48 protein-coding genes, 1 tRNA gene and 1 pseudogene (1 of these 50 running past the window's edge) are annotated in these 57,671 nt (G+C 56.5%); 36 read left to right on the top strand and 14 right to left on the bottom strand.

Annotation, left to right across the window (positions count from 1 at the left end; translation table 11 throughout):
* The 24 genes from RCH06_RS14080 to RCH06_RS13965 form a co-directional block, all read left to right on the top strand.
* Window positions 1–403, top strand: the 3' end of a protein-coding gene (locus RCH06_RS14080; protein ID WP_327082095.1) for an NAD-dependent epimerase/dehydratase family protein. It extends 620 nt beyond the left edge of the window; the window shows 403 of its 1,023 coding nt (coding positions 621–1,023); its start codon lies beyond the left edge, outside the window; the stop codon is at window positions 401–403.
* Between the two features lie 108 nt (window positions 404–511).
* The gene (gene rfbB / locus RCH06_RS14075; protein ID WP_327082094.1) at window positions 512–1,588 is read left to right on the top strand and encodes a dTDP-glucose 4,6-dehydratase; all 1,077 of its coding nucleotides are present in this window, start codon (window positions 512–514) and stop codon (window positions 1,586–1,588) included.
* The gene (gene rfbA, locus RCH06_RS14070) at window positions 1,585–2,481 is read left to right on the top strand and encodes a glucose-1-phosphate thymidylyltransferase RfbA (RefSeq protein WP_327082093.1); all 897 of its coding nucleotides are present in this window, start codon (window positions 1,585–1,587) and stop codon (window positions 2,479–2,481) included. The genes rfbB and rfbA overlap by 4 nt, the downstream gene beginning before the upstream one ends.
* Window positions 2,478–3,020 (top strand): dTDP-4-dehydrorhamnose 3,5-epimerase, encoded by a 543-nt coding sequence (rfbC, locus tag RCH06_RS14065; protein ID WP_327082092.1) that lies wholly within the window; start codon window positions 2,478–2,480, stop codon window positions 3,018–3,020. The genes rfbA and rfbC overlap by 4 nt, the downstream gene beginning before the upstream one ends.
* A gap of 346 nt (window positions 3,021–3,366) precedes the next feature.
* Window positions 3,367–4,647 carry a lipopolysaccharide biosynthesis protein gene (locus RCH06_RS14060; RefSeq protein WP_327082091.1) on the top strand — a complete coding sequence of 427 codons (1,281 nt, stop codon included), beginning with the start codon at window positions 3,367–3,369 and terminating at the stop codon, window positions 4,645–4,647.
* Window positions 4,648–4,675: 28 nt separating this feature from the next.
* Window positions 4,676–5,659, top strand: coding sequence for an NAD-dependent 4,6-dehydratase LegB (locus tag RCH06_RS14055; protein ID WP_327082090.1), 984 nt, complete (start codon window positions 4,676–4,678; stop codon window positions 5,657–5,659).
* Window positions 5,660–5,666: 7 nt separating this feature from the next.
* The gene (locus RCH06_RS14050) at window positions 5,667–6,818 is read left to right on the top strand and encodes a LegC family aminotransferase (RefSeq protein WP_327082089.1); all 1,152 of its coding nucleotides are present in this window, start codon (window positions 5,667–5,669) and stop codon (window positions 6,816–6,818) included.
* Window positions 6,815–7,975, top strand: a complete 1,161-nt coding sequence (gene neuC / locus RCH06_RS14045; RefSeq protein ID WP_327082088.1) for a UDP-N-acetylglucosamine 2-epimerase — start codon at window positions 6,815–6,817, stop codon at window positions 7,973–7,975. Before RCH06_RS14050 ends, neuC begins: the two co-directional genes overlap by 4 nt.
* Window positions 7,972–9,063, top strand: coding sequence for an N-acetylneuraminate synthase (neuB, locus tag RCH06_RS14040; RefSeq protein WP_327082087.1), 1,092 nt, complete (start codon window positions 7,972–7,974; stop codon window positions 9,061–9,063). Before neuC ends, neuB begins: the two co-directional genes overlap by 4 nt.
* Window positions 9,060–9,743 carry an acetyltransferase gene (locus RCH06_RS14035; RefSeq protein WP_327082086.1) on the top strand — a complete coding sequence of 228 codons (684 nt, stop codon included), beginning with the start codon at window positions 9,060–9,062 and terminating at the stop codon, window positions 9,741–9,743. The genes neuB and RCH06_RS14035 overlap by 4 nt, the downstream gene beginning before the upstream one ends.
* Window positions 9,744–10,790, top strand: a complete 1,047-nt coding sequence (locus RCH06_RS14030; RefSeq protein ID WP_327082085.1) for a nucleotidyltransferase family protein — start codon at window positions 9,744–9,746, stop codon at window positions 10,788–10,790. It abuts the gene before it with no gap.
* Window positions 10,787–11,797, top strand: coding sequence for a Gfo/Idh/MocA family protein (locus RCH06_RS14025; protein ID WP_327082084.1), 1,011 nt, complete (start codon window positions 10,787–10,789; stop codon window positions 11,795–11,797). Before RCH06_RS14030 ends, RCH06_RS14025 begins: the two co-directional genes overlap by 4 nt.
* Complete coding sequence (locus RCH06_RS14020) at window positions 11,794–12,471, top strand: acylneuraminate cytidylyltransferase family protein (RefSeq protein ID WP_327082083.1); 678 nt, start codon at window positions 11,794–11,796, stop codon at window positions 12,469–12,471. The genes RCH06_RS14025 and RCH06_RS14020 overlap by 4 nt, the downstream gene beginning before the upstream one ends.
* Entirely contained in the window at window positions 12,468–13,247 is a 780-nt protein-coding gene (locus RCH06_RS14015) for an oxidoreductase (RefSeq protein WP_327082082.1), read from the top strand. Before RCH06_RS14020 ends, RCH06_RS14015 begins: the two co-directional genes overlap by 4 nt.
* A 751-nt stretch (window positions 13,248–13,998) precedes the next feature.
* Window positions 13,999–14,988, top strand: coding sequence for a glycosyltransferase family 52 (locus RCH06_RS14010; RefSeq protein ID WP_327082081.1), 990 nt, complete (start codon window positions 13,999–14,001; stop codon window positions 14,986–14,988).
* Window positions 14,989–15,182: 194 nt separating this feature from the next.
* Complete coding sequence (locus tag RCH06_RS14005) at window positions 15,183–16,307, top strand: glycosyltransferase (RefSeq protein ID WP_327082080.1); 1,125 nt, start codon at window positions 15,183–15,185, stop codon at window positions 16,305–16,307.
* Window positions 16,308–16,386: 79 nt separating this feature from the next.
* Complete coding sequence (gene hisH / locus RCH06_RS14000) at window positions 16,387–17,022, top strand: imidazole glycerol phosphate synthase subunit HisH (RefSeq protein WP_327082079.1); 636 nt, start codon at window positions 16,387–16,389, stop codon at window positions 17,020–17,022.
* A gap of 5 nt (window positions 17,023–17,027) precedes the next feature.
* A complete protein-coding gene (locus RCH06_RS13995) occupies window positions 17,028–17,798 on the top strand; it encodes a HisA/HisF-related TIM barrel protein (RefSeq protein ID WP_327082078.1) in 771 nt (256 codons plus the stop codon).
* A gap of 19 nt (window positions 17,799–17,817) precedes the next feature.
* The gene (locus RCH06_RS13990) at window positions 17,818–18,993 is read left to right on the top strand and encodes an N-acetyl sugar amidotransferase (protein ID WP_327082077.1); all 1,176 of its coding nucleotides are present in this window, start codon (window positions 17,818–17,820) and stop codon (window positions 18,991–18,993) included.
* A gap of 55 nt (window positions 18,994–19,048) precedes the next feature.
* The gene (locus RCH06_RS13985) at window positions 19,049–20,245 is read left to right on the top strand and encodes a glycosyltransferase (RefSeq protein WP_327082076.1); all 1,197 of its coding nucleotides are present in this window, start codon (window positions 19,049–19,051) and stop codon (window positions 20,243–20,245) included.
* The gene (locus RCH06_RS13980; RefSeq protein ID WP_327082075.1) at window positions 20,242–21,315 is read left to right on the top strand and encodes a glycosyltransferase family 4 protein; all 1,074 of its coding nucleotides are present in this window, start codon (window positions 20,242–20,244) and stop codon (window positions 21,313–21,315) included. The genes RCH06_RS13985 and RCH06_RS13980 overlap by 4 nt, the downstream gene beginning before the upstream one ends.
* Before the next feature lie 11 nt (window positions 21,316–21,326).
* A complete protein-coding gene (gene asnB / locus RCH06_RS13975; RefSeq protein ID WP_327082074.1) occupies window positions 21,327–23,408 on the top strand; it encodes an asparagine synthase (glutamine-hydrolyzing) in 2,082 nt (693 codons plus the stop codon).
* Window positions 23,409–23,454: 46 nt separating this feature from the next.
* A complete protein-coding gene (locus tag RCH06_RS13970) occupies window positions 23,455–24,489 on the top strand; it encodes an EpsG family protein (RefSeq protein WP_327082073.1) in 1,035 nt (344 codons plus the stop codon).
* A gap of 11 nt (window positions 24,490–24,500) precedes the next feature.
* Window positions 24,501–25,631, top strand: coding sequence for a glycosyltransferase family 4 protein (locus RCH06_RS13965; protein WP_327082072.1), 1,131 nt, complete (start codon window positions 24,501–24,503; stop codon window positions 25,629–25,631).
* Window positions 25,632–25,750: 119 nt separating this feature from the next.
* On the opposite strand, the gene RCH06_RS13960 is transcribed toward RCH06_RS13965, so the two are convergent.
* Together RCH06_RS13960 and RCH06_RS13955 are read right to left on the bottom strand one after the other, a co-directional pair.
* On the bottom strand, window positions 25,751–26,419 hold the full coding sequence (locus RCH06_RS13960; protein WP_327082071.1) for a YdcF family protein: 669 nt from the start codon (window positions 26,417–26,419) through the stop codon (window positions 25,751–25,753).
* 31 nt (window positions 26,420–26,450) lie between these two features.
* Window positions 26,451–26,535 (bottom strand) — tRNA-Leu (locus RCH06_RS13955).
* Window positions 26,536–26,575: 40 nt separating this feature from the next.
* Between RCH06_RS13955 and cysM the strand changes: the two genes are divergently transcribed.
* Complete coding sequence (gene cysM / locus RCH06_RS13950; protein WP_327082070.1) at window positions 26,576–27,478, top strand: cysteine synthase CysM; 903 nt, start codon at window positions 26,576–26,578, stop codon at window positions 27,476–27,478.
* A 23-nt stretch (window positions 27,479–27,501) separates the two neighbouring features.
* A complete protein-coding gene (locus RCH06_RS13945; protein ID WP_327082069.1) occupies window positions 27,502–27,729 on the top strand; it encodes a sulfurtransferase TusA family protein in 228 nt (75 codons plus the stop codon).
* A gap of 14 nt (window positions 27,730–27,743) precedes the next feature.
* Here RCH06_RS13945 and galU read toward each other — a convergent pair whose 3' ends face one another.
* Both galU and RCH06_RS13935 read right to left on the bottom strand, forming a co-directional pair.
* The gene (gene galU / locus RCH06_RS13940; RefSeq protein WP_327082068.1) at window positions 27,744–28,640 is read right to left on the bottom strand and encodes a UTP--glucose-1-phosphate uridylyltransferase GalU; all 897 of its coding nucleotides are present in this window, start codon (window positions 28,638–28,640) and stop codon (window positions 27,744–27,746) included.
* A gap of 122 nt (window positions 28,641–28,762) precedes the next feature.
* Window positions 28,763–31,681 carry a valine--tRNA ligase gene (locus tag RCH06_RS13935; protein WP_327082067.1) on the bottom strand — a complete coding sequence of 973 codons (2,919 nt, stop codon included), beginning with the start codon at window positions 31,679–31,681 and terminating at the stop codon, window positions 28,763–28,765.
* Window positions 31,682–31,899: 218 nt separating this feature from the next.
* Between RCH06_RS13935 and yaaA the strand changes: the two genes are divergently transcribed.
* From yaaA to RCH06_RS13900, 7 genes are all read left to right on the top strand, one after another.
* On the top strand, window positions 31,900–32,676 hold the full coding sequence (gene yaaA, locus RCH06_RS13930; RefSeq protein WP_327082066.1) for a peroxide stress protein YaaA: 777 nt from the start codon (window positions 31,900–31,902) through the stop codon (window positions 32,674–32,676).
* Between the two features lie 83 nt (window positions 32,677–32,759).
* Window positions 32,760–33,665, top strand: a complete 906-nt coding sequence (locus RCH06_RS13925; protein WP_327082065.1) for an alpha/beta fold hydrolase — start codon at window positions 32,760–32,762, stop codon at window positions 33,663–33,665.
* 15 nt (window positions 33,666–33,680) lie between these two features.
* Complete coding sequence (gene queF / locus RCH06_RS13920; protein WP_327082064.1) at window positions 33,681–34,526, top strand: NADPH-dependent 7-cyano-7-deazaguanine reductase QueF; 846 nt, start codon at window positions 33,681–33,683, stop codon at window positions 34,524–34,526.
* Between the two features lie 225 nt (window positions 34,527–34,751).
* On the top strand, window positions 34,752–36,299 hold the full coding sequence (locus tag RCH06_RS13915) for a DUF4331 domain-containing protein (RefSeq protein WP_327082063.1): 1,548 nt from the start codon (window positions 34,752–34,754) through the stop codon (window positions 36,297–36,299).
* A 24-nt stretch (window positions 36,300–36,323) separates the two neighbouring features.
* A complete protein-coding gene (locus RCH06_RS13910) occupies window positions 36,324–36,575 on the top strand; it encodes a hypothetical protein (protein ID WP_327082062.1) in 252 nt (83 codons plus the stop codon).
* Window positions 36,576–36,679: 104 nt separating this feature from the next.
* Complete coding sequence (locus tag RCH06_RS13905) at window positions 36,680–37,885, top strand: hypothetical protein (protein WP_327082061.1); 1,206 nt, start codon at window positions 36,680–36,682, stop codon at window positions 37,883–37,885.
* Window positions 37,882–39,126 (top strand): HupE/UreJ family protein, encoded by a 1,245-nt coding sequence (locus RCH06_RS13900; protein WP_327082060.1) that lies wholly within the window; start codon window positions 37,882–37,884, stop codon window positions 39,124–39,126. The genes RCH06_RS13905 and RCH06_RS13900 overlap by 4 nt, the downstream gene beginning before the upstream one ends.
* Before the next feature lie 52 nt (window positions 39,127–39,178).
* Here RCH06_RS13900 and RCH06_RS13895 read toward each other — a convergent pair whose 3' ends face one another.
* The 5 genes from RCH06_RS13895 to RCH06_RS13875 all read right to left on the bottom strand — a co-directional run bounded on the left by RCH06_RS13895 (window position 39,179) and on the right by RCH06_RS13875 (window position 43,867).
* Complete coding sequence (locus RCH06_RS13895; protein WP_327082059.1) at window positions 39,179–40,021, bottom strand: enoyl-CoA hydratase-related protein; 843 nt, start codon at window positions 40,019–40,021, stop codon at window positions 39,179–39,181.
* Window positions 40,022–40,098: 77 nt separating this feature from the next.
* Window positions 40,099–40,758: a cupredoxin domain-containing protein gene (locus tag RCH06_RS13890; protein ID WP_327082058.1), complete on the bottom strand. Its 660-nt coding sequence runs from the start codon at window positions 40,756–40,758 to the stop codon at window positions 40,099–40,101.
* An 18-nt stretch (window positions 40,759–40,776) separates the two neighbouring features.
* Window positions 40,777–41,265, bottom strand: coding sequence for a group I truncated hemoglobin (locus RCH06_RS13885; RefSeq protein WP_327082057.1), 489 nt, complete (start codon window positions 41,263–41,265; stop codon window positions 40,777–40,779).
* Window positions 41,266–41,305: 40 nt separating this feature from the next.
* Entirely contained in the window at window positions 41,306–42,475 is a 1,170-nt protein-coding gene (locus RCH06_RS13880; RefSeq protein WP_327082056.1) for a sensor histidine kinase, read from the bottom strand.
* A 180-nt stretch (window positions 42,476–42,655) separates the two neighbouring features.
* Entirely contained in the window at window positions 42,656–43,867 is a 1,212-nt protein-coding gene (locus RCH06_RS13875) for a Y-family DNA polymerase (protein WP_327082106.1), read from the bottom strand.
* A 448-nt stretch (window positions 43,868–44,315) separates the two neighbouring features.
* Here RCH06_RS13875 and RCH06_RS13870 point away from each other — a divergent pair, with 448 nt between their 5' ends.
* The gene (locus RCH06_RS13870) at window positions 44,316–45,314 is read left to right on the top strand and encodes a Bug family tripartite tricarboxylate transporter substrate binding protein (protein WP_327082055.1); all 999 of its coding nucleotides are present in this window, start codon (window positions 44,316–44,318) and stop codon (window positions 45,312–45,314) included.
* A gap of 285 nt (window positions 45,315–45,599) precedes the next feature.
* Window positions 45,600–46,421, top strand: coding sequence for an alpha/beta fold hydrolase (locus RCH06_RS13865; RefSeq protein WP_327082054.1), 822 nt, complete (start codon window positions 45,600–45,602; stop codon window positions 46,419–46,421).
* A gap of 33 nt (window positions 46,422–46,454) precedes the next feature.
* On the opposite strand, the gene RCH06_RS13860 is transcribed toward RCH06_RS13865, so the two are convergent.
* Window positions 46,455–47,615 carry an alpha-hydroxy acid oxidase gene (locus RCH06_RS13860; protein WP_327082053.1) on the bottom strand — a complete coding sequence of 387 codons (1,161 nt, stop codon included), beginning with the start codon at window positions 47,613–47,615 and terminating at the stop codon, window positions 46,455–46,457.
* Window positions 47,616–47,862: 247 nt separating this feature from the next.
* Here RCH06_RS13860 and RCH06_RS13855 point away from each other — a divergent pair, with 247 nt between their 5' ends.
* Window positions 47,863–48,366: a nuclear transport factor 2 family protein gene (locus RCH06_RS13855; RefSeq protein ID WP_327082052.1), complete on the top strand. Its 504-nt coding sequence runs from the start codon at window positions 47,863–47,865 to the stop codon at window positions 48,364–48,366.
* 51 nt (window positions 48,367–48,417) lie between these two features.
* On the opposite strand, the gene pbpC is transcribed toward RCH06_RS13855, so the two are convergent.
* The 4 genes and pseudogenes from pbpC to RCH06_RS13835 form a co-directional block, all read right to left on the bottom strand.
* Window positions 48,418–50,604 carry a penicillin-binding protein 1C gene (gene pbpC / locus RCH06_RS13850; RefSeq protein ID WP_327082105.1) on the bottom strand — a complete coding sequence of 729 codons (2,187 nt, stop codon included), beginning with the start codon at window positions 50,602–50,604 and terminating at the stop codon, window positions 48,418–48,420.
* Window positions 50,605–50,777: 173 nt separating this feature from the next.
* A complete protein-coding gene (locus tag RCH06_RS13845) occupies window positions 50,778–51,293 on the bottom strand; it encodes a DUF4019 domain-containing protein (RefSeq protein ID WP_327082051.1) in 516 nt (171 codons plus the stop codon).
* Window positions 51,294–51,300: 7 nt separating this feature from the next.
* Complete coding sequence (locus RCH06_RS13840) at window positions 51,301–53,421, bottom strand: BCCT family transporter (RefSeq protein ID WP_327082050.1); 2,121 nt, start codon at window positions 53,419–53,421, stop codon at window positions 51,301–51,303.
* A 145-nt stretch (window positions 53,422–53,566) separates the two neighbouring features.
* Window positions 53,567–57,577 (bottom strand): annotated as a pseudogene (locus tag RCH06_RS13835) (alpha-2-macroglobulin family protein); the annotation flags it as partial.
* Window positions 57,578–57,671 lie beyond the last annotated feature (94 nt).

Raw genomic sequence — 57,671 nt, 5'->3', positions numbered from 1 at the left:
CGCCGTTATTCCCAAATGGACAGCCGCACTGTTGCAAGGCGAGCCGGTGTACATCAATGGTGACGGTGAAACCAGCCGCGATTTCTGCTTTGTGGCCAATGCCGTGCAGGCCAACCTGCTGGCGGCCACTGCAACAAACCCCGAAGCCAGAAACCAGGTCTATAACGTAGCCGTAGGCGATCGCACCACCTTGAACATCCTGTACGCCCTGCTGCGCGACAACCTCGCGGCCCATGGCGTCAGCGCCAGCGTACAGCCCGTGTACCGCGACTTTCGCGCCGGTGACGTGCGCCACAGCCAGGCCGATATTGGCAAAGCGCAGCGCTTGCTGGGTTACGCCCCCACGCACCGGCTGGCCGAAGGCGTGGCCGAAGCCATGCCTTGGTATGTAGCCCAAAAGTAATGATGAAAAATGCCTCTTGCGCACGCACTATTTGCGTAAGCAGCTATTAAAAAAGAAGCAGATGACTTCCCTCCAACACCCGCAGCCGTTGATGTTGCGCGACACGCCGTGACCATTCTCATCACCGGTGCAGCCGGCTTCATTGGTGCCAACTTCGTCCTCGACTGGCTGGCCCAGTGCGACGAGCCTGTCGTCAACCTCGACAAGCTGACCTATGCCGGCAATCTGGAAACGCTGACATCGCTGGACGGCGACGCGCGGCATATCTTTGTGCACGGCGACATTGGGGATTCCGAACTGGTTGCCAGCCTGCTGGCGCAGCACCAACCCAGGGCTGTCCTGAACTTCGCTGCTGAAAGCCATGTGGACCGCTCCATCCACAGCCCTGAAGACTTCATCCAGACCAATATCGTTGGCACCTTTCGTCTGCTCGAAAGCGTGCGCGCCTATTGGAATCAACTCGAAGCCGAAGCCAAGGCGGCCTTTCGCTTCCTGCACGTCTCCACCGACGAGGTCTACGGCTCCTTGAGTGCGACCGATCCGGCCTTTACCGAAACCCATCGCTACGAGCCCAACAGCCCGTACTCGGCCAGCAAAGCCGCCAGCGACCACCTGGTGCGCGCCTACCACCACACCTACGGCCTGCCGGTGCTGACCACCAACTGCTCGAACAACTACGGCCCCTATCATTTTCCTGAAAAGCTCATTCCGCTGATGATCGTCAACGCCCTGGCCGGCAAGGCGCTGCCGGTGTACGGCGACGGCATGCAGGTGCGCGACTGGCTGTACGTCAAGGACCACTGCAGCGCCATTCGCCGCGTGCTGGAAGCCGGGCGGCTGGGCGAGGTGTACAACGTCGGCGGCTGGAACGAAAAGCCCAACATCGAGATTGTCAACACCGTCTGCGCCTTGCTCGACGAGATGCGCCCCCAAGCAGACGGTACCAGCTACCGCACGCAAATCACCACCGTCAAAGACCGCCCCGGCCACGACCGGCGCTACGCCATCGACGCCGGCAAGATCGAGCGCGAGCTGGGCTGGAAACCGGCGGAAACCTTTGCGTCCGGCATCCGCAAGACCGTGCAGTGGTACTTGGCTAATGCCGAGTGGGTGGCCAATGTGCAAAGCGGCGCCTACCGCGACTGGGTGCAGACGCAATACGCAAAAGAGGACGTGCTCCAGTGATTAAAAATACTCAACGCAAAGGCCTCATCCTCGCTGGCGGCTCGGGCACGCGCCTGCACCCGGCCACGCTGGCCATCAGCAAACAGTTGCTGCCGGTGTACGACAAGCCGATGATCTATTACCCGCTCAGCACCTTGATGCTGGCCGGCATCAAAGACGTGCTCATCATCAGCACCCCGCAAGACACTCCGCGCTTTGTCCAGCTGCTGGGCGACGGCAGCCAGTGGGGTATCAACCTTCAATACGCCGTGCAAGCCAGCCCCGATGGCCTGGCGCAAGCCTTCCTCATTGGAGAAGACTTTGTCGGCAACCATCCCAGTGCTTTGGTGCTGGGCGACAACCTGTTCTATGGCCACGACCTGGTCAATCTGCTTGCCACCGCAGACCGCCAAGCCAGCGGTGCCACCGTGTTTGCCTACCACGTGCAAGACCCCGAGCGCTACGGCGTCGTGGCCTTCGACAAAACCGGCAAAGCCAGCAGCATTGAAGAAAAACCCCTCAAGCCCAAAAGCAACTACGCCGTCACCGGCCTGTACTTCTACGACAACCAGGTGGTTGACATAGCCAAGGCCGTCAAGCCCAGCGCACGCGGCGAGTTGGAGATCACCACCGTCAACCAGGCTTACCTCGATCAAAACCAGCTCAATGTGCAAATGATGCAGCGCGGCTATGCTTGGCTGGACACTGGCACCCACGACAGCCTGCTGGAAGCGGGCCAGTTCATCGCCACACTGGAGCGCAGGCAAGGCCTGAAGATCGCCTGCCCCGAAGAAATCGCCTTTCGCAACGGCTTTATCACTGCCGAGCAACTTGAAAAGCTGGCTCAGCCCCTGGCCAAAAGCGGCTACGGCCAATACCTGCAGCGCTTGCTGGCAGAAGCAAGCCCATCATGAAAGTCACGCTGACGGCTATTCCCGATGTGCTTGTCATCGAACCCAAAGTGTTTGGCGACGCGCGCGGCTTCTTCTATGAAAGCTTCAACCAAAAAGCCTTCAACGACGCCACCGGTCTCAACCTGAACTTTGTACAAGACAACCACAGCCGTAGCGGCAAGGGCGTGCTGCGCGGACTGCATTACCAAATCCAGCAGCCTCAAGGCAAGTTGGTGCGCGTGGTGCGCGGTGCGGTGTTTGACGTAGCGGTCGATATTCGCAAGGGGTCACCCACTTTCGGCCACTGGGTCGGTATGGAACTGAGCGAAGAAAACCACAAACAGCTGTGGATCCCCGCAGGCTTTGCGCACGGGTTCATGGTGACCAGCGAGTCGGCAGAATTTTTGTATAAGACCACCGACTACTACGCGCCCGCGCATGAGCGCTGCATTGTGTGGGATGACCCGGCCATTGGCATTCAATGGCCCCTATCGACCGCGCCCAGCTTGTCAGACAAAGACCAGCAAGGCCTGGCGCTAAGCGAAGCAGAGACGTTTTGAAGATCGTACGCAATGTGCACTGCATAATATATCGCTCTATAGTGATCCGCAATGACTTGGTTTGGCGGTGCTATAGCAAAGAGTTTTGAAATAGCTTTCGTTTTGTGATTACTATTTGGCTCGTGCTTTGAATTATTTTAAAAGTGCACGAATTTAAATTTAAGTTATCGTCTTTGTAAGCTAGTGATAATTTACTATCAAAAAAAAATTTAAAAATTTTATGTTACCGGCTTTAAAATTTATAAGTATCTAATTATTCGTTTATTTGTTGTAATGTAGAAGATTGACAAATCTAATTCTTTTCATTATTAAAAAAATTACTATTTGCTATCAGAAAATCGTGACGATGTTTGCAAAAATAAAAAATAACAGTCTTTTATCAAGCTCTGCTGTTTACCTGTTTTCTAACCTTCTTGCTGCTGCAATTCCTTTTGCCCTGCTTCCTATATTGACTCGTTATCTCAGTCCGGTTGAATACGGCGAGATTGCTATGTTTCAAACCCTGATAGCTGCATTGGCTGCTTTTGTGGGTCTCAGCGGTGTTGGCGCAGCCGCAAGAAAGTATTACGACACTGACCTTAATACGGCAGACTTCAAAGCTTACATCGGATCTTGTTTTCAGGTTCTTGTTGGAAGCAGCTTGATTGTTTTTTTTATAATTTTTTTGTTTAGGCAAAGAATTTCAGAATTAGTCAGCCTGAACGAAAAGTGGATTTTTCTTTCAGTTGCGGTTGCAGCCACAGGATTTATCATTCAAATGCGCCTGGGTCTGTGGCAGGTAAAAAAAAGTGCTCGCCCTTATGGCATTCTCCAAGTCAGCCAAAGTTTGAGTAATATGCTTTTATCCTTGTTATTCGTCGTCACTCTGGCGCAAGGCGCAGCCGGCCGCATCAATGCTCAGGTTTACGTCACTTTTTTGCTTGCAGGAATTTCAATATATCTTTTGCGCCGCGATGATTTCTTGACGTTTAAATGGCGACCCGATCAAATCAGGGAAATTCTCAATTTCGGTGTGCCACTCATTCCCCATATTGGCGGTATATTTATACTCAGTTCTTTCGATCGATTTGTTATTAACTCAAAGCTTGGTCTGGCAGAGACGGGCGTTTACATGGTAGCCGTTCAATTGACAAGTGCCATGGGCATCGTATTTGACGCAGTTAACAAAGCCTATGTGCCTTGGCTTTATGAACGGCTCAAACGCGATCTGCCTGAGGAAAAACGTCAAATCGTTCGTTGGACTTATGTTTATTTTATGTTTGTGTTATTGATCGCAGGGCTTGCATTTTTGATTGGCCCCTATCTTACGGTATTGATTGCCGGTGAACGATATGCTGAAGCTGGCAAGGTGGTAGGTTGGCTAGCCTTGGGGCAAGCATTTGTCGGCATGTATTTGATGGTGACCAATTACACTTTTTATGCTAGAAAAACTGGCCTACTGTCATTGTCTACGATTGTCTCCGGACTGCTTAATATCGGCCTGCTCATACTGTTTATTGACTTGTTCGGCTTAGTGGGTGCCGCAATGGCCTTTGCGATTTCTATGGCAGTCCGATTCCTTTTCACCTGGTTTGTCGCCCAAAAATGCCATCCCATGCCATGGGTTCAATTCCTAAAATCCGCCTGATCAATATCGGCATCAATTTTATTTAACTATGACCAAAAATGTGCTCATTACTGGCGCCGACGGTTTTATCGGCTCTCACCTCACCGAACTATTAGTCCGTGAGGGCTATAAAGTAAAAGCTTTATCTCAATACAATTCTTTTAATTATTGGGGATGGTTGGAAGATGTAAGTTGTTTAAAAGACATCGAAGTTTTAAATGGCGATGTGCGTGACCCTCATTACTGCAAGCATATTACCAAGGAGGTGGATATCATATTTCACCTTGCTGCGCTAATAGCTATCCCATATTCGTATCTCGCCCCGGACAGCTATGTTGACACCAACATCAAAGGCACATTGAATATTTGTCAGGCAGCATTAGAGAATAATGTCGAGCGTGTGATTCACACTTCAACCAGCGAGGTATACGGCACCGCTCAATATGTGCCGATTGATGAAAAACATCCGCTCCAAGCGCAGTCCCCTTATAGTGCCTCCAAAATTGGTGCTGACGCAATGGCAATGAGTTTTTTTAATGCTTTTAATCTTCCCATTACTATTGCCCGCCCATTCAATACCTATGGTCCTCGACAATCCGCCCGGGCGGTCATCCCAACCATCATCAGTCAGATTGCCAGTGGCAAAAAGCAAATCAAGCTTGGCGATGTCACACCCACACGCGATTTCAACTACGTAGCTGACACCTGTCGTGGCTTTCTTGCCTTGGCTCGTTGCGACCAAGCTATTGGTGAAACAGTAAATATCGGCTCAAACTTTGAAATTTCAGTTGGCGATACACTTAACCTGATTCGAGAACTGATGAACAGCGATGTTCAATTCCTGATGGATGAGCAGCGAATCCGGCCAGAAAAATCTGAAGTGTTCCGGCTCTGGTGCGACAACTCCAAAATCCGCGATTTCACCGGCTTTGAGCCGCAGTACAACATCCGGCAGGGCCTTCAGGAAACGATTAACTGGTTTACACGCCCGGAAAACCTTGCCAAATACAAAGCAGACATCTACAACGTCTAAACCCAACATGTTTGCCCATCTCATCCGCTTCATTCGTGACCAATACCGTACGAAAGACTTTATTCCTCTCCATGCCCCTGTTTTTAACGGACAAGAGCGCAACTATGTGCTTGAAACTATCGATTCAACTTTTGTTTCCAGCGTAGGTGCTTTCGTTGACCGTTTTGAGAATGAAATGGCCGCTTATACCGGCAGTCCGCGTGCTGTCGCCACTGTCAATGGCACTGCAGCGCTGCATGCGGCGCTTTTGCTTGCGGGTGTGAAGCGCGGAGAACTCGTCATCACCCAGTCACTCACCTTCATCGCTACCTGCAACGCTATTAACTATTGCGGTGCTGAACCGGTGTTTATCGACGTAGACCGGCATACCCTTGGCCTTTCCCCCAGCGCACTGGATGCTTGGTTGCAGGACAACGCACGCATGGACAGTGAAGGCACCTGCCGTACAAAAGACGATGACAAAATCATCCGTGCCTGCTTGCCCATGCACACCTTCGGGCACCCTGTGGCGCTTGATGATCTGCTGGGAGTCTGCACACGTTGGAACCTGGTATTGGTTGAAGACGCAGCAGAATCGCTGGGCAGCTTTTACAAGGGGCGCCACACCGGCACCTTCGGCCAGCTCGGCACGCTCAGCTTCAACGGTAACAAAATCATCACCACCGGGGGTGGCGGCATGATCCTTGCCAATGAAGAGTTAGGTAAGCGGGCCAAACACCTGACCACCACGGCCAAGAAGCCACACCCCTACGAGTTTGTTCATGACGAAGTTGGCTTCAACTACCGTTTACCCAACCTGAATGCCGCACTGGGCTGTGCGCAGTTGGAACAGCTTGAAGGGTTCATTGCTGCCAAGCGCTCACTGGCCGCCCGCTATGCCGAGGAGCTACAGGGTAGCGACCTGCAATTTTTCCATGAGCCACATGACTGCCGCTCCAACTACTGGCTCAATGCCGTGATCTGCGAAAGTGGCGAACAGCGCGATGCGCTGATCAAGACGACCAACGATCAAGGTGTGATGACACGCCCAATCTGGAAGTTGATGAATCACCTACCCATCTATGCGCACTGCCGCAAGGGCGATTTGAGCAATGCCGAGTGGCTGGAAGTGCGGGTTGTCAATTTGCCAAGCAGTGTGCTTCCGGAGTTCCTGCAATGAAGCGGAAGATTGCAGTTTTTACGGGTACTCGCGCCGAATACGGGCTCTTGTACTGGCTGATGAAAGACATCCAGACCAGCGAAACGCTGGCACTGCAGGTCATCGTCACCGCGATGCACCTGTCGCCTGAATTTGGTGAAACGTGGAAGCAAATCGAACAAGACGGCTTCAACATTGATGCCAAAGTTGAAATGCTCTTGTCCTCGGATACCCCGGTTGGTGTGGTCAAGTCCATGGGGCTGGGCACCATCGGCTTTGCCGATGCGCTAGACCGCCTAAGGCCCGACGTCCTGATCGTGCTTGGTGACCGCTTCGAGGCGCTTGCAGTTGTGCAGGCTGCACTCATTATGCGCATCCCGGTTGCGCATTTGCATGGCGGCGAGATCACCGAAGGTGCTTACGATGATGCAATCCGCCATGCCATCACCAAAATGGCAAGTCTTCATTTCGTTGCAGCTGAACCATATCAGCAACGAGTGATTCAGATGGGTGAGGCCCCACCTACGGTCTTTAATGTTGGTGCTATTGGTCTGGATCACCTTCAGCGCAGCCCCCGGATGGAGTTGGGTGAACTCGCCGCTAGCTTGGGTTTCGAACTGCGTGAACCCTATCTACTCGTCACACATCACCCTGTCACCCTGCTTGAAGAAGACCCTGAGGAAAGCTTCAGGGCACTCTTGGCTGCACTTGACAGATTCCCCGACTTCCAAATCATCCTGACCTACCCCAATGCGGATAACGGAGGGCGAGTGATCATCCCTCTCCTGGAAGAATATGCGCGCAGCCAAACCCATCGAGTTCTCGCTATTCCGTCGCTCGGTTTCAAGCGTTATTTGAGCGCGCTAAGCAAGGCTTCAGCAGTAGTAGGTAACTCGTCCAGCGGCATTATTGAAGCCCCTGCATTCGGAATTCCGACGGTCAATATTGGCTCAAGGCAACTCGGAAGGTTGGCGGCAGATTCGGTCTTGCACTGCGCACCAACTGCCGAAGCGATCGAGCAGGCGCTTACCAAAGCGCTCTCGCCAGACTTTGCAAAGATGTGCCGGAACGTTTCAAATCCATATGGACAAGGCAGCGCGGCCACGGCAATCGTCAAGGTTCTTGAGTCGCACACGGGGCCTTTTCATAAACACTTTCACGACATGGGCATTAAATGATGAAGCGACCAGATCCTGATCACGTCTACATCATCGCCGAAGCGGGCGTAAACCATAACGGCCAGCGCGACCTGGCTTTTGCGCTAGTGGATGCAGCCGCCGAAGCTGGCGCAGATGGAGTGAAGTTCCAGACCTTCGATGCGCAGAAGCTTGCCTCGAAAAGCGCACCAAAGGCTGCTTACCAAAAGCAAAGTACCGATGCGGCTGAAAGCCAGCTTGCGATGCTGAAAAAACTGGAACTGCCACGCGAGTGGCACCAGGAACTACAGGCTTACTCGCGGCAAAAGGGTATCGAATTTCTTTCAACCGCTTTCGATACGGACAGCCTCGCGTTCCTGGTTGAGCTGGGCATGCCCCTCTTCAAGATACCCTCGGGCGAACTCACCAATGGCCCTTTGTTGTGGCAATTCGCCCGCACGCGCAAGCCGCTGATTCTCTCCACAGGCATGGCAACCTTGTCTGAAGTGGAGCAGGGGCTGGCCATCGTGGCGCACGCGCTGAATGCAGAGGCCGAACCTGCCAATATGGATGAGGTTTGGCGTGACTGGAGCAAGGCAGAGTATAGAAATAGTTTGCGCGGTCACATCACCCTACTGCACTGCACTTCGCAGTATCCAACCCCCCTTAACGAAGTCAATCTGCGTGGCATGGATACGCTCGCTTCTGCCTTTGGATTGGCCGTGGGCTATTCCGATCACACCCGAGGCATCCTGATACCGGTGGCGGCTGTAGCGCGCGGCGCCACCGTCATTGAAAAGCACTTCACGCTGGATCGCACCTTGCCCGGGCCGGATCATCAGGCCTCACTCGAGCCGGATGAGCTGAAACAGATGGTGGGAGATATTCGGGCGCTGAAAGCCGCGCTGGGCGATGGCTGCAAAGCGCCGCAACCCAGCGAATGGGACACCCGTCAGGCGGGCCGCCAGCAGGTGGTGGCCGCCCGTGACATTCCTGCAGGCGCTGTCTTGACACGCCAAGACTTAACCACCGCGCGTAGCGGGGCGGGCCTGCCGCCTACGGCACTGTGGGGCCTCGTTGGTCAGCCGGCCAGTCGCTGCTTTGCCGCAGGCGAAATCATTGAGCCATGAGCGAGCCAAAAATGTTTAGGCAACCACTCGTAATGATCGGTGCAGGTGGTCACGCTAAGGTGTTGCACGCACTGGCGATGGCGCTTGGCCACAACATTGTGGGGGTGTGTGATCCGCAACTCTTTCAACAAGGCCAATCCCACTGGCGAGGTGTGCCCGTTCTTGGTGGGGATGACGCCTTGGCGCAATTCGACACTTCCACTTTTGGGCTGATCAATGGCATTGGACAGTTGGTAGGTAGTCAGGCGCGTAAGGCGATATACGAACGCCTGCGTCAAGCAGGTTTCAATTTCCCTGCGCTGGTGCACCCTGCCGCATGGATATGCTCCAGTGCCACGCTGGCGCAAGGGGTGCAGATCATGGCTGGCGCGGTTGTCCAACCCGACTGCTGCATTGGCGAAAACAGCATTATCAATACGCACGCCAGCATCGATCACGATTGCGTAATCGGTGCACATGTGCATATCGCACCCGGTGCAACCCTTTGTGGCGGTATTCGGGTGTTAGACGGCGCCTTCATTGCTGCCGGCGCCACTCTCATACAAGGGGTAACGGTCGGATTAGGGGCCGTCGTTGGCGCGGGCAGCATCCTCACGCGTGATTTGGAAGCCAATCAAGTCATATTGGGCTCGCGCCCATGGGTCAGTAATACCGCAACAAAATTAAAGTCGGATATATAAATGAAGTCTTGGAAATCCGTTCTTGTACGTCCTGAAACTTCACTGGAAGAAGCAATTGCCACACTCGACTGTGGAGCCCTGCGCATTGCCATCGTCGTCGATGAACAAGACCGCCTGCTTGGCACACTCACCGATGGCGATGTACGTCGCGCACTCCTCAAGCATTTGCCCTTGGACATCCCCGTCGGGGAAGCGATGTGCGCTACGCCGCAAACGGCGCAGCGAGATTGGAGCAGGGAACGCGTGCTTGCTGTCATGGAAAGCACGCAACTGCTGCAGTTACCGGTGGTCGATATTGATGGGCGCGTTGTTGGGCTGGAGACACTGCACGGGCTTCTCGAAAAACGCCTACTGAACAACCCGGTCTTCTTGATGGCCGGTGGGTTTGGCACCCGTCTGCATCCGCTTACCCACGATTGCCCCAAACCACTGTTGAAAGTGGGCGATAAACCGATCCTTGAACTTATCCTGGAGGGATTCATCAATGCTGGCTTCCATCGATTCTTCATCTCCACGCATTACCTTTCGGAGATGATTAAAGAGCACTTCGGCGACGGAAAGCGCTGGGGCATCAGCATTCGCTACGTGCATGAAGAGGATCCGCTAGGTACCGGTGGCGCGCTAGGCCTGCTGCCACATCATGAGATTGATGAGCCCATGTTCTTGATGAATGGAGATTTGCTCACAACGCTAAACTATCGCGGCTTGCTCGACTTTCATAAGGAGCATGGCAATATCGCAACGATGTGCGTGCGCGAATATGAGCATCAGGTTCCGTACGGGGTTATCCAGAGCGACGAACACCGGATTCTATCCATGGTTGAGAAACCCATACAGAAATTTTTCATTAATGCTGGGGTTTATGTCTTGTCGCCTGAATTAGTCAAAAGCGTCGAACCCGGCACCCGTGTAGATATGCCGACGCTGTTGACGCAGCAGATAGATAAGGGCAACGATGTAAGTATGTTTCCGTTGCATGAGTATTGGCTGGATATTGGTCGTATGGAGGATTATCAGCGAGCGCAGACGGAGGTGCCTCGCCTATGAACGCCCGTTCACGTTACTTGGTGATTGGCAGTGGGAGTATTGCCAAGAGGCACATCCGCAATCTAAAAACCGTGTTCAAGGATTCGGAGGTCGGTTGTGTTTCTTCCTCTGGGCGACGCTTAAGTTTGGAAGAGACGGGTGCACATCGAGTTTTCGATGATCTTCAGTCTGCATTGGATTGGCATCCACGCTTTGGTATTGTGGCTTCTCCGGCCCCATTTCACCCTGAGCATGCTGCAATATTGGTGCGGCACGGATGCCCCGTATTGATCGAAAAGCCGATAGCGGACTCCACCGAACGTTTTGCTGTCTTCAGCGATGTGCTCCGCAGTGGCGCAGCACCAGTTGAGGTAGGTTATACCCTGCGGCACTTGCCTTCAGCTCAGCGCTTAAAGGCATTGCTGGACGCCGCCGTTGTGGGGCGAGTCCATAGCGTGTTGGTCGACACAGGGCAGTATTTACCTGATTGGCGTCCTGGCTCGGATTATCGGCAGAATGTCTCTGCTCAGAGAGCGCTGGGAGGGGGTGTGCTTCTTGAACTAAGTCATGAGTTTGACTACCTCCAATGGCTTTTTGGTAAGTTTGATCGAGTGTTTGGAATGTTTTCGCGCAGTGGCATGCTTGACATTGATGTTGAAGACAAAATTGACGTAACGCTTACTCGGTGTGATGGGCTTGTTGTTCAGGTTCATATGGATTTCCTGCAGCGGGCGCCCACGCGCATCTGCAAGATCATTGGTGAGGATGGTAACCTTATTTGGAACTTGATTGATAACCGGATCGACCGTCAAGTGGGTAGTCGAACGGAGTGCCTATTTGAAGACTTGAATTTTGATCGAAACGAAATGTATATAGCGCAGCTACGGCGCTTCTCAAGAGTGGTCAATGGGGAAATCAATCCCATGGTTAGCATAGACGACGCGTTGAATACCTTGAAGGTTATAGATGCTATTCGTCTGTCCTCAGAGCAAGGCTTGCTAATTCCAATTTCTGGAGTTTTATTATGAAAGTGTATGCATTTATTTTTGCGAGAGGAGGATCAAAAGGTCTCCCCGGTAAAAATATTCGTAAGTTAGGCGGTATACCTCTATTGGCACACTCCATTCGTGTCGCGCAACTGGTGCCAGGCATTAATGAAGTCTTTGTCTCGACAGATGCTGATGACATTGCATCGGTCGCAGCGGAGTTTGGTGCAACCGTAATTAAGCGTCCGGTAGAACTTGCCTCCGATACCGCCTCAGAGTGGTTGGCTTGGCGTCACGCGATTGAGTATCTTCTTGCCGAAGGCAAACCTTTTGACGTATTTTTGAGTCTGCCTGCAACCAGTCCACTTCGTTCCGTCGATGATGTGCAGAAATGCCTTGATGCATTGGATGTAGAAACCGATGTGGTTATTACTGTTACCCCTGCGGCTCGTAGCCCGTATTTCAACATGGTCACTAGAGACCAAGATGGAATGAGCCACATCGTGATGGGACTTGGCAAGACAGTACGTCGGCAGGATGCGCCGCCTATTTACGACATGACCACGGTGGCTTATGTTGCGCGGCCAACCTTCATATTAAACCAGCCTGGATTATTCGCTGGACGGGTGCGCTCCGTCATAGTTCCGAAGGAACGAGCGGTAGATATTGATGATGCTTATGACTTTGTTGTCGCGGAGGCCTTGTGCAAACCATGAACCGATTCCCATCCCTTGAAGAAAAGACAATAGTCATAGTCGGTGCAGGCGGACGAATTGGAAGAGAAATTACAACTGCCGTTTTGACTGCTGGGGCACAAGTCGTTGCTATTGATTGCAATGACGACGCTCTTTCGGGTTTGAGTAACTTTTCTGGAGGTGGCGCGGGACGGCTACTTCCTGTCAAAGCTGACATCACGAATGTCGCATCAATAGAGCAAATGCTATCGCTTGCGAATGATCGATTTGGCATTGTCAATGGTGCGGTTAATGCCGCGTATCCAAGGAATTCAAACTACGGACGTCCTTTTTTTGAGGTTGAATTCGCAGATTTCAGTGAGAACCTATCTCTTCATCTTGGTGGATATTTTTTATTTATGCAGCAATGTGCAAAGTACGCAATAAGCACACGCAGCAACTTTTCACTGGTTAATCTCTCATCGATTTATGGCGTAATGGCACCCCGTTTCGAGGTTTATGAAGAAGCTTCGTTTACTATGCCGGTCGAATATGCTGCCATTAAATCAGCAATAATTCACCTTACAAAATACGCGAGTGCTTATGCAGGTGAATATTTTCGTGCAAACTGCGTAAGTCCGGGTGGTATTTTAGCGGGGCAAGATGATTCCTTTCTACAGCGTTACAACAGTCATTGCATGCGTAAAGGAATGTTGTCGGCGAATGATGTTGCGGGGAGTATTGTATTTTTGTTATCTGATATTTCTGAGTTTATTACTGGTCAAAATATTGTAGTGGATGATGGATTCTCATTATAAATATCAGATAAAATTTTATTTCGATTAGATTGGTTAATTCAGCACGCGCTACAAGCATGGCGCATTACCTTTCCGGACTCACTGTTTCTTGCAGCTTATTTCTTAATTATGAAATTTTATTTTTATAGATTTTTGAAATATTATTCATTCACAGGACTGGCCAGCAGAACGCGCCATTTCGTTTTGCGGACTCAATTAGAGAAGCCGTTGCGATGTTTGCCGAGGGCGGCGCTCACCACCCTGTGGTCAGTGTCAGCTTGGCAAGCACTCACTCCGCTTGGTGCTACCGCTCCACCGATACGGGTATGGAACCATTTTGGCGTGGGAGGCTATAGGGCAGTGCCCCAAGATTTGGAGCCAGCTTGGATGCTTAAGTGTGCTATTTATCTGTTATCTGTTTTCTCCCGTCTAACCACGTGACGAATGTGCATTTCGACTCCGGACGATCATCCGTTTCTGATGGATAAGCAGGTCGAAGTCATCGATGTTGATACATTAAATGACTTAAAGTTCTGCGAAGATTTTCTAGTTTACACACACCATATAGCTCGATGATTAAGCTAATAAAGACAGATACCCCACGGTCTGCACTGTTACTCATGCGCACGCCGCTTCAAGTTTGGATCGTCGATCGGGTCTTGCTTTCCGAAAGTTTGTTCAGTTATGATTTATTTTATTTTACTCAGCAAGTTGCACCTGAGGCTGCTATTTAAATTATGCAAAATTTAAGTTTTATTAATTTTATATAAAAATGAATCTTTTTATATGTACATCTTCTCTTCAAATTTTAATTGCTAAAGCAATTATAAATAAGCTATCAATTAAGCTAAGTGATTGCGAATTTTTTGTTTTTTCAGAAAAATCAAACTTAAAAATTAAACATTATTTTGATAAAGTTAGCGCCTTATGTGGCGAAGCAAACTTTATGGAAACCAATCTTCGATTCCCATTTTATGTTTTGGATATTCAAAAAAGATTTAGAGGTAAAAAATACTCATCAATTTATCTTGCGTCAATTGATAGTTTGTACATACAAATAATTCTTTCGATTGTGAATTTTGATAAACTCAATACCTTTGACGATGGAACTGCCAATATTGTAGAGGCTGGAATATATAATAGGCATTCAGGTGATTTAAGTATTTTTAGGATGATTTGGGCATATTTGGTTGGGGGAAGGTTTAATCAGAATAAAATAAAAAAAAATTCTGTTATTCATTATACTATTTTTAAAAATAAAAAAAATTATTCTTCTGAATGTCCTGTACATGTCGAAATATTTAATAAATTTGGCAATACTAAAGTAAAGAAATTTAAATGTATGCTGATTTTAGGTACCGATTTATTGGCGCTTTGCTCTATTGATAGAGTTCAAAAGCTAGAGAAAATCACTATAAACGTCGCGTCTAATCGAGATTTTGATGTATTTTATTTGCCACACCCACGAGGAAAGCCTATTAATGCATTGGAGAAAATAACTTTACATACTAGGGATGTAGCTGAAGATGTAGTGGCAAATCTTCTGGATGAGTATGAATACATAGATGTTTATAGCTTTTGCAGTTCGGCGCAATTTAATTTTAACCATGTAGAGAATATAAATAATTATATTATACTTGCCGATTGTTTAAATAAGCCAATAGCTCAAGTTCAGTATTTGGCTCTTCAGGATGGAATGAGTTCAATTAATGGTGAGGATTACTTTTCGATTCCCGGCATAGATCCTGTACTAAAAATATAAAAATTATTTTTAGATATAAATAATTTTTAATTAATACATCTACAAAATAAGGTTAAATTTTTAAGATTTGCAATCTTGATTGCAGTAGTTGATGATTAAAAAAGAAAGAGAATGGTTTTGGTACGTTTTATATCGACAGTTGCATTGCTTGAAAATGTTATTGGCGCTTCTGTTGATCAGAATGTAGTTCACCAATGACTCAACAACGCATTGCTATTCTTATGCCGGATCTTTGCTGCGGCGGGGCTGAACGCGTTGCTGTCAACTTGGCTAACGGGTTCGTCCAGCGCGGCCATGCCGTGGACATGGTTCTGCTTTCAGCCACAGGCGAATTCCTAGTCGATTTGCGGCCTGAAGTTCGTGTGGTGGATCTTCAAGTCAAGCGCATGCGAGGGTTATTTATGCCCTTAATTAAGTATTTGCGGCAAACCCGGCCCGAAGCGGTCTTGGCCTGCATGTGGCCGCTGACGATGGTTGCGATAATAGCGCGTATGTTGGCTCGTGTGCCAGCGCGTGTAGTTGTGGCGGAGCATACAACTTGGTCGCGCTCTGAACTTCTCATGCGCCCCACCGTTAGGTTGAAGGTGCGAACCACTATGAAACATATTTTTCCGCATGCCGATGAAATCGTCACTGTGTCGCTAGGTGCGGCGGACGATTTGGCTCAGTTTGCAGATCTGGACCGTAAAACTATTACCGTCATTTATAACCCGGTAGTAAGCGATGTAACGCCGCTGCCAGTTGCTGCGCCGCTTCTTCCAAGTTGCTGGTGGTCAGGTTCGCACCGTAGGATATTGGCAGTAGGCATGCTTATTAAAGTGAAAGATTACTCCACTTTACTCCGTGCTTTTGCTGTGCTACGCCAGCGGGTGGATGCTAGGCTACTAATTCTAGGGGAAGGAGAATGCCGCGACGAACTGGAGACGCAAGCCCGTCAACTTGGAATCGAGTCCAGTGTCTTTATGCCGGGTTTCATGAAAGATCTTACACCTTATTACCAACAGGCCGATTTGCACGTCTTGTCGTCCACGAGCGAAGGTTTTGGTAACGTGATCGTTGAGGCACTTGCTGTGGGTACACCCGTGGTCAGCACCGACTGTCAGTCGGGACCGCGCGAGATTTTGAGTAACGGCCAGTTTGGCAGTTTGGTTCAGGTGGGTAATGCAGCGGCGCTGGCGACTGCGATGTTCGAGTCGCTGAATACCATACATGATATAAGCGCGATTAAGGCACGTGCGCAGGACTTTTCCATCGACAAAGCGACGGACCAATATTTAGAACTGCTTTTTCCTAACCCACTTTTGAAAAAACGCGAATAATGCACAGCATTTTCTATATTGCTCTTTTAATGTATATTCCGGGCGATACGGATTGCGATATCGCGCCAAAGGACTAGAAATGACAAAACGAGTAGTAATCATCGACTACGGACACGGCAACGCCAACTCTATTAAGAATGCATTAAATGAATTGGGTGCTTCCTCAGTGTATTCATGCAACGCGGCACAGATAGAAAGCGCAGACTACTTAATCTTGCCAGGTGTCGGACACCATCGTTCTGCCATGATGTCCCTAGTGAACAGGAAGCTGATTGACCCGCTTACAGAAGCAGTAATGATCCACAAGAAGCCTGTTCTGGGGATCTGCTTGGGGATGCAGTTAATGACAAAAAGTAGTGAGGAGGGTGGAGAGTTGGGACTCGGATGGGTTAATGCGGAGACTCGACGCATAGTCCCGACTGATCGTAGCCAATTTAAGGTGCCACATGTGGGGTGGAATACGGTAGAAAAAAATCTTTGTTCCCTGCTACTTAAGAATATTGAGACTGAAGAAGAACCTTTCTATTTTTGTCACTCATTCGCAATAAGTAAAACTTCTGAATTTGGATCAACACTAACATCAATGGTTGAATATGATCGCAAGTACGTAGCTATATTTGAACAAGAGAATATTTTTGGTGTTCAATTTCACCCTGAAAAAAGTCAAGATTCCGGATTAAGACTAATAAATAATTTTTTATCATTTTCTGATTGATTTATATGTTTCGACCAAGAATAATACCAGTAGTTCTAATCGATGGCCGTGGACATGCAGTTAAGTCGGTAAATTTTAAAAATAAAATAGATTTAGGTGATCCAGTTAACACTGTAAGTATTTTTAATGCATTCAGAGTTGATGAGTTGGTATTGCTCGATATCGATGCAACTAATTCTCAACGGTTAATTTCATTGGATTTATTACAGGATATTGCCTCTGAGGCCAGAATGCCATTCTCTGTTGGAGGCGGCATAACTTGTCTTGAGGACATAAGAAATATTCTTTCAACGGGAGCAGAAAAAGTTGTTTTATCTTCAATAGCAATTGAGCGACCCGAGTTTGTACGAGAAGCAGTAGATAAATTTGGATCATCCTCGATTATTGTATGCTTGGATGTGAAGAGTAATTTTTTCGGGAAAAAAGAAATATACATAAATTCTGGAAAAAGAAACACCAAGTTAAATCCACTTTCTACTGCTCTATTGATGGAGAAGATGGGGGTTGGTGAAATACTTGTGCAATCTATTGATAATGACGGAAAAATGAAGGGCTACGATCTTGCATTGACTGCAGAAATATCTGCGTCTGTAGGTGTGCCGGTGATTGCTTTAGGGGGTGCTGGAAATTTGCAGCATATGTTGGAATTATATCGTTCCACTTGTGTTAGTGCACTCTCTGCTGGTAGTTTATTTGTTTTTCAAAATAACCAACATGCTGTACTTGTTAACTATCCTAAGCAGCAGGATTTAAATTGTTTTCGCAATGTGCGATAGTTACTTACTTTAATATATTATGAACATAATTTCAAGAGAGCAACAGATTGGTGTAAGTGAAAAAAATATTCAGTATCGTATTTGTAATAGATGCGTTATGGATACTTCGGATCCTTGGATTTCATTTGATCAGGATGGGTTTTGCAATCATTGTACAGATTATCTTAAAACTCGGATTAAATTACTTAATCAGGATTCATTAAATGATCAGCCGCTTAATGAACTTATTAGTATAATAAAATCTAGGGGTAAAAAATCAAAATTCGATTGTGTGGTTGGTCTGAGTGGTGGCGTTGATAGTTCCTATGTTGCATACTTGGCATCAAAACATAATCTCAGGGTTTTTGGCGTACATATGGATAACGGATGGAATTCACCAATTGCGGTTGAAAACATCAGAAATCTTGTTTCAAAACTTAACATGGGGTATGCAAGTTATGTACTGCCTTGGGCGGATTTTCGAAAAGTCCAGCTCGCTTTTCTTCGTGCGTCTGTTCCGGAAGCCGAAACCCCGACCGATGTTGCCATACAAAGGGCAGTGAATTTTTATGCATTGAAAAATGGTATACCCTCTATCTTGTCCGGCGGTAATATTGCTAGTGAAGGAATATTGCCTGTGAGTTGGCATTATAATGCTAGAGATACTAAGTATAGTTATTCAATTCTTAATCAGGCTGGATGCGCTACAAAACTATTTGCTTCTCAGAAGCATGGTGTGCTCGATGAGGTTTATTCTAAAGTAATAAAAGGTATAAAAACTTTTTATCCGTTAAATAATATTATTTATGACAAAGATGCCGTACGTGATGAGCTCAAGGAGGCTGTGGGATGGAAGTACTATGGATCTAAGCATGGAGAATCAAAATTTACTAAATTTATTCAAGGCTATTATTTATATGTGAAGCATGGAATAGACTATCGCCGCGCAACTCTTTCTAGTGAAATTTGTCAGGGAGTTATGTCTAGAGATAGTGCGATAAATATATTAAATAATCTTCCTTACGATACTCAAGCTGTTAAAGTTGAGATGGAGTATATTGCAAAAAAACTTGGTATCAGTGATCAGGAGCTTCAAGCAATTGTCCAGATGCCACCCAAATGGTATAAAGATTTTCCAAATAATGAACTTATTTTAGGAAAAATTTATGACTTATACCGGTTTCTCACAAAAAAAGAAAAAACATCGAATTTTTAATAGTGTGAAATTTTATATTGGTACTTGATCTTTAAAGTTTGCCTTTGGTATGTAAATGACAGGAATTATTTATATTAGCTACGACGGAATGTTGGAGCCGCTAGGTCAGTCGCAGGTGCTGGCTTACCTCAAGCGCCTGGCGGATCACCGTCGCATTCATTTGATCAGTTTTGAGAAGGCTGATGATTGGACAAATATTGCCGAACGCGAGCGTATTGAGCGTGATATTGCTAATGCGGGTATTGTTTGGCATCCGCTGCGTTATCACAAGCGTCCATCGGCTTTGGCCACTGCTTGGGACATTATGTGTGGAATTCGCTTAGGTCTGTGGCTTGTATTGCGCCACAGGCTGGGAATCGTGCATGCACGCAGCTACGTGCCATCGGTGATGGCGCTTGCTATCAAGCGCATCACTGGAATCAAGTATCTGTTTGATATGCGAGGCTTTTGGGCTGACGAGCGTGTGGACGGAAACTTGTGGCCGCGCACTGGTCGCATGTACGGAGTGGCTAAGGAATTTGAGCGTCGTTTTCTGCTGGGAGCAGATCATGTTGTATCGCTTACCCATGCCGCCGTTAATGAAATGCAGGGCTTCCCGTACCTGCAAGGCCACATGCCGTCATTCACGGTTATACCCACTTGTGCAGATTTAGGGCTCTTCAAACCGATGCTGCGCGATCCTAAAAGTGCCGAATTTGTGTTGGGCTATGTGGGTTCCGCTGGTACTTGGTACTTATTTGATGAGGTGATTGCCTGCTTTTCGCAATTGCTGCGCTTGCGGCCTAAGGCGCAATTTTTGATTATTAATAGAGGGGAGCATGCTTATATTCGCGAGCGCTTGGTGGCTGCTGGTATACCCAATGATTCCGTAGAACTGAGGTCTGCTACTCACGCAGAAGTGCCTAAGCAGATTGCGCGCATGGACGCAGGTATTTTTTTTATTCGTCCAGTATTTTCTAAGCAAGCATCTGCGCCTACCAAACTAGCTGAATTGCTTGGTTGTGGGGTTCCCTGTCTGGGAAATTCTGGCGTTGGTGATATGTCCGAAGTACTCGAAGGGGAGCGCGTCGGTGTGGCGCTTAAGTCGTTTGATGAAGCGGCATTGGTTAACGGTCTACAAGCTCTGTTGAAGCTCGTCGATGACCCTGCTACGCGTGTTCGCTGCGTGCAAGCAGCGCAGAAACACTTCTCGCTAGACGAAGGTGTTAAGCGCTACGCCTCCGTTTATGAGAAATTGGGTGGCACTGCATGAATATATTGGTTTTGTCGCGTTATGGGCGTTTGGGTGCCAGCAGCCGAATGCGATCTTATCAATATATTCCTTTGCTGGAAGCTGATGGCATTCACGTAACGGTAGCGCCATTGTTTTCAGATGCTTATGTACGCGGACTGCAAAAGAACAAAAAAAGCCTTATAGAGGCTGCGCGGGCCTATACAGGCCGGATTCGTGCTTTGCTTTCAAGTCGGAAGTTTGACCTGCTTTGGATTGAAAAAGAAACCTTGCCGTGGTTGCCTGCATGGTTTGAAAAAATACTCTTGCCAGGCGTTGTTCCCTATGTTCTAGATTACGATGACGCGGTTTTTCATTATTATGACGAACATCGCAACCCCTATGTCAGGGCTCTGCTGGCATGCAAACATCCTTCATTGATGCAAGGTGCCGCGCTGGTAGTGGCAGGTAACGCGTATCTGGCTGAGTTTGCGAGGCAGGCAGGTGCGCCGAATGTGGAAGTCGTTCCCACGGTGATTGACCTGGCGCGCTACCCGAGGTCAAAGCTTAAAGGGCTTAATGAGGGTACGCTACCTTGCATCGGATGGATAGGTCAGCGTGTTACGGCTTCATTTTTGGCACCATACGCGCCGCTTTTTGAGCGATTGACGTCGGACGGCTTGGCCCGCTTTGCCGCTATTGGAATTGATGCACAGAAACTGGGTTTACCCATGATATCGATTCCGTGGACTGAACACACAGAAGTGGCGTCTATTGCCAGTTTTGACATCGGCATCATGCCGCTGCTCGACGCATCTTTTGAGCGCGGCAAATGTGGTTACAAACTTATACAATATATGGCCTGCAGCTTGCCGGTAGTGGCCTCGCCTGTAGGCGTAAACCGGCAAATCGTAGAGCATGGTGTCAACGGGTTCCTAGCCGAAACACCCGAAGATTGGGAAAAAGCTCTTCGCACATTACTGACCGACGCTGATTTACGTCAACGAATGGGGCAGGCGGGCAGGAAAAAGGTTGAGCAACACTATTGCATTCAGGCGACAGGGCCAAGATTGGCTGCATTGCTAAGAGATTCAGCGAAAGCTGCTAAATAGAGAAGATTAAAATGTGCGGATTTGCTGGATTTTTGCTGGTTCAAGCTGGCGGACTCGATAGTCCGGAGGTATTGGCGACCCACATGGCGAACGCCATTGCGCATCGGGGGCCGGACGACTTTGGCGCTTGGGCTGATGCGCAGGCTGGCGTTGCGCTAGGCCATCGCCGCCTATCTATTGTGGATTTGTCGCCTGCAGGTCATCAGCCCATGGCATCTCGCAGTGGACGCTTTGTGATGGCGTTCAATGGTGAGATTTACAACCATATGGAGTTGCGGGCGGAGTTGGAGAAGAATTCACTATTCATGGCGGGGGGCATCCCTCAACCCTCACCCTCACCCTCAAGGGAAGAGGGAGTTGGGCGCGTGTGGCGTGGGCATTCTGATACTGAGACGTTGCTGGCTGGTTTTGAGCAGTGGGGAATTGAAGCCACGCTGGCCAAAACTGTGGGCATGTTTGCCATCGCCGTGTGGGATTTGCGCGAGCGTACGCTGCACCTGACGCGTGATCGCTTTGGGGAAAAGCCGCTGTATTACGGCTGGGCGGGTAGCGGAGCAGGCCGGGCCTTTGTGTTTGGCTCCGAACTCAAAGCCTTGCGGGCCTTTCCAGAGTTTGTCAACCCGGTATGTCGGCAGGCGCTGGCGCAGTACATGCGCTTTATGTATGTGCCTGCGCCGCGCAGTATTTACCAAGGCATTTACAAGCTGGAGCCGGGCTGTGTGCTGACCATCACCGGGGCGCCGCCAGCGGAAGCGCCCGCGCAGCCGTTGCGCCCGCCGGCGGTACATGGGTCGTTGTCGGTGCGGCGCTGGTGGTCGCTGGCGGATGTGGTGCAGGCCGGCGCAAAAAATCAGCTGACTGACGAGGTTGAGGCCGTGCAGCAACTGGAGCAGCGCCTGGCCGATGCGGTGCGCCTGCAGTCGCTAGCCGATGTGCCACTGGGCGCATTTTTATCGGGTGGAGTCGATTCGTCTGCCATCGTGGCCTTGATGCAGCAGCAAGCCACGCGCCCGGTCAAGACCTTTACCGTGGGGTTTGAAGAAGCCGGGTTTGACGAGTCACCCTATGCGCGTGCCGTGGCCAAACACCTGGGCACCGACCATGCCGAGCTGTTTGTGAAGGCCGCTGAGGCGCAGGCGGTAATTGCCCAGCTGCCCGCCATGTACGACGAGCCGTTTGCCGATTCGTCGCAAATCCCCACGCACCTGGTGTGCCGCGCCGCGCGCCAGCATGTCACGGTGGCGCTGTCGGGCGATGCGGGCGACGAGTTGTTTGGTGGCTATAACCGTTATTTCTGGGGGCCACGCATCTGGGCCAAGCTGGCTTGGCTGCCTTACCCTGTACGTCAGGCACTGGGCGCTGCCATCAGCGCCATGCCGATTGCAGGCTGGGACGCATTGAGTCGCCCGGCCAATGCCTTGCTGCCCGGTGACAAGGGCATAGCGCAGGCCGGTGACAAGGCCCACAAGCTGGCGGCCCGCTTGCGCGGCGTGCGTGACCTGGATGATTTGTATATGAGCCTGGTGTCTGAATGGCAAGACCCGGCGCACGTGGTGCGTGGTGACGACAGCGCCACTGTGTCAGAGCCTGCAAGCCTGCTAAACGACCCGTTGCCAGCGTCAGGGGTAAAAGAAAGCCCGCTGCGCATGATGTACCGCGACAGCATGACATACCTGCCAGATGACATCTTGTGCAAAGTAGACCGTGCGGCCATGGCTACCAGCCTGGAGACGCGCGTTCCTTTTCTGGATCACCGCGTGGCCGAGCTGGCATGGCAGATGCCGCTTGGCATGAAAATTCGCGGCAGTCAGGGCAAGTGGGCGTTGCGTCAGGTGCTCTACAAGCATGTCCCGCGCGAACTGATCGATCGGCCCAAGGCAGGCTTCGGCATTCCTGTGGGGCAATGGCTTTGTGGGCCGTTGCGGCCTTGGGCTGAAGGCTTGCTCGCTGAAAAGCGCTTGCAACAAGAAGGCTATTTTTATCCAGCACCGATTCGTCAGAAATGGGCTGAGCACCTTGCCGGCCAGCGTGACCACACAGCAAGCCTGTGGGCGGTGCTGATGTTTCAATCCTGGCTGGAAAGTGTGAGCTGATATGTGGCCTTACTGGTTTTTGTTTGTAGTTCCCGCATGGCTGGCCATGACGCGCTTGCAGTCAGCCAGCATCGTGGGCAGCCATGCCGGTCGCTGGCCTGCTTGGTGGCGTGTGGTGTTTGTGTTGCTCACGCTAATGATTGGCCTGCGCCATAAGGTGGGGGGCGATTGGTTCACCTATGTTGAACATATCACGCTAGCCAGTTATGAGACCCTTTTGGGTGCAGTTAGCCTGGGTGACCCAGCCTATAGCCTGCTGAACTGGGTGGCGGCAAAGACGGGGCTGGGCCCTTATTTTGTCAACACAGTGTGCGCTACGCTCTTTAGTTGGGGATTGTTGGTGTTTTGTCGTGCCCAGCCGCGCCCCTGGTTGGCACTGGTGGTGGCAATGCCTTACCTGGTCACGGTGGTGGCTATGGGCTATACGCGTCAAGGCACGGCTATTGGCTTGGCCATGGTGGGGTTGGTGGCTTTGTCAGATCGCAAATTACTACGCTTTGCGGTGTTTGTGGTACTTGCCGCCCTGTTTCATAAGTCAGCCGTCATGCTGATGCCGCTGGCAGCGCTGGCGGGTACCAAGCGCCGTGGTTGGACGCTGCTGTGGGTGGGTGTCTCATCAATAGTTTTTTATGTCCTTTTGCTGCAAGAATCGGTGGACGCGCTCAATGCAGGCTACATTACGGCGCAATACCAGTCGCAGGGGGCCGCCATTCGGGTGTCCATGAATGCCGTCCCGGCAGTACTTTTTTTATGGCTTCGTCGTCGTTTCGTCATGCCGCAGGCAGAGCGCATGTTTTGGACTTGGATGTCATGGGGCGCACTGGGTTTTGTCGGGTGGCTGGCTGTTTCGCCTTCATCCACGGCGGTGGACCGTGTGGCTTTGTACTGGATTCCCTTGCAGCTATTTGTTTTTTCGCGCCTGCCCAATGTGCTGGGTAACTCTAACGGACGCAATAGCGTATGGGTGCGCTGGGTAGTTCTCTATAGTGCGGCGGTATTGTTTGTCTGGTTGGTATTTGCCCAAACGGCGTTTGCCTGGCTGCCGTACCAGTTCTATCCGTGGGTGGTTTTGTGGAATTAGGCAAGGCAACAATGAAAATTGCCGTTGTTTCCAATACTTGCTGGTACCTGTTCAATTTTCGACTCAACCTGATGCTGGCATTACAGGCGGCTGGCCACACGGTAGTTGCTGTAGCACCTGATGACGCTTACGCTCAGCGCATCCGCGACATGGGCATTGCGTTTGAGGCAGTGCCAATTTCAGGTGGCGGGACGCATCCGGTACTGGAACTCCAGTCGGTGCTGCGCCTGGTAAGGGTGTTTCGTCGACATCGTGTGGGCTTGGTTCTTAGCTATACGCCTAAAGGCAATTTGTATTCAGCGCTCGCCTGCATTGCGTTGCGTATTCCGTTTGTTCCCAACGTGTCGGGTCTGGGCCGGGCGTTTATTCGTAAGTCGCTGGTCACGCAGGTGGCCAAGACGCTGTACCGCCTGACTTTTGGTCGTGCACATCGGGTATTTTTTCAGAATCTGGATGACATGGCGGTGTTTGTCGATGGCGGGCTGGTGCGGGCTGGGCAGGCTGAACGCTTGCCGGGTTCGGGGGTTGATCTGATCCGCTTTTCACCCATCGCACCTGTCGCACGGGCTGCGGATGCGCCAGTTTTTTTGCTGGTGGCGCGCATGTTGTGGGACAAGGGCGTGGGCGAGTATGTAGAGGCCGCGCGTATCGTACGGGCGCTGCATCCCGATGCGCGCTTTCAGTTGCTGGGCTTTCTGGATGTAGCCAATCCTTCTGCCATTCCCCGCACGCAGGTAGAACAATGGGTAGCTGAAGGCGTGGTCGAATATCTCGGGCAAACCGACGATGTGCGGCCTTTTCTGGTTCAAGCCGACTGTATGGTGTTGCCGTCTTACCGTGAGGGTGTTCCACGTACCTTACTGGAAGCCGCCGCCACGGCCCGCCCGGTCATCACCACCGATGCGCCAGGTTGTCGCGACACGGTGATTGATGGTGAAACCGGATTTTTATGCCGTCCTGCCGATGCACCGGATCTGGCAGAAAAGCAGTTGCGCTTTATTGCCATGAAGCCGAACCAGCGCCAAATCATGGGACAGCGCGGGCGTACTTTTGTTGAGCAGAAATTTGATGAACGGCTGGTAATTGAGCGGTATTTGGCGGTGGTTGGTCAAGTGGCTGATAACCGACCCAGTAGCTTTTAGTAGGGTTGGCGGAAAACGCCGGCCGACTTGTTTAGATCCGGGGGGTTAGCTTCCTGCCGTCATTGCGAGCGCAGCGCGGCAATTCATAACCCTACTTTCTCGACAAAGGATCGCTTTGTTCAAATCCCTATCTGCCGCATCCGATACCAAACCAATCCAAAAATCTCATGGAGCGCAGATTTAGCTGATTTTCGTCCCTCTGCGCTGGGCAGAAAATCGCGCCATTCAAGTGGTGCATGGGCTGAAAAATCTGTGGACGCTGCTACGACTTCAATGCCTCTGTCTTCAAACATCCTTTGTGCGCGCCGCATGTGCAGCGCATGAGTGACCAGAATGATGGTTCGAATATTCTCTCTGGCTAGGATTTTTGCCGTAAATAGAGCATTTTGTTCAGTGTTGAGCGAGTTTTCTTCAGTCCATCGCACGGGCACATGGAAGTCACGCTCAAGTTGCTTTTTAATGACGGCAGCCTCTCGGTCACCTCCCGAGGCAAGCACCGGCAATCCTGTCGCAATATACAAACGCGCAACTTCCTGGTTTTTCAAATCGCCGCCCGTAAGCACCACAATGGCCTGCGCTCTTTTTCCGATTGGAGCAGAAATTGAAGTGGCTGGCGGCTCTATGGAAGCAATAAGTAAAAGGCCGCCCGCTTTGCTGCTAAAAAAAACGAAGCCAGCAAGCAGCACGAGCGCTATGGAGATTTTGAAATGGCCGAGGCAATTCATTTCTGCAAGTGCTCCTTTTGCAGTAATTAGAAACAACAAAAAACCCGCTATGCCGATGAGCATGCGAGTTCTGTAATTAACTAACTCTATTAAATGGTGCCCGGGGCCGGAATCGAACCGGCACGCCTTTCGGCGGGGGATTTTGAGTCCCCTGCGTCTACCAATTTCACCACCCGGGCTAACTGAAGCGAAGCCCCAAATTATGGCACAGTGTGGGCTATGAAATTCCAAACTATTGAAGATGCGGTCGGAAAAACACCGCTGGTCGCTTTGCAACGTATCGCGGCTGCTGAAAATGCTGCGCGCGGCAACATCATCCTGGGCAAGCTGGAGGGTAACAATCCGGCGGGTTCGGTCAAAGACCGCCCGGCGCTGGCCATGATCCGGCGCGCTGAGGAGCGCGGCGACATCAAGCCGGGCGACACGCTGATCGAGGCTACGTCGGGCAACACCGGCATTGCGCTGGCGATGGCGGCTGCCATCAAGGGCTATCGCATGATTTTGATCATGCCGGAAGACCTGAGCATTGAACGCGCCCAGACCATGAAAGCCTTTGGCGCCGAGTTGATCCTGACACCCAAAAGCGCCGGTATCGAATATTCACGCGACTTGGCCGAACAAATGCAAAAAGACGGCAAGGGCAGGGTGCTCGACCAGTTCGCCAACCCCGACAATCCGCGCATTCACTACGAAACCACGGGCCCTGAAATCTGGGCGGATACCGTCGGCACGGTGACGCATTTCGTCAGCGCCATGGGCACGACCGGAACGATTACCGGCGTGTCGCGCTACCTGAAGGAAAAAAATCCGGCAATCAAGATCATCGGTGCTCAACCCAGCGAAGGTTCGCGTATTCCGGGCATCCGCAAATGGCCGCAGGCCTATATGCCCAAGATTTACGATCCAAGCTCTGTCGATGAACTGATGCTGGTCAGCCAGCAAGACGCCGAAGACATGTGCCGCCGCATGGCGCGGGAAGAGGGTATTTTTGCCGGTATCTCGGCGGCAGGTGCCTGTTGGGTAGCACAGGAAATCGCCAAAACGGTGAAAAATGCAGTGATTGTTTTCATCGTCTGCGACCGGGGCGACCGCTACCTGTCCACCGGCGTGTTTCCAGCCTGATTTGATGTGAACCAAGGAACCCCATGAATATCGACAAAGAACTCGACACACGCGGCCTGAATTGCCCGTTGCCTATTTTGAAAGCCAAAAAAGCGCTGGCCGAGATGACCAGCGGGCAGCTCTTGCAGGTGGTGTCAACCGACGCCGGTTCCCTGCGCGACTTCGAGGCTTTTGCCCGTCAGACTGGCAATGACCTGATGGATCAGCAAACCGTGGGCGGCGACTTCATTCATGTCCTGAAAAGACGCTGACATGTGACCGGCTATCAGTCGAGTTTGATGCTCTTGAGATAAGCGCGGAAATGGTCACCGATTTCGGGATGCTGCAATGCCAACTCGACCGTGGCTTCCAGGAAACCTTCCTTGCTGCCGCAGTCGTAGCGCTTGCCCTGGTACTGAAAGGCGTACACATTTTCCTGCCGCATCAATCCGGCAATGCCATCGGTCAGCTGAATCTCGCCGCCTACGCCTGACGATTGGTTGCGGATATGTTCAAAAATCGCTGGCGTCAGAATGTAGCGACCGGCCACGCCCATGCGCGATGGCGCTACGTCAGGCGCTGGTTTTTCAACGATTTTCTGGACTTTCATCAAGGCCGGATAGGCATCGGTCGCCGCATCCACCGCCACGATGCCATAGCGGCGCGTATGCGCAGCCGGCACTTCCTGCACCGCCACAATCGACTGCTGCACCTGCTCGAACTGGGCCGCCATCTGGGCCAGCACCGACAGGCCGCCCACCGGCCCCATCATCAAGTCGTCTGCAAGCAGTACGGCAAAAGGCTCATTGCCGATCAGGTGTTCAGCGCACAACACGGCATGGCCCAAACCCAGTGAGCGGGGCTGGCGCACAAAGGCGCAGTGCATGTCGTCGGGCTGGACTGAGCGCAACACCGACAGCAAGGCATGCTTTTCAGCTTTTTCCAGTTCGCTTTCCAGCTCGTAAGCGGTGTCGAAATGGTCTTCAATCGCGCGCTTGTTGCGCCCGGTCACAAAGATCATGTGGCGAATGCCGGCTGAATAAGCCTCTTCCACTGCGTACTGGATCAGTGGCTTGTCCACGACAGGCAGCATTTCCTTGGGACTTGCTTTGGTGGCGGGCAGAAAGCGGGTGCCAAGTCCAGCTACCGGAAAGACTGCTTTTTTCAGGGTGACTTTTTGCATGGATTCTTTGTAAATCGAGATGCAGCATTGTCGGATTGTTGATGTCCCGCCAGTGTCGGACTAACGCCCGACCTGACGTGTATCAAGAAGAAACTTTGCTGTTTGCAAGCTCTGCCTTGGCTTTATTTCAAGCGCGCCAGTTGCTCCTGCAGCTTCTCCAGCGTGGCCGTAAATTCAACCAGTCGTTTGCGTTCCTGCTCCAGCACGGCGGGCGGCACCTTGGCGACAAAGGTTTCGTTGGCCAGCTTGGCCTGTACCTTGGCCAGTTCGCCTTCAAGCCGTACGGCTTCCTTGCCGAGGCGCACTTTTTCAGCGGCTACATCAACTTCCATGTAGAGGCAGACGCGCGCATCGCCTACCACCGCCACAGGGGCCGCTTCGGCAGCAACCACCCATTTGGCCTCCGTGGCGAACAGCTTGACTTCATTGAGCTTGGCCAGCGACTTGAGCACGGGCGCTACGGCGTTGATGAACGCGTCATCGCCCACCACCAGCAGCGGAAGGCGCGTGGCCGGCGACACCTTCATTTCGCCGCGCAGGTTGCGGCAGGCATCGACCAGACGCTTGAACTTTTCAATATGCGCTTCGGCTTGCGGGTCAATTTTTTCAGGCTGGCTTTGCGGATAAGCGGCCAGTCCGATAAACGGCCCGGCGCGGCCCGCGACCGGTGCGACTTTTTGCCATAGTTCCTCGGTGATGAACGGAATCAGCGGATGCGCCAGCCGCAAAATGCCTTCAAGCGTGCGAATCAGCGTGCGGCGCGTGGCGCGCTTTTGCGCGTCGCTGCCTTGCTGAATCTGCACCTTGGCGATTTCCAGATACCAGTCGCAAAACTCGTCCCAGATGAACTGGTAGATGTGGCCGGCGACGTTGTCGAGGCGGTAGTCGGCAAAGCCCTTGGCAACTTCCAGCTCGACACGCTGCATGGTTGAGGCAATCCAGCGGTCAGCCTGCGAGAAATCAAGGTAGTTTTGCATCTCGCCGCAGGGCACGCATTGTTCCTTGCTGTGTTCGTTCAAGCCGCAATCTTGGCCTTCGCAGTTCATCAGCGTGAAGCGGGTGGCGTTCCAGAGTTTGTTGCAAAAGTTGCGATAGCCTTCGCAGCGCTTGCTGTCAAAACTGATGCTGCGCCCCAGTGATGCCAGCGAAGCAAAGGTAAAACGCAGCGCATCCGCACCATAAGCGGGAATGCCGGCGGGAAATTCCTTTTCGGTGTTCTTGCGCACCTGCGGCGCGGTTTCGGGCTTGCGCAGGCCCTGCGAGCGCTTGTCCAGCAGCGGAGCCAGCTCGATACCGTCAATCAGATCGACCGGGTCCAGCACGTTGCCTTCCGATTTGCTCATCTTCTTGCCCTGTGCGTCCTTGACCAGGCCGTGGATGTACACGTGTTTGAACGGCACCTGGCCGGTGAAGTGCGTCGTCATCATGATCATCCGGGCAACCCAGAAAAAGATGATGTCGTATCCGGTGACCAGCACGCTCGACGGCAAAAACAGGTCCAGCTCCTTCGTCTTTTCCGGCCAGCCGAGAGATGAAAAAGGCACCAGCGCCGACGAATACCAAGTGTCCAGCACGTCTTCGTCGCGGCGAAGCGTCTTGCCGGGCGCTTGCGCCTGCGCAGCGGCTTCGTTTTCGGCGACATAGACCGTGCCGTCTTCGTCATACCAAGCCGGAATCTGGTGACCCCACCAGAGCTGGCGCGAAATGCACCAGTCCTGGATATTGCCCATCCACTGGTTGTAGGTGTTCACCCACTGCTCGGGCACGAACTTGACCGCGCCGCTGTCCACCGCATCAATCGCTTTCTGGGCAATCGATTTGCCGGTCAGGTCTTGCGAGCTGACTTTGTTGACGGCGACAAACCACTGGTCGGTCAGCATCGGCTCGATGATCTGGCCGGTGCGGGTGCAACGCGGCACCATCAGCTTGTGTTTTTTGACTTCGACCAGGAAACCTTGCGCCTCCAAGTCGGCCACGACGGCCTTGCGGGCGACGAAGCGGTCCATTCCGCGGTATTTCTCGGGGGCATTGTCGTTGATGGCGGCGTCCAGCGTCAGGACGCAAATGATGGGCAACTGGTGGCGCTGACCGACGGAATAGTCGTTGGCGTCATGCGCGGGCGTGACCTTGACCACGCCGGTACCGAAGTCTTTGTCGACGTAATCGTCGGCAATCACCGGAATGGTGCGGTCGCACAGCGGCAGCGTGACTTCCTTGCCGATCAAATGCATGTAGCGCTCGTCTTCCGGATGCACCATGACGGCCACGTCGCCCAGCATGGTTTCTGGGCGCGTCGTAGCAACCGTGATGTCACCCGAGCCATCGGCCATCGGATAGCGGATGTGCCACATGAAACCGTCTTCTTCCTCGCTCTCGACTTCCAGGTCGGATACGGCCGATTTGAGCACCGGGTCCCAGTTCACCAATCGTTTGCCACGGTAGATCAGGCCCTGCTCATACAGCTGCACGAAGGTCGAGGTGACGACCTTGGACATTTTCGGATCCATGGTGAAGTATTCGTGCTTCCACGACACCGAGTCGCCCATGCGGCGCATCTGGCGCGTGATGGTCGAGCCGGATTCTTCTTTCCATTCCCAGACCTTGCTGACGAAGTTCTTGCGCGCTTCAAACGGGCTGGTGCCCATGTCGTGGCGGGTTTGGCCGGTTTCGGACTGCAGCTTGCGCTCGACGACGATTTGCGTGGCGATGCCGGCGTGGTCGGTGCCGGGAACCCACAGCGTGTTGTCGCCGCACATACGGTGGTAGCGCGCCAGCGAATCCATGATCGTCTGGTTGAACGCATGGCCCATGTGCAGCGTGCCGGTCACATTCGGCGGCGGCAGCTGGATGGCGAATGATGGCTTGGCGGCATCCAGCGTCGGCTCGTACTGGCCGCTTTGCTCCCACAGCGGCCCCCAGTGCTTTTCAATCTCGGCAGGCTCGAATGACTTGGCCAGGTTGTCCAGCCCCGGTGTGGGGGGGAACACCTTGGCGGCGTCGGTGGCAGGGGCGGTCGGGGCGGGGGTGGCAGCTTGGGTCATGGGCAGTGAAAAAACGGCATCGCAGGGATGCCGCTTGGGGTTGTGTGTGGAATGAGCGGGCGCGGAACTGAGGAAAATAGGCTTGAATTTTATTCGACGGGGCTGGCCTGCATCGCTGTGCAGCGAAGCCGAAACGCGGGGCTTTGAAAGCTGCGGCATCAAGGAGCTGTTGTAGCTGTGTAAAGTCAGGCCTTTTGTGCATCTGAAAACCTCAAGACATGCTGTTTTTACTGTCTCCCGCCAAAGCCCTCGACTACGACAGCCCCGCGGGCCACGTGCCGCACACCCAGCCGCTGTTCACCCAGCAGGCCGCCGAGTTGATTGCTGTGATGCGTGAAAAGTCGCCGCAGGAAATCGCCACGCTGATGAAGCTGTCGGATGCGCTGTCTGGCCTGAACGCCGCGCGCTACGAAGCCTGGTCGCCGCAATTCACCGCCCAAAACGCCAAGCAGGCCGCGCTGGCTTTCAATGGCGATGTGTATGAAGGCTTGAATGCCAAAACCCTGGACACAATGCAACTGGCCTGGGCGCAAGCGCATGTGTGCATTTTGAGCGGCCTGTACGGCGTGCTGCGGCCACTCGACTGGATGCAGCCCTACCGGCTGGAAATGGGCACCAGGCTGGCTACCCGCAAAGGCAAGAATCTTTACCAATTCTGGGGCGCACAGATTGCCGACTACCTCAATGAACGCGCCGCCGCTGACGTCTCGCCCGTCATCGTGAATCTGGCGAGCGAAGAGTATTTCAAGGCGGTAGACCGCAAGGCGCTGAAAGCGCGCGTGGTGAGCTGCGTGTTTGAAGAGTTCCGGGGTGACCAGTACAAGATCATCAGCTTCATGGCCAAGCGCGCACGCGGGCTGATGGTGCGCTACGCGGTTGAAAACCAAGTCACTGGTGTGGACACGCTCAAAGATTTTGCAGCAGAAGGGTATGGCTTTGATGCCGCTGCTTCGACGCTGGACCGGCTGGTGTTTCGGCGCGGGCAGTGCGGCTGAAAGCCTGCGGAAAAGAAGGCTTGAAAATACCTGTTTGATGATTAAATAGCCTTCTTGCGCAATATCCATCTATATAAGTAGCTATGAAAATAAGAGCAAATGGCATTGATATCGAAGTCGAGGACAGCGGCGCGGGGCTGGATGCGCAGGGCCGGCCGCGTCCGGTCGTGTTGCTCATCATGGGGCTGGGCATGCAGCTGATTGCCTGGCCGCCCGCACTGGTTCAGGCGCTGCTGGATGCCGGCTACCGGGTGATTCGGTTTGACAACCGCGATGCCGGATTGAGCCAGAAATTCGAGACGCTGGGCCAGCCAAAAATGCTCTGGACGGGCCTGAAATACCGGCTCGGCTGGCGCATCCAGCCGCCTTACAGCCTGCAGGACATGGCGGCCGACGCGCTCGGCGTGCTTGATGCGCTGCAGGTTGACAAAGCCCATGTCGTCGGTGTCAGCATGGGCGGCATGATTGCGCAGCGGCTGGCGTTGCTGGCGCCAGCCAGGGTGCTCAGCTTGAGCAGCATCATGAGTTCGAGCGGTGCGCGCGGCCTGCCCGAAGCCCGCCCGCAAGTCACGCGCGTGCTGCTGAGCCGCCCCGCCAAAGGGCTGGAGGCGGCGATTGACCATTCGGTGCGCCTGTTCAAGACCATCGGCAGCCCGGGTTTCTTGACGCAGGGCAATGAACTGCGCGACATGGTGGCTGCGGCGGCCCGGCGCAGTTTTTATCCGGTCGGCATCTTGCGGCAAATGGTCGCCGTGGTAGCAGACCGCAGCCGCGCCGACGCACTGGCCAGCGTGACCGCACCGACGCTCGTAGTCCACGGCAAGGCCGATCCGCTGGTGCCGTTTGCCTGCGGCGAAGACACCGCCCGCCGCATTCCCGGCGCGCGGCTAATCGGTATTGACGGCATGGGCCACGATTTGCCGCCCGGCGTGGTGGATATTTTGCTGACCGCGCTGATTCCGCACCTCGGTGCGGCCCATTCAACCTAATGACTTTTCCCCCGCATGAACCATCCTGACCATTCCCCATTAGGCAAGGCCTCGGCCTATGTTGATCAGTACGACGTATCGCTGCTGTTTCCGATTCCGCGCCTGACCAAGCGGGCTGAGATTGGCGTGGGCGAAACGCCGCCTTTTTTTGGCGCTGACCTGTGGATGGCGTTCGAGCTGAGCTGGCTCAACCTGCGCGGCAAGCCGCAAGTGGCGCTGGCGCAATTCACCATTCCCTGCGAAACCCCCAACATCATTGAAAGCAAGTCGTTCAAGCTCTACCTGAACAGCTTCAACAACACCCGGTTTCTTGACGCCGCCGAAGTGCAGGCGCGGCTGCGCACCGACATCAGCGAAGCGGCCTGGCGCGGTGCGCCGCAGCCGTCGTCGGTGGGCGTCAAGCTGCTGCTGCCCGAGTTGTTTGACCGCGAGGACGTGGCCGAATTTGACGGCTTGAATCTGGACCGGCTGGATGTGGAATGCAGCCGTTACACCCCTGCGCCTGATTTGCTGACCGCCGCTTTTGACGAAGGGCCGGTCGCTGAAGTGCTCACCAGCAACTTGCTCAAAAGCAATTGCCTGGTCACCGGCCAGCCCGACTGGGGCAGCGTGCGCATCAGCTACAGCGGCCCGCAGATCAATCAGGAGGGGTTGCTGCAATACATCGTGAGTTTTCGTAACCACAACGAGTTCCACGAGCAGTGCGTCGAGCGCATGTTCATGGATATCTGGACGCGCTGCAAGCCGCTCAAGCTGACGGTGTATGCGCGCTACACGCGCCGTGGCGGGCTCGACATCAGCCCGTTTCGCACCAGCCATCCGCAGGCCTTGCCGGCGGCGGTGCGCACGGCGCGGCAGTAGTTCCCTGGCCAACAAAAGCCCGGCACCATGTGTCGTCGCTGAACGACAGGTTCGCGGCAGATTTCAGTATTTTCCCGACTGCGTGTAGTCCATGATCTAGAGGCTTAAAGATAAGTGTCCGGAGGTGAATAATAGGAATTGATTCATATTTTTGAATCCGGAACGCTGCAGCCTTCGTAAAGGTCTGACAGCAGCCGCTGTCATTTAGTCATCCAGGAGACCACCATGAAAATGAAAATTGGACAAATCGCCGGAGCGTGCTTATTGCTCGTCGCAGCCGGAAGTGCCATGGCGTCCAGCCATCGCGAAGCACCGTTCATTACCAACAGCCCAAAAGTTGATGGCACCGATTTCTACATGTTCAACAGCTACGAGGCTGGCAAGACCGGCAACGTGACGCTGATTGCCAACTACGTGCCGCTGCAAGAGCCCGGCGGTGGCCCGAACTATTACTCGCTTGACCCGAACGCGCTGTATGAAATCCATGTGGACAACAATGGCGATGGCAAGGAAGACCTGACCTTCCAGTTCCGTTTCAAGAACACGCTGACCAACGGCGGCGCCGGCATCACGCTGCCCATCGGACCCGCAGGCAGCCAGAAGAACGTGGCGATTCCCCTGCGCCAGTCCGGCGCGGTGACCAATTCACCCAACGCACCCCTGAGCTACACCGAGAGCTTCACCCTCGACGTGGTGCGCGGCGACCGGCGCAGCGGCGCCCGCAGTGCTGTGACCAATGCCAGCGGCGGCGGCGCGACCTTCGGCAAGCCGATCGACTACATCGGCACCAAGACCTTCCCCAACAACAGTTATGAAGGCTACGCCAACTCCTACATCCAGTCCATCAACATTCCTGGCTGCGCTACGCCCGGCAAGGTGTTCGTGGGCCAGCGCAAGGAGGCGTTCTCCATCAATGCAGCCACCATTTTCGATCTGATCAATGCGCCAGCGGCCTTCATCACCAATGAAGCCAATGCTGCGGCAGTTGGCAAGATCGGCGATCTGGAAAACAAGAACGTGACCTCGCTGGCGCTTGAAATGCCGGCCAGCTGCCTGACGCAGGGCACCGAGAAAGTCATTGGCGGCTGGACCACCTCCAGCCTGCGCCAGGGCCGCCTGCTCAACGGCGCGACCCCGTCCGGACTGCAGGCCAACGAGAAATCCGGCGGCGCCTGGACCCAGGTGTCGCGCCTGAGCATGCCACTGGTCAACGAGGTCATCATCGGCCTGAAGGACAAGGACAAGTTCAATGGCAGCAAGCCCAAGGATGACGCCGCTAACTTTGCCGACTACGTGACGAATCCAACGCTGCCCGCGCTGATCGAAACCCTGTTCCCCAGTGCCAAGGCGCCTACCAACTTCCCGCGTACCGACTTGGTAACGGTGTTCCTGACCGGCCTGCCCACGGTCAACCGTCCCGCCAATATCACTGGTCCAGGCATGGGTGGCCCGCTGGCCGAGATGCTGCGCCTGAACACCGGAATTGCTGCCACACCGGCAGCTAGCCAAAAGGCGCTGGGCGTGACAGCTGGCGACAACGCCGGCTTCCCGAACGGACGCCGCCTGGGCGATGACGTGGTGGACGTCTCGCTGCGGGTTGCCATGGGTGCGCTGTGCGTGCTGACCGGCAACGCCGACGCGCTGAAGGTGGGCTGCAAGCCATCGGATGCGCCCGCTGGCGCTGTTCCTTTCGTCGATGGCACCCGTGCCAGCGCGACCGACTTCCAGCAAGTCTTCCCGTACCTCAACACCCCGCTTCCGGGTGCCAAGTAATTGGCTCCAAGACTAGGAAAAACCATGTTCACTTTTAACGCAAAACTGATGACCGGCGTTGCGCTTAGCGCCCTGCTGCTGGCCGGTTGCGGTGGCAACAACGACGACTATGTCCCCCCTGGTCCGCCGCCCGGCCCGGTAGCCCAGACCATCACCGATGTGGTGGGCTACATTCAGAACCTGATCGCCAGCAATGGCGAGAACACCGATCCGGTTGACATCAACCCGCTGACGCTGGCGGTTGACGACACCGCAGAGCCAAAGCCCCTGCAGTAAAAGCCAGCAGGGTGACGGTGGCCCGGCAGTTGATTTTCATCAACTGCCGGGCCATTTTTTTGTAAATTTTCAGGGTGATGACCGCTCCAATGAAAGCATTCAATATGCAACGCTTCCCTCAACTGGTCACGCTGGCAGGACTCCTGCTGGCGGTGCAATTCAGTGCCACAGCCGCCACTGCCGTGCAGCCCGTACGGGACGATGAAGTGCTGGAAGTCTTGCCCGCCGTGACGCGCAATCGTCCGGTGCAGGCGACTGCAGCCTCTGCTGTCAGCGCGCCAGCCAGTGATCCGGTAGCGGCTGCAAAGCAGGCACGAGAAGACATTTCCGTGGCCCGGCAGACGGGCGACACACGCTATTGGGGCCGTGCGCAGGCAACGCTGGCGCCCTGGTGGGACCGGCTTGACGCACCCGCCGATCTGTCGGTTTTGCAGGCCACGGTGCAGCAGGGGCGCCATGAATTTGATGCATCGCGAAAGGTGCTGACAGCAGCGCTGACACGCACCCCCGGCCATGCGCAGGGCTGGCTGAATCTGGCGTCGCTTGAACGCCTGTCGTCCCGCTATGTCGAGTCGCTGGCGGCCTGTGATGCGGTGGCGCGTGCCGGCCAAGCGCTGTATGCCCAGGCCTGCCGCCTTGAAACCCAGTCGCTGCAGGGCCAGCACCCGATGGCAGAGCAAGGCTTTCAAGCGCTGCTCAAACAGACTACTGACGCCGGTCAGCGCAGCTGGTTGCTGTCGCTGCTGGCGGAAAGCCTTGAGCGCGCTGGGCGTGATGCGGCCGCCGCTGATGCCTATGCCCGCAGTCTGGCAGCCGAGCACGATCTGTACACCGCCATTGCCTTCAGCGATCTGCTGCTGCGCACTGGCAAAAATGACCAGGCGCTGAAGCTGCTCATGCCGCTGCCTGAAACCGATGCCGTCGTACTGCGGCGCGCGGCCGCCTGGAAGCGTCTGGGCGATACGCGCTGGACAGCCGAGCGCCAGTTGCTGCAGTCGCGCGTGGACGAGTTGAAGCGGCGCGGTGACGACACGACGCTGCACGGGCGCGAACTGGCGCTGGCGGCCTTGTGGCTGGACGACGATGCGGTGCGCGCGCTGCCATTGGCCAGGCGCAACCTGCAGCTGCAGCGCGAGCCGATTGACTGGTGGATTGCGCTGCAAAGCGCCAAACAGGCCAAGGATGAACAGGCGCTGGCAGACATTGGCAATGCCCTGCAGAAGGCGGGCTTGCGTGATGCGCGGCTGGCGTCTTTTAGCCAAGCCGGCACCAAGGCCACAACCAAAGCGACAACTAAGGCCGCCCCATGATGCGCGCATTTTTTCGCCCACTGATGCAAATGGCATCGCTGCTGGCCTTGGGGCTGGCGTTGGCGTGCAACCCCGCACAGGCGCACAAGGGCAGCGATGCTTACCTTGAAGTGCAGCAAACAGGTGCCGACAGCGCCAGCGCGCTCAGGGACTTCCGGCTGGTGCTGGCGGTTGCGGTTCGCGACCTGGACCTGGTCGTGCCGATGGATGCCAATGCCGATGGCCGCGTCACCTGGGGTGAAGTCAAGGCGGCCACGCCGCAAGCGCTGGCGTTGTTCAACCAGCAGGCCAGGCTTGAAGTGCCCGCTGGCGCGCTAGGCGCGTGCGTTCTTGACTGGCAAGCCGATGGCCTGGAGCGCCGCAGCGACGGGGTTTATCTGCGCGCCGCAGCCACTGCCCGCTGCCCCGCCGGGCAAGACTTGCGCTTTCAGTATTTGTTGCTGAAAGATCAGGACTCGACCCATCGCCTCCTGATTGCCGGCCGCATTGGTGGCAAGGATTTGCTCACGACTATGTCGCCCCAGCAGGCCGGCCTGTTGCTGAGTCCCGGAATCACAGGCGCAGCGGTGACCGCAGGCGGTGCACAGGCAAAAAGCGCCGGCGCTTCCAACCAGTGGTCGGCAATGCGCGACTATTTCAGCCTCGGCGTTCACCATTTGCTGGAAGGTTATGACCATCTGGCGTTTTTACTGGCGCTGGTGCTGCCACTGCAGCTGAGTTTGCGGCGCAGGCCGTCCGCCGCGCTGCTGCGCGAGCATCCCCAGACGGAGGCCGCCGCCTATGCCAGCCGCGCCACCTGGATGGCCTTGCTGCGCACCGTGACCGCCTTCACGATAGGCCATTCAATCACGCTGATATTGGCGACCTTTGGCTTGACGCAGGCATCGCCCGCATGGATCGAGCCGGCCATTGCCTTGTCGATTGTGGTCACCGCGCTGCTCAACCTGCGGCCGATGAAATGGATCCGCGTTGATGTGCTGGCGCTGCTGTTCGGAATGGTTCACGGCTACGGCTTTGCCGGCTTGCTGCTGGAAGCCGCTGCGCCGGGCGGGCTGCTGCCCTGGGCGCTGGCTGGTTTCAACCTGGGTGTGGAAGCTGGCCAGCTGATCGCCGTGCTGGGCTGGGTGCTGGTCTCACAGGTGCTGGTGGGCAGGTCGTGGTACCGCACGGTGGTGGTGCGCGGCGGCTCGGTGCTGCTGGTGCTGCTGGCCAGCTGGTGGTTTTGGCAGCGGGTCAGCTGATGGAGGCAAGCAGCTATTGATTCAATAGCTGCTTGTGCCCGCTGCGTATGCGCTACAGGCCGTTTTCATTGAAATATTGAAGCGTGGCGAGGTCGGGGAAGTTGCCGGCGCGCTTTTCCTTCATCGCCGTCACCGCTTCGCGCACATGCTGGTTGCTCCAGATCGCTCCTTGCAGCCAGCCCATTTGCTTGAGCGACTCGTCCACCGAATGGTCGCGGGCGTAATGCACGGCTTGCTTGGTGCCCCAGATGGCGACGGGCGGCTTGGCGGCAATTTCTTTGGCGCATTGCAGCGCGCCGGCCAGCAGGGCTTCGGGCGTGTCGAACACTTCATTGACCAGCCCATACGCCAGCGCCTTGGCCGCACCCAGCTTGCGGCCGGTGTAAGCCAGCTCTTTCACCACCGCCAGCGGAATCAGCTTGGGCAGGCGCTGCAGCGTGCCCACGTCAGCGACCATGCCAATGTTGATTTCCTGAATGCAGAAAAACGCGTCGGTCGTGGCGTAACGCAGGCAGCAGGCCGTCACCATATCGACCGCGCCGCCAATGCAGCCGCCCTGAATCGCGGCAATCACCGGGATGCGCAGGGTTTCGAGTTTGGTGAACGTGGCCTGCATGCCGGCCAGCAGGTCGAAGGCGGCGGCACGGCCTTCGGCGCTCTGGTCGTCCAGCATGATGCTGCCAAAGGTGTCGAGCGCCATGCCGGCGCTGAAGTGTTTGCCGGTGCTTGAAATCACCAGCACACGGGCATCGGCTGACTTGTGCAGTTGCGTCAGCACCGCGTCCAGTTCGCGCCAGAAGGCCGGGTTCATGGTGTTCATCGCCTCGGGGCGGCTGAGCACCAGGTGGGCAATATGGTCTGTGATGGTGAGCGAAAAGCAGCTGAGTGGGTTCATGCCCGCACTGTAGGCCAGGCGTGCGCGTTCAGCCAGCGCCGGGAGTCGCCGTCAGGACTCGTCAGGACTACGCCGTTTCAAGTCCGGCGACGGCGCGGCACCACGCTGAGTTGCACAGTCAGTGCGCCGGGCGTGGCCGTCACGCTATACGTCTGTGCGGCGGCATCAATCAGCTGGTCGGCCTGCCAGACCTTGACCTGCGCGCTGCCGTCGGGCAAGTCTTCAAACACCGCCTGGCCGTCGGCTGTGGTCTTGGCGGCCCAGGGCGAATCGCTGGCAAAAATATAGCCCCGCATCGAGCCGTGAATAAAGCAGCCCAGCAGCGTCGCGCCGGTGACGCCGGCCTTGTCCAGCGTGATTTCGGTCGCCTTGGCGGGCTTGCCTTCGGATTTGCCTTCGAGCCGCATTTCAAACCCGGCGTGGGTAGCATTGAACTGGCCCAAGCCCGCAGGCGAAGAGCGCACATGGTGGTCCCAAGGGTCGTTGTTCAGGAATTTGACTTTCGCGCCCACCGGCACCAGCGTGACGGCGGGAATGAACTGCATTTTTTCCTGCGTGATGCTGGCCTGCACGGGCAGGACGGTCTTGGGCCGCACGGTTTTATTGGCCGGCACGACGACAACGACCGCATCGGGCACCGGCTTGCCTTCCTTGTCCAGCACGGAAACGGTCAGGTTGCCAGCCCATGCGCTGGCGCAACCCAAGGCAAGGGCGGTTGAAAGCAGGCTATTTTTCATGATGTTTCAGGCCTTGGCTTATCGAGCTGTGATGATGTCGCGGTGCGTGGGCGCCAGCAGCGCCAGCATTTCATTTTGCTGGCGAAACGCAATAGCTTTGGCGTCCATGCTCTGCTGCAGCACCTCGACCAGCGCGTTGAAGCCAGGTTTCTTGATGTCCAGTTCGGCATGCGCGGTCTTCATGTCAACACCCTTGTAGACACACGGGCCGCCGCCCAGTGCGCAAAACTGCTCGACCAGTTGCTTCTTGACGTGTTCGTGGTTCGCCGGCTGGAAGTGCGGGCTGGTGCGCGGGTCGGCCAGCAGCCGCGTCATGAAGTCGTCCATCAGCGCGACCCGTCCGGGTTTTGCGCCAAAGGCCTGGTAGAACTGGTCGTTCATGGGCGCGGTCTGGGCGCTGGCTGCGCCGGTCATCAGCAAGGCGGCAGCCGTCAGGGCCAAAGAGAGAATGGTTTTTTCATGGGGTTTTCTTGCAGGGGCGGTGCTGGCGCAGGCGACCGGATTCAACTACTTGCAGGCGCGTCGCGGGCGGTTGCAAAAAACGGACTCAGGCGGGTGCGCAGCCTGGCCCCAGGCTGAAGTAAAAAACCGCCCCTTCGCCGGGCTCGGATTTGGCCGACACCGTACCGCCATGCCGGGCCACGATGCGGTGAACGGTGGCCAGCCCGACACCGTTGCCGGGGTAGTCAGATTCCGCGTGAAAACGCTGGAACGGGCTGAACAGCGCTGCCGCGTTGTGCGCATCAAAGCCTGCGCCGTTGTCGCGAACAAAAAACCGGGTTGTGCCTTCATTGCTTGGCGCACGGCCAAAATGCACGCGGGCGTGCGGCGTTCTGGAAGAGTATTTCAGGGCATTGCCGAGCAGGTTTTGCAGCACCAGGCGCAAAAGTGACGGGTCGCCCCAAGCCGTCAGGCCCGGCTCAATGGACACTTTTGCCAACAGTCCAGCCGAAGCTGCCTCAAAAGTGTCGATGACTTCCTGTGCCATCAAGGACAAGTCACAAAACGCCAGCCGCAGCGGGGTGGCCGTCGATTGCGCCAGCGTCAGCAGCGACTCGACCAGCTCCTTCATGCGCTGGGTGTTGGCCTCGATACGTGCCAGGTAATGCGCCGAGCGGCTGTCCTCGGCAAAGTTGGCCGATTTTTTCAAGGCCACACAAAAGCCATTGATGGATGCCAGCGGCGCGCGCAAGTCATGCGACGCCGACGATGAAAATGAGCGCAAGCTCTCGTTGGCCAGCGCCAGTTCTTCGCCGCGCCGGGTCAGCGCAATGTTCAGGCTGGCAATGGCCTGCGCGTTGTTCTCGCGCTCGGTGACGTCGCTTTGTATGCCAATGTAGTGCGTCAGCACCCGGTGTTCGTTGAACACCGGCGACACCGTGAGCTCATTCCAGAAGGCGCTGCCGTCCTTGCGGTAGTTGCGCAGCAGCACGGTGGCGTCAGTGCCTTGCGCCATGGCGGCGCGAATGGTGTGCAGACCGGGCTGGTCGTTTTCGCCGTTTTGCAAAAAGCTGCAGTTCTTGCCGATCACTTCCTCAGGCCCATAGCCAGTCATGTCATAAAACGCGGCGTTGGCATAAATCAGCGGAAACTTGCCCTGGCTGGAACGCCCGATGGTGATGCCGTTTTTACTGGAGGCAATGGCGCGCTGGAGAAGGGCCCGCTCGAAATGCGTATCGGAATCTTCTGCTTTTTTCACATCCAAAAAAGTTTTCATGTCGCTTGCTGTCCATCACCACTTCTGGCGTTGTTGAGGCGAATAACGAGGAATCCGCATTCAACGTCATTGCGTCAGTATTGTTAATTTTAATAATATCAGTGTTTTTTTGGCTGATTGGCGATTGACCCGCCTTGCTTCCGGTCAGTAAGGTGGCTGAAACGGGCAAGCTGTCACGTATCAAAAAAGCTGGTAATTCGCTATGGTTTCAGTAGCTGGTTGCGCCTGTCCTGCTTGCGCTAAAGGCTTGTTGGGTTCACTAACTGGCGTTTGGCCCACTTGGCCGGCTTTCACCAGCGCCCCAGCGCGTACGCCCAGCAGCCGCAGCCGCTGATCGAGCGGCACGGGCTTGAGGCACTGGCCGGCAATCTGGCGAATCGTCCGCGCATCGTCGGTATGCGCCGGCGCTGTCTGGTCGCGCGTGGCAATTTTGAAGTCGTCATAGCGCAGCTTGATGCCGATGGTTTTGGCGACATAGCCCTTGCGCTGCAAATCGGCCGCCACCTGCTCGCACAGCCGGGTAAATATCGCGCCCAATTCAGCCTTGTCGCGCACCGCATGCAAGTCGCGCTCGAACGTGGTTTCGCGGCTCATGCTGACCGGCTCGCTCTCAGTGACCACCGGGCTGTCGTCGCGGCCCCAGGCCACATCATGCATCCAGGCGCCGCTGGCCTTGCCGAAATGGCCCATTAAAAATTGCCGGTCCTGGGCGGCCAGCTCGCCAATGGTCTGGATGTCCAGGCGCGCCAGTTTTTCGCCCGACTTGGGGCCGATGCCGTTGATCTTGCGAACGTTCAGCGGCCAGATGCGGCTTTGCACATCGGCCTGCTGGACGATCGAAATGCCGTTGGGCTTGTCGAACTCGCTGGCCATCTTGGCCAGCAGCTTGTTGGGCGCGACGCCGATGGAGCAGGTCAGGCCGGTCTTCTCGAAAATCGCCCGCTGGATCAGCCGCGCCAGCGCCCGTCCGCCCTCCCGCTGGCCGCCGGGCACGTCGGTGAAGTCGATGTACACCTCGTCGATTCCCCGGTCCTGCATCAGCGGCGCGACCTCGATGATCGTGCTTTTGAACAGGCGCGAGAAGCGGCGAATCTCGTCAAAATCCACCGGCAGCACGATGGCCTGCGGGCACAATCTAGCCGCCTTCATCATGCCCATCGCCGAGCCCACGCCAAATTGCCGCGCCGGGTAGGTGGCGGTGGTGATGACGCCCCGGCCTACGTAGTCCTTGAGCAACGGGAATTCAGTCACCGGAATAAAGCGCAGCGCCCGCTCGCCATGCTGGGCCATCAGTGCTTCATCGACGGTGCGCCGCCCGCCGCCAATCACCACCGGCAAGCCCTTGAGCTGCGGATAGCGCAGCAGCTCGACCGACGCAAAAAAAGCATCCATGTCGAGGTGGGCGATGCGCCGGGGCAGGGCGGATGGGGCGGGCTCGGGAGTCACAGTCAGGATTGTGCCGCGCTTCGGGTGCACGTTTCAGGGTGCAAAGCGCTTGCGTCACGGCGTGTCAATGTCGTGCAGGATTTTCTGGTTTCAAGCGTTGGTCTGGCTGCGTCATCAGACACCATCTTTTAAAGAAAGAAAATCACGCACGCTATCGACGCATAACTTGTTCCTGTTATGTGCTATTTATTTAATAGCTGCTGGCGCACTTCCAGCATGCGCCAGGGGCTGATTTATATCATAAAACCAGTTTGCAGGCCCACTCGCGGCAGGCGTTGTCAGTTACGACGCGTGCGCGGGAGTCACAATCACGGCACGCAAATTGCGCATTGCGCCGGCGCTTATTGTCCCGCGCAGCGTGCCCCCCTTGTTGAACTTCCCAAAAGGTGTTTTCGTGACCGCTCCTGTTGCCTTGTCCCGTCGTTCCCTGCTTCACACCGCGTTGGGCGCTGCCGCTGCGCTGGCCCTGGCCAGCCCGCAGGCGCTGGCGCAAAAGCCTTGGCCAGCCAAACCGATCCGCTGGATCATTCCTTACCCGGCCGGCGGCGGTCAGGACTTCCTGGCGCGCCATCTGTCAGTGCAAATGGGCAAGCAGCTCGGCCAGGCCATCGTCATTGACAACCGCCCCGGCGCGGCCGGCATCATCGGCACCGATGCGGCGTCAAAAGCGCCTGCCGACGGCTACACGATGGTGACGGGCGACAACGGCGCCATGGTGCTGAACACCGCGCTGTACAAGAAGCTGCCCTACAGCCCCGACGACTTTACGCCGCTGGGCTACATGGCCGGCTTTCCGCTGATTTTGGTGGTCAACCCGGACAGCCCGTTCACCAGTGCGCGGCAGTGGCTGGCGGCGATCAAGCGCTCGCCCGGCACGTACAGCTACGCCTCGCCCGGCGCTGGCAGCCCGCACCACCTGGCGATGGAACTCATCAAGGAGCGCACCGGCAGCTACATCGTGCATGTGCCGTATCGGGGCACCGCCATGGCGATTCAGGACGTGATTGGCGGGCAACTGCCGATGATGATTGTCGATACCGCCGGCGGCCTGGCGCAAATTCGCGCCGGCAAGGTGCGCGCGCTGGCGGTGCTGTCGCCCCAGCGCATCGCCGCCTTGCCCAACGTGCCGACGCTGGCCGAGTCCGGCGTGCCGAATTTTGCAGCGGTCGCCTGGCAGGGGTTGTTTGTGCCGAAAGGCACGCCGCCCGACATTGCAGCGCTGCTGTCAGCAGAAATGCAAAAAGCGATTGTGGTGCCTGAAGTCAAGGCCCGGCTGGAAGAGTTTGGCCTGCAAGTCACGCCGTCCGACGGCCCGCAACTGGCGCGTTTCATCGCCAGTGAAAAGACGTTCTGGCACAAGCTGATCCACGAACGCCATTTGTCGCTCGACTGAGTCGAAAGCCGCCGGGCCGAGAGTCGCAGGGTGGCGCGTCATCCAGACTTCGCCGTTTTGGCCGCCAGGCTGCGCAGCGGCAGCCAGCGTGATGCTTTTAGCGTCGATGCGAAAGCGCTGTAGGCCCAGTTCCAGACTGTGCCCACGCGGCCCTTCAGCCAGCGCAGCACGGTCGCTTGCCTCCTGACGACCGGGGCTGACAGCCTGCGGTCGCTTTCACCGACACCGCCTGCAGGCGGGTGTCTCCACAATAGGCATTTCTACCTTTTTAAGGAGCACGCCACCATGAATACCGTCATCACCACCGACAAGACCGAGTTGTACGTCAAGGACTGGGGCAACGGCCAGCCGGTCATCTTGCTGCATGGCTGGCCGCTGTCAGCCGACAGCTGGGACGACCACGCGATGGCCCTGGCCGACGCCGGCTACCGCGCCATTGCCTATGACCGCCGGGGTTTTGGCCGTTCCTCGCAGCCGTGGAGCGGCTACGACTACGACACGCTGGCCGACGACCTGGCTGCCGTGATCGAGCAAACCGGCGCGCACGATGCGGTGCTGGCCGGCTTTTCGATGGGCGGCGGCGAAGTGGCACGCTACATGTCGCGCCATAACGGCAAATCGGTGGCCAAGGCGGTGCTGGTGTCTTCAGTCGTGCCGTTCATGCTGAAAACCGACGACAACCCCGACGGCACGCCGATGTCGGTGTTTGACAAGATGACCGCTGGCATGAAGGAAGACCGCGCCGCGTTTTTTGGCAAGTTTTTCGAGGATTTCTATGGCGTCGGCATCCTGTCCAGCCCGGTCAGCGACGAGGTTATTGAATGGTCGCGCCAAGTGGCCATGCAGGCCAGCCTGAAAGCCACGCTGGCCTGCGCCGGAGCCTTCGCAACCACCGATTTCCGCCCCGACTTGCCCGCATTCAAGGTGCCGACACTGATCATCCACGGCACCGGCGACAACACCGTGCCCATCGACGCCGCCGGCCGGGCAGCCGCCAAAGGCATTGCCGGCTCAACCCTGCTGGAATACGAAGGCGCGCCGCATGGCCTGCTGGTCACTGAAAAAGACCGCGTGACGCGCGACCTGCTCGATTTCCTGAAACGCTAAGTTGTACAGAGCCGCAGCCTTGTCGGGCTGCGCTCAAGCAGTCTTGAAGTCGAAGGTGCCCGGCAGCAAGATGCTTTGATCCACCGTATTGATATCGGTGTGACCGCAAAACGCCATCGTCACGTCAAGTTCCTTGTGGATGATTTGCAGCGCCTTGGTCACACCTTCTTCGCCCATCGCGCCCAGGCCGTAGACCATGGCGCGGCCAATCATCGTGCCGCGTGCGCCCAGCGCCCAGGCTTTCAGCACGTCTTGCCCGGAGCGGATGCCGCCGTCCATCCAGACCTCGATCTGCGAGCCGACGGCGGCCACGATGTCCGGCAAGGCCCGGATGCTGCTTTGCGCGCCATCGAGTTGCCGGCCGCCGTGGTTGCTGACCACAATGGCGTCGGCACCGCTGGCCACGGCAAGGCGGGCATCTTCTACGTCCTGAATGCCTTTCAGGATCAGCTTGCCGCCCCATTGTTCCTTCACCCACGCCACGTCGGCCCAAGACAACGTCGGGTCAAACTGCTCGTTGGTCCACGACGCCAGTGACTTCATGTCGCTGACGCCCTTGACGTGGCCGACGAGGTTGCGAAAGGTGTGGCGTTTTGTGCCCAGCATGCCCAAGCACCAGCGCGGCTTGGTGGCCATGTCAAACAGGTTTCCCAGTGAAGGAATCACCGTCGCCCGCATGTTGTTTTTCAGGTCTTTGTGGCGCTGGCCGATCACCTGCAGGTCGAGCGTCAGCACCAGGGCGCTGCAGCCGGCGGCGCGGGTGCGCTCGATCATCGCCTTCATGGCCGAGCGGTCGCGCATCATGTAGAGCTGAAACCAGAACGGCGCGGTGGTGTGCGCGGCCACGTCTTCAATCGAGCAAATGCTCATGGTCGACAGCGTGAACGGAATGCCGAACTTTTCTGCCGCCCGTGCCGCCTTGATCTCGCCATCGGCGCTTTGCATGCCGGTCAGGCCGACGGGCGCAATGCACACCGGCATCTTGACCGGGATGCCCACCATTTTGGTGGCGGTGCTGCGGTTTTCCATGTTCACGGCCACGCGCTGGCGCAGTTTGATGGGCTGGAAGTCGGCTTCATTCGCGCGGTAGGTGCTTTCGGTCCACGAGCCGGAGTCGGCGTAGTCGTAGAACATGCGGGGCACGCGTTTTTTGGCCAAAACGCGCAGGTCTTCGATGGTGGTAATCACAGTCATGGGGTGTCTCCTGAGCGCTTGATGCTAGCGTTTTGCGCGTCTTGGGTGAGTGAATAAATTTTTCGCCGGGTAAATTTATTTCAAGCGTATTGACGGCGACGGGGCTTCGGGGTGGCTGATGTCACGCCGGGCGGGTGATTTTTTCAGGGCTGGAGCCGGCTTGTTGCGCGTTGCATCAATAATTCGAGTTTCCGCGTTGCTTTAACAACGCCTCACCGCCTCACGTCCCCGCCCAGGAACTGCCACCATGCATGCCAACCAGACCACCCTCGAAAATCTTTACCTGGCTTTTTCACAGCTTGATGCGGACGGCATGGCCGCCTGTTATGCCGACAGCGCACGCTTCGAGGACGAAGCTTTTTCGCTGCGCGGCAAGCACGAAGTGGCGGGCATGTGGCGCATGCTGTGCAGCGCCACGCTGACGGGCAACCGCGCCGACTGGCGGCTGACATGGCGCGATGTGCAAGCCGATGCCCAAACCGGGCAGACGCACTGGGAGGCGTATTACCGCTTTTCGGCCACCAAGCGACTGGTCCACAACATCGTCGATGCAAATTTCACCTTTGATGATGAAGGCCGCATCCTGACGCACCACGACCGTTTCAATTTCTGGCGCTGGTCGTGGAAGGCGCTTGGCATGCCCGGGCTGGTGCTGGGCTGGTCGCCGATGTTTCGCAAGCAGGTGCGCAAGCAGGCGCGGGCCAACCTCGACCGCTTTCTGGCCAAAAATACGGCCCTTGAAGCGGCCTGAATCCCGGGCCAGCGCTTGGGCCTGCCGGTGCGGCTGACAGCCAGCCGCTGGCTATCGGCGCGCCTGCGCCTTGACGCCCGCGCCGCGCACTTCAAGCTTGATTTCATCAGCCACCTGGCCGCTGGCATCAAGCAACTGCACCACATGCCGGCCCGGCCACGGCAGCCATTGCACCTGGTTGCCGCGCGCAAACTCCTTGCCGTTCATGCGCCAGCGCAGGTTGCGTCCTTCGGCGCTGAAGCTCAGGCGCTGGTTGTTGGGCGGAATGTCCGGGTCCAGCGCCAGAATGGTGCCCGACGCCGGTGCGGTGATGCGCGCCGGGCTAGCCGCCTGCTGGCTGACGGTTTTCAAGCCTTTCAGGCCGCTTGCGCTTGACGGGCGGGCGCTGCCAGCTATCGAATCCGTAGCAAATAAAGCTTGCTCCGTGCCCTGGATGAACCATTCATTGCGCGCCGCTTCCAGCTGCTGGCCGAAAGCGGTCGGGCTTTGCAAGAGTCCCGGCGGCGGTGCGGGCGGGCGGCTGGCTTCGTTTTTGTGCAAAAAGTTCATCATCGCGGCCCAGACCGGCGCTGCGCCGCTGGTGCCGCTCACGTCCCACATCGGCGCGCCGCTGGCATTGCCGACCCACACGCCGACGGTATAGCGGCTGGAATAACCCATCGCCCAGTTGTCGCGCATGTCCTTGCTGGTGCCGGTTTTCACCGCTGACCAAAAACGCGTCGCCAGAATGGAGTCGGTGCCGAAAGTGCGGGCGCGCGCCAGCGGGTCGGCCAGGATGTCGCTGACGATGAAGGCCGCGCGCGCATCCAGCGCGGGCCGGAAAGTGATCTTTGCCGGTTTCACCAGCATCGGCTCGCTGAAGCGCCCGCCGTTGGCCAGCGTGCGGTAGGCGTTGGTCAGCGACAGCAGCGACACCTCGGCGCTGCCCAGCGCCAGGCTGTAGCCGTAGTAGTCGCCCGATTCCTTCAGCGGCAGGCCGACGGCGCGCAGTTGCTTGTGAAACGCGTCGGGCGACACCATGACCAGCGTGCGCACGGCGGGCACATTGAGCGATGCGGCCAGCGCGGTGCGGCTTGACACCAGGCCCTTGAACTGGCGGTCGTAGTTTTGCGGAATATAAAGGCCGCTGGCCGTGGGGATTTGCGTCGATGAATCTTCCAGCAGCGACGCGGCGGTGATGCGCCGCTCAGCAATTGCCTGCGCGTACAAAAAAGGCTTGAGCGTCGAGCCCGGCTGGCGCAGCGCCAGCACGCCATCAACCTCGGCGGCGGCGCTGAGCGTGCCCGACGAACCTACCCACGCCAGCACCTCGCCGCTGGCGTTGTCGAGCACCACAACCGCGCCGTCTTCGACATGGCGGCCGCGCAACTCGCGCAGGTGTTGCTGCAGCGTTTGCACCGCAAATCGCTGCAGCGGCGCGCGCAGGGTGGATTTGACGCTGGACGGGTGCGCGCCCGGCGTCAATTGCTGCGCCAAAAGCCTGCGCGCCAGGTGCGGCGCAATGCCTTCGCTGGCCTGAAAATCCCGGCGTTGCAGCGCCGCCGTGGCGAACATGTCCAGGCCGTCGCAGTCGATCTTCACGCCCGGCTGCATCAGCTTGAGCACGCCGCACGCGCGTTGCGCCACCTGCGGCGCTTTGGCGTTGGGCGCGCGTACCAGCGCGCTGGCGACGGCGGCTTCGCGCTCGTCGAGCCCGTGCGCCGCTTTGCCAAACAGCGTGCGGCTCAGCGCGTCAATGCCGACCAGCTCGCCGCGAAACGGCACCAGGTTCAGGTACGCCTCCAGAATCTGGTCTTTGCGCCAGCGCTGCTCCAGCACTTGCGCGGCAAAGGTCTGGCCGATTTTTTGCGTCATGCTGCGCCCGCTGTTGCTGGCGCGCAGGTCGTCGTCCAGCAAGCCGGCCAGCTGCATGCTCAGGGTGGACGCGCCCCGCGTCTTGGTGTTCCACAAATTGGCCCACGCCGCGCTGGACACCGCCCGCCAGTCGACGCCGCTGTGCTCGTAAAACCGCTTGTCTTCGCTGAGCACCAGCGCCGTGCGCAAGGCCGGCGAAATATCAGCCAGCGCCACCCATTGCCCACGCCGCACGCTGGCATCCGTACGCACACGCTGAAGCAATTCGCCGTTGCGGTCAAGCACCAGCGTGTCAGACGGCTTGAAATCACGCTTTATTTCATTAAAAGTGCCTGTGGCGCACGCTGGTAGTGCGCAAGCAGCTATTAAAAGCGTAGCAATAATGTGTTTGAGCGACGCGGCCCCTTTGTGGCTGGATAAGCGCGGCGATGACGATGACAGTGATGAAGCGAAGCAGCTCAAGTCATCATCGCCGGTTGACGCATGACCACGGCCGTTGACCACGAAACAAAGCGGCGCTGGCATCATCACAGGTAGCGTGTAAAAAAGAGATGCACTTACTTGATGAAGTACCCGGCCACTTTCCAGGTGTTGTCCCGGTCTTTCATGGTCGTGAGGGTTTCGATGGCCAGCGGCTTGAATTCGAACCGGGTTTCGTACTCCATCAGCACATAGTCACCGTCTGGGGCAAAGGGGAGGGTGCGCGAATAGCTGGCGGCCTTGAGGGTTCGCGACTTCACGCTGCCCAAGGGCAAGCGGCTGGTTTGCAGCGCGCTTTCCCATTGGGGCTGGGCGACCGAGTTTTGCAGCAGGTTTGCTGCCGTGCGCCAGCTGAGCGGGTAGTCGCCCGCATCGATGACCGCCAGCCAGCTGGTTGCTGCCATTTCGGCGCGGCTGAGCGGGCCGGATGGCAGCACGGTGGGCGGAATAGGCACAACCGGCGTAACCGGCGCGGGCACACTGGCCGGATTAGCGGGGCTGGCAGGCGCGTTGTCCGGCTTGCTTTCCTGCGCAAACAGCCCGGCGCAAAAAACGCTGGCGGCGACAACAACCAAAGCGCCAAGGGGCTTCATTGGGGTCTCACACGGGCGGCGGTTGCGGCAGCGGGTCGGTGTGGCCCGGCGCGCGGTTGAGCAGCTGGGTCTGCTGGTTGATGCTGACCGTACGGTAACGCTCGTAGTGACGCAGGATGTCGACGATGATTTCTTCAGGCCGCAAATACTGAATGTCGTAGCCCAGTCGGCCATCCTCAAAGAAAGTCATCGGCTCGAACACCTGGTCGCGCTCGGTTTCGCGCGCTGCTTCGCGCACGATAAACACCGGCACGGCGCGGCTGACCGCCTTGACGCCATAGACAAAGTCGCGCAGCATCGGATCGGGAATCGTCAGGCGCAGCACGCCTTCGGCCAGGTCGCCTTCATGCAAGCTGGCGGCCACGCCGCGCTGGTTTAACTCGCCCGCCACGTCGCGCATGGCCTGCAGCACGCCGGTTTGCATAAAGCGCTGCACGTCTTCACGGGTGGATTGGTGGACGATCTGCTCCAGCCGTTTGCGCCAGTGCTGGCCGCTCCAGAAGTTGGTGGCGGGGGCCAGGTCTTGCGTCGAATGCGCCACGTCGGCCTGCAGGCCGCGCCACAGGCCGTAGCACAGCGCCAGCATGATGACGGCCACCGGCAGCGCGGTCACCAGTGTCAGCGCCTGCAGCGCGCCCAGCCCGCCGGCCAGCAGCAGCACGGTGGCCGTCACGCCCAGCACGGCGGCCCAGAACAGGCGCTGCCAGACCGGCGAGCGCGGGTTGCCGCGCGAAGCAATCGCATCAACGACAAAAGCCCCCGAGTCGGCCGAGGTGACAAAAAACACGCCAATCAACAAAATCGCCAGCCACGACACCGTGGTGGTCAGCGGCAAAAAGTCAAAAAAGCGGAACAGCAGGGCATCGACATTGCCCACGGTTTGCGCCAGTGCGCCTTGCGCCACATGCGTATCAATCCAGATCGCGCCATTGCCAAACGCCGTCATCCACAGCAAATTGAAAGCCGTTGGCACCAGCAGCACGCCGATGATGAACTGGCGAATCGTGCGGCCCCGTGAAATGCGCGCAATGAACATGCCGACAAACGGCGACCAGGAAATCCACCACGCCCAATACAGGATCGTCCAGCCGCCGAACCAGCCTTCGTCGCGCGTCGGCTCATAGACAAAGGTGCGCAGCGACATGTTGACCAGGTTGGACAAATAGCCGCCAATGTTTTCGCTCAGCGCCTGGAACAGGTAAACAGTTGGCCCGGCAATGATGACAAAGCCCAGCAGCAAAAACGACAGTGACAGGTTGAACTCGCTCAAACGGCGAACGCCCTTGTCCAGCCCGCTGACCGCCGAGATGCCGGCCAGCAACACCACGACGACGATGATGCCGATGCGAAAAACGTTGGTCGTAGTGTCCCAGCCGCCGACCTTGTTCAGCCCGGCCGCCAGTTGCAGCGCGCCGTAGCCCAGCGTGGTGGCAATGCCGGCAATCGTGCCGACCAGCGCAAAGGCATCGACACTGTGGCCAATCGGGCCGTTGATGCGTTCCTTGAGCAAAGGGTAGAGACCCGAGCGCAATGTCAGCGGCAGGTTGTAGCGAAAGCCGAAGTAGGCCAGCACCAGCCCCATCGTGCCGTACACCGCCCAGGCGTGAAAACCCCAGTGAAAAAACGTCACCTGCAGCGCTTCCTTGGCCGCTGCCGGTGTGCCGCCGATTTGCGTCGGCGGCTTGAGGTAGTGCTGCAGCGGCTCGCCCACGCCAAAGTACATCAGGCCAATGCCCATGCCGGCGGCAAACAGCATGGCCGTCCACGACAGGAAGTTGAATTCGGGCTCCGCGTCATCGGGGCCGAGTTTGATATTGCCAAAGCGGCTCGACGCCACCATCACCAAGAACACCAGGAACACCGTCACCGCGCTGGCGTAAAACCAGTCAAAGTGGCTAACCACCCAACTTTGCGCACCTGAGAAAAACAGGTCGGCGCGCTGCGGAAACAGGCCGCAAAACACCAGCAGGCCGCCCAGCACCAGCAGCGCCGGCACCACGACTTGCGGCACCAAGGTGGTCAGCGGCGCAGGTGTCGGTGGGGCAGCGGAGGGTGTTTCAGACGCTGCCGGATAGGGCGGCCTGGCAGACGGCGGTGTGGTGGGGGTCGTGGGAGATGGGTCTTGCATGCGGTGATCTCCTGGAAGGGCAAAAAGGAAGCCCGGCTTCGACCGCCCTTGCGCAGCCGGCTCAAGCCGGGTGCGCAAGGGTCGGACAAATCGGGTTTTCGGGGTATGTTAAGCCCCGGATGGGTCAAACCGTGTCGGTCAATGGCTATTTTGCCGCTTCCACCTTCACACGGGCATTGGGCGTTTCACCAAACATTTCGGGCGCATACAGCGCTTCGACGCGGCTTGGCGGCAGCGCAAAGTCGCCGACGTTGTTCAGGCGCACGGTGTAATCCATCTTCACAATGCCCTTGGGCAGGTAGTCGTAATAACTGCGGAAGGCTTCAAAGCTGCGCTCTTCAAACGCCGGCCAGCCGCTGCCACTGCTGCCCTTTTCGCCCTTGGTGGCAATTTCGGAATCGCGCCCCAGGCCGCCGCCCAGAATCGTTGCGCCACCCGGAATCGGGTCGCTGATGACCACCCACGTCATGTCTGCCGAGGCATTCACTTCGAGCTTGATGCGCAGCACATCGCCCCGCGTGTACTTGCCTTTTACCGCTTGCTCGACCGGCGTGATGGTCTTGCTGATCTGGTAGCCGGCGTTGAACGGCGCTTTTAGCGGCACAGCGGCCAGCGACTGCAGCGTGAGCCACGGTTTGCCGCTGCCCTGGTGCGTCACGGTCAGCGTGTCTTTGGCCGAAGCGCCTGTGCCCCACGGCAAAAACATGGTGTTATTGCGCAAGTTGCCGGGTGCTGCTGGTGCGCCAAACATGGTGTTTTGATGCGCTGCACCCGATGCATCGCTGGTGGTGATGCGCTCAACCTTGCGCCAGTCGACGCTGGCGGTTTTGGCGCTTGCGCTGGCCAGCATCGCTTGCGTCATGCCCGCCACCGGCGTGGATTCAAACTTCGCGCTGAACTTGTCCAGCGCCAAGCCGCCCCACAGGTTGGCCGTGGTGGTGTGCCACGCGCCCTTTTGCTGGCGGCCAATAAAGCCGTTGGCCAGTCGCGCCATGTCGCCTGCCCAGGCCGGGTCGTCCATCACGGCCAGTATGAGGCGCGCGGTGTTGACGTCGCCGTTGACCATCAGCCACCACCAGTAATCGTCTTTTTCGGTGCTGAAAATCAGCTTGGTGCCCTGGTACGACAGGCGTGCCCGCAGGATCTGGTCGGCTTCGGCCAGGCGCGCTTCGCGCTGCGGCACATCGGGCACGCGTTTGAGGATGTTCAGCCAGTCAATCACGGCATGCGTCGGCCACTGGTTCGGCGCGATGGTCAAACTGCCCAGCATGCGGCCTTGCGCCTTGCCGTAGCGTGACAGCGCTTCAATCGCCGCCAGCTTGCGCACGTCCAGATCTTTGCGTGGGCTCCAGAAGTCACGCTGTATGCGGCCTTCAACAAAGCCGATCAAGCCGCGTTCCATGAGCGCGCGCACGTCATCGGGCAGGGCAAACGCCGGGTTCAGGCCGCTCGCTTCATGCATCGCGGCCAGCAAATACGCCGTCAGCGTGTCGCTGCCGCGCGCGGCGTCGCCGTCACGCGGCGGGAAGTAGCTGGCCAAACCGTCGCTGTCCAGATAACCCGGAATTTGCGCGGCCAGGCCTTGCCACAGTTTGGCGTCGCGCAGGCCGACGGCCTTGCTGGTTTTTTGCTCCAGGCAGGCATACGGGTAGTTGGCAAACCAGTCTCGCACGCCGTCCATGCCTTCGGCCAGTTTGGGTTGCAGCGACATCTTCAGGCCGCCACGGCCCGGCAGGGCGTCTGGCGGCGCGCTCACATCCAGACTGAAACTGCCATCGACCTGCACCAAGGTGGCCTGCTGCACCGTCAGCGGCACGGCGGGAATGATGCGCTGGCGGGCTTTCAGGCCATCGCGCGCGCCGCTAATTGTGTCTTTGGCTTCGATTTCCCAAAGAATGGCTTCGCTGCGCGTCAGCGCGAGTTGCGCCGGCGCGGTTACGTTCCACGCCACTTCACGCGCTTCGCCGGCCGGAATATCCACTGTTTGCGGCTTCAAGTCGAGCAGCGTGGCGCGCGGGCTGACTTCCACCTTCATCGCCGCTTTGGTCGTGTTGCGCACCGTGATTTGTGCGCGGAACTGGTCGTCTTCGCGCACCAGCGGCGGCAATCCGCTGATGATTTGCAAGTCTTGCGTCGCCTGGATCGTCGTCTGGCCGGTGCCGAAAAAGCCGCTCGAAGCGTCCGCCACCGCCACGATGCGGAAGGTTGTCAGTGCATCGTTGAGTGGCACCGTGACCACGGCCTTGCCTTGGGCATCGAGCTGCACTTTGGGGTTCCAGAGCAGCAGCGTGTCGAGCAATTCACGCGTGTTGCTGCGCCCGCCGCCACCGCCTGCGGGCACGGCTTTGCGGCCGTAGTGCCGTCGGCCAATGATTTCCATTTGCGCAGTAGACGTTTCCACACCCCACGAGCGGCGTTGCATCATGGCGTCGAGCAGGTTCCACGAGGTGTTGGGCATCAATTCCAGCAGTGCTTCATCGACGGCTGCCAGCGCCACTTCGGCGTTGGCGGCGGGCTGGCCGTTGGGCAGCTTGACTTGAATCGTCACCTGTGCCTTGCCGCGCACTGCATAGCTTTCCTTGTCGGCTTTCACGCTCACGTCAAGTTGGTGCGCTTTCGTGCCGACGCGGATTTCAGCCAGTCCCAGCCGGAAAGCCGGTTTGCTCAAATCGACCAGCGCCGTCGGCGCGACATATTCGCGGCCTTCGTACCAGAACGAAGTCCACCATTCACGCGGTGCCTTGAACCCCCAGGTGAAAAAGCTGTACCACGGCACTTCGCGCAGCCGCCCGCGCAGCGCCAGCACGCTGACATACACGTTCGGCCCCCAGCCTTCTTTCACCTGCAGGCGAATGGTCGGGTCTTCGCCATTGAGCTGCACGACCTGCGTTTCAATGATGCCTTCGCGCTCAATCGACACCAGCGCGGTGGCAAACCGGAACGGCATGCGCACCTGGAACACCGCCGTCTCGCCGGGCTGGTAGCTTTTCTTTTCAGGCAGCACATCCATGCGGTCGTGGTTCTCGCCGCCAAACCAGAGCTCGCCCTGGCGCGTGACGTAGACAGAGCTGGCGGCCTGAATGCTGTGGCCGTCCTTGTCTTTGGCGGTCACGACCAGCTCGACTTCGCCCGCTTCGCCGAGCTTGGTTTCGCACAGCAGCAAGCCGCGTGAGTCGCTTTTGCCGCTGCAGACGCTTCCCAGGTCTTTCGTCTCCGTCTTGTTGTCGTAGGTGTAGAAGCCGCCGACCATGCGCTTGCGGCTGGTGGTGACGATGCGAGCCACGGCTTTGACTTCCAGCGCCACACCGGCGGCCGGTTTGCCGGCCAAATCCAGCGCCAGCGCCTGGAACTTGACCTTCTGGCTGCTTGACGCCCAGCCTTCGGTCTTGATGCCGGCGACCACGCCAGCGGGCCACAAGGCGGCTACGCTGCGAATCGTTTGCACTTCGCCGTTCGGGTCGGCGTAAGTAGCTTCCAGCAGCAGCTCCTGCGGTTGCTGGCTGACCGGCACGTCGCTGATGGTCAGCTTGCCCGCGCCGTTGCGGTCTAGCGTCAGGGGCTGCTTGTCGGCAATCACGCGCTGGTCTTGCGAGGCGCTGTTTTCTTCTTCGCCCTCGGAATTTTCCTGACGCCCGATGCGCGGCGGTGAAAAGCTGAATTCGCTGTAATCGTTGTAGTTCAAACTCTTGCCGCGTACCAGCGCCGACACCCGCACCGGCAGGTTGACCGCTGCGCCGCCCGCGACGTAGTTGATCTGCACATCGACCGGCACGGCCTTGACATTGACCAGCGCCTGTTTATCGGACGGATTCACGCGCCCTGAAAACACCGGCAGGCGAAATTCTTCGACGCGGAACTGGCCGCTTTCAAAACTCTGTTCGCGCTCGCCTTCGTTGTTCTTGAGCTGCACGTTGTACACGCCGAGCTTGGCGGCAGGCGGAATCGCAAAAGTATTTTCAGCACTCAGCCCGCCGGTGGCGGTCTTGCGCCAGGTGATGGGCTGGGTGTATTGCTGGCCGCTGCCTGCATGCGTAATCACCAGCGTGGCGGGTTGCGCTTCGGGCAGGCCAAAACCCCGGCTGTTTTCAAGCCGCAGCAGATGCTTCATCGACACCGTGTCACCGGCCCGGAACAACATGCGGTCAAAGATTGTGTTGTGGTGGTCAAGTTATTTCGGACAGTTCGATAAGTTTGATAGTTGCCGATTGATGCTCGAAAGCAATAGGTGACAAGTTGCCCAGAGTTGAATG

This window comes from Polaromonas sp. CG_9.5 (assembly GCF_035984465.1).
Taxonomy (GTDB): domain Bacteria; phylum Pseudomonadota; class Gammaproteobacteria; order Burkholderiales; family Burkholderiaceae_C; genus Polaromonas.
This window is presented reverse-complemented; position numbering and strand designations above follow the sequence as displayed.

Coding starts and splice junctions, on each gene's coding strand:
- rfbC (WP_327082092.1), top strand. CDS start 2,478: ATGAAAGTCACGCTGACGGCTATTCCCGATGTGCTTGTCATCGAACCC.
- RCH06_RS14060 (WP_327082091.1), top strand. CDS start 3,367: ATGTTTGCAAAAATAAAAAATAACAGTCTTTTATCAAGCTCTGCTGTT.
- RCH06_RS14055 (WP_327082090.1), top strand. CDS start 4,676: ATGACCAAAAATGTGCTCATTACTGGCGCCGACGGTTTTATCGGCTCT.
- RCH06_RS14050 (WP_327082089.1), top strand. CDS start 5,667: ATGTTTGCCCATCTCATCCGCTTCATTCGTGACCAATACCGTACGAAA.
- neuC (WP_327082088.1), top strand. CDS start 6,815: ATGAAGCGGAAGATTGCAGTTTTTACGGGTACTCGCGCCGAATACGGG.
- neuB (WP_327082087.1), top strand. CDS start 7,972: ATGATGAAGCGACCAGATCCTGATCACGTCTACATCATCGCCGAAGCG.
- RCH06_RS14035 (WP_327082086.1), top strand. CDS start 9,060: ATGAGCGAGCCAAAAATGTTTAGGCAACCACTCGTAATGATCGGTGCA.
- RCH06_RS14030 (WP_327082085.1), top strand. CDS start 9,744: ATGAAGTCTTGGAAATCCGTTCTTGTACGTCCTGAAACTTCACTGGAA.
- RCH06_RS14025 (WP_327082084.1), top strand. CDS start 10,787: ATGAACGCCCGTTCACGTTACTTGGTGATTGGCAGTGGGAGTATTGCC.
- RCH06_RS14020 (WP_327082083.1), top strand. CDS start 11,794: ATGAAAGTGTATGCATTTATTTTTGCGAGAGGAGGATCAAAAGGTCTC.
- RCH06_RS14015 (WP_327082082.1), top strand. CDS start 12,468: ATGAACCGATTCCCATCCCTTGAAGAAAAGACAATAGTCATAGTCGGT.
- RCH06_RS14010 (WP_327082081.1), top strand. CDS start 13,999: ATGAATCTTTTTATATGTACATCTTCTCTTCAAATTTTAATTGCTAAA.
- RCH06_RS14005 (WP_327082080.1), top strand. CDS start 15,183: ATGACTCAACAACGCATTGCTATTCTTATGCCGGATCTTTGCTGCGGC.
- hisH (WP_327082079.1), top strand. CDS start 16,387: ATGACAAAACGAGTAGTAATCATCGACTACGGACACGGCAACGCCAAC.
- RCH06_RS13995 (WP_327082078.1), top strand. CDS start 17,028: ATGTTTCGACCAAGAATAATACCAGTAGTTCTAATCGATGGCCGTGGA.
- RCH06_RS13990 (WP_327082077.1), top strand. CDS start 17,818: ATGAACATAATTTCAAGAGAGCAACAGATTGGTGTAAGTGAAAAAAAT.
- RCH06_RS13985 (WP_327082076.1), top strand. CDS start 19,049: ATGACAGGAATTATTTATATTAGCTACGACGGAATGTTGGAGCCGCTA.
- RCH06_RS13980 (WP_327082075.1), top strand. CDS start 20,242: ATGAATATATTGGTTTTGTCGCGTTATGGGCGTTTGGGTGCCAGCAGC.
- asnB (WP_327082074.1), top strand. CDS start 21,327: ATGTGCGGATTTGCTGGATTTTTGCTGGTTCAAGCTGGCGGACTCGAT.
- RCH06_RS13970 (WP_327082073.1), top strand. CDS start 23,455: ATGACGCGCTTGCAGTCAGCCAGCATCGTGGGCAGCCATGCCGGTCGC.
- RCH06_RS13965 (WP_327082072.1), top strand. CDS start 24,501: ATGAAAATTGCCGTTGTTTCCAATACTTGCTGGTACCTGTTCAATTTT.
- RCH06_RS13960 (WP_327082071.1), bottom strand. CDS start 26,419: ATGCTCATCGGCATAGCGGGTTTTTTGTTGTTTCTAATTACTGCAAAA.
- cysM (WP_327082070.1), top strand. CDS start 26,576: ATGAAATTCCAAACTATTGAAGATGCGGTCGGAAAAACACCGCTGGTC.
- RCH06_RS13945 (WP_327082069.1), top strand. CDS start 27,502: ATGAATATCGACAAAGAACTCGACACACGCGGCCTGAATTGCCCGTTG.
- galU (WP_327082068.1), bottom strand. CDS start 28,640: ATGCAAAAAGTCACCCTGAAAAAAGCAGTCTTTCCGGTAGCTGGACTT.
- RCH06_RS13935 (WP_327082067.1), bottom strand. CDS start 31,681: ATGACCCAAGCTGCCACCCCCGCCCCGACCGCCCCTGCCACCGACGCC.
- yaaA (WP_327082066.1), top strand. CDS start 31,900: ATGCTGTTTTTACTGTCTCCCGCCAAAGCCCTCGACTACGACAGCCCC.
- RCH06_RS13925 (WP_327082065.1), top strand. CDS start 32,760: ATGAAAATAAGAGCAAATGGCATTGATATCGAAGTCGAGGACAGCGGC.
- queF (WP_327082064.1), top strand. CDS start 33,681: ATGAACCATCCTGACCATTCCCCATTAGGCAAGGCCTCGGCCTATGTT.
- RCH06_RS13915 (WP_327082063.1), top strand. CDS start 34,752: ATGAAAATGAAAATTGGACAAATCGCCGGAGCGTGCTTATTGCTCGTC.
- RCH06_RS13910 (WP_327082062.1), top strand. CDS start 36,324: ATGTTCACTTTTAACGCAAAACTGATGACCGGCGTTGCGCTTAGCGCC.
- RCH06_RS13905 (WP_327082061.1), top strand. CDS start 36,680: ATGCAACGCTTCCCTCAACTGGTCACGCTGGCAGGACTCCTGCTGGCG.
- RCH06_RS13900 (WP_327082060.1), top strand. CDS start 37,882: ATGATGCGCGCATTTTTTCGCCCACTGATGCAAATGGCATCGCTGCTG.
- RCH06_RS13895 (WP_327082059.1), bottom strand. CDS start 40,021: ATGAACCCACTCAGCTGCTTTTCGCTCACCATCACAGACCATATTGCC.
- RCH06_RS13890 (WP_327082058.1), bottom strand. CDS start 40,758: ATGAAAAATAGCCTGCTTTCAACCGCCCTTGCCTTGGGTTGCGCCAGC.
- RCH06_RS13880 (WP_327082056.1), bottom strand. CDS start 42,475: ATGAAAACTTTTTTGGATGTGAAAAAAGCAGAAGATTCCGATACGCAT.
- RCH06_RS13875 (WP_327082106.1), bottom strand. CDS start 43,867: ATGGATGCTTTTTTTGCGTCGGTCGAGCTGCTGCGCTATCCGCAGCTC.
- RCH06_RS13865 (WP_327082054.1), top strand. CDS start 45,600: ATGAATACCGTCATCACCACCGACAAGACCGAGTTGTACGTCAAGGAC.
- RCH06_RS13860 (WP_327082053.1), bottom strand. CDS start 47,615: ATGACTGTGATTACCACCATCGAAGACCTGCGCGTTTTGGCCAAAAAA.
- RCH06_RS13855 (WP_327082052.1), top strand. CDS start 47,863: ATGCATGCCAACCAGACCACCCTCGAAAATCTTTACCTGGCTTTTTCA.
- RCH06_RS13845 (WP_327082051.1), bottom strand. CDS start 51,293: ATGAAGCCCCTTGGCGCTTTGGTTGTTGTCGCCGCCAGCGTTTTTTGC.
- RCH06_RS13840 (WP_327082050.1), bottom strand. CDS start 53,421: ATGCAAGACCCATCTCCCACGACCCCCACCACACCGCCGTCTGCCAGG.